The following is a 57,671-nucleotide window of genomic DNA, read 5'->3' as shown; positions in this document are numbered from 1 at the left end:
CGCAGGGTCAGGACGGTCAGCCGTACGGTGCCGCCGCGCCGGGCCCCGGCGTCCCCGCGCAGAACGCCCATGCCTACGGGATGCCCCAGCAGCACCCCGGCCTGCCCCAGCCGCCCCAGCAGTACGCCGGCTATCAGCAGGAACAGCAGCAGGCCGCCCAGCAGCAGTACCCCGGTTACCAGGAACAGCAACAGCACCAGCAGGCCCAGCAGCAGCAGCCACAACAGCCGCCCCAGCAGCACATCGGCTATCAGGGACACCCGGGTGTGACCGCCCACCCCGTCGCACAGCCACAACAGCAACAGCAACAGTCGCAGCAACAGCAACAGCAACAGCAGTCGCAGCAGGACCGGCCTCGGGCGCAGGCCCAGTACACCCCCGGCACCCAGCCCCATCACGCCCCCGACTCCCGGCCCGTGGTGGACCGGGGGCTGGCCGCCGCCGGGCGCAAGGCGCGGCGCGGCGAGCCGTTCACCGCGCGGGCCGCGCGCGCCCTGCGGGTGAGCGTGTCCTCGTCGGCCGCGCGCGAGGTCGCCCGTACCACCGCCACCGCCGAGACGCTCCAGCAGCCGGTGACGACCGGCCGGCAGATCGCCGTCACCTCGATCCGGGGCGGCGCGGGCAAGTCGACCGTCGCGGCGCTGCTCGGCACCACGTACGCGCACTACCGCCAGGACCCGGTCCTCTTCGTCGAGGCCGACCCGTCGCTCGGCTCGCTGCCGCTGCGGCTCGGCGCCGAGTCGCTGCGGTGGACCACCGGTGACCTGGCGGGCATCATCGAGCCGCAGATGTCGCTGCTGGACATCACCGGCTATCTCGTCCAGCTTCCCGGCAACGCCTGGCTGCTGCCCGGCAGCCAGGGCCAGATCGGCGCGATGCTGGACAGCAGGGCGTACGAGCGGGTCATGGTCTCGCTGCGCCGCTACTTCGGCGTCACCGTCGTCGACTGCGAGACGCTGCCCGCCGAGGTCGCCCGGGTCGCGCTGTCCGCCGCCCAGGCCCGGGTGCTGGCCGCCCCCGCCACGCTGGAGGGCATCACCAGCACGTACGCGGTGCTCCAGTGGATGCAGTCGCTGCCCCGGCAGGTGATCGCCGGCACGGTCGTCGTGCTCAGCGAACTGGTGCCGCACCCAGGGCTCGACCTCGACGAGGCGACGAAGAAGATCGAGGCCACCGGGGCGAGCGTCCAGGTGCTGCCGTACGACCGTCATCTGGCGGCCGGCGGCGAGATCCGCACCGAACTCCTGGCGCACGCGACCCGGGAGGCCGCCACCCGGCTCGCCGCCGATGTGTTCCGGCTCTCCCAGCAGCACCACTGATCACCGATCGGCAGCACCACCGGTCCCGATGCCGACCCGCCCCGACCCCGAGTGACGGACGACGATGAGTACCCGACTGATCCACCGCCCGGCCAGGACCACCCGGCCGCCGGCCGCCTCCGAGGCGCGCACCATCGAGGCACCGCCGAACCTGCCCGAGGGCAAGTCCGGCAACATCGCGATGTCGCTGTTGCCCGTCGCCGGTGTGATGTCCTCCGTCGTGATGATGACGGTCGTGCGCAACAGTCAGTTCGCAGGTCTCGGCGCGATCATCCTCGTCGTCACCGTCATCGGCTCGGTGGCGCTGGTCTTCTCGCAGCGCGGCAAGGCCCAGCGCACCCGCCGTACCCAGCGCGAGGCCTATCTCGCGTATCTGGAGGACCTGCGCGAGGAGCTCTCCATCGAGGAGCGCCGGCGGGCCGAGCGGGCCGATGTGCTCAATCCGCCGCCGCACGCCCTGTACGACATAGTGCGCGACCCGGCCCGGGTCTGGGAGCGGCGCCGTCTCGACGGCGACTTCCTGCGGGTGCGCGTCGGCACGGGTGAGATGCCGGTGCGCGATCTGACGGTCGCCCAGCAGGGCTCGTCCGTCCTGTCGCCGCCCGACACCTTCATGCTCAACGAGGCGTCGGCGCTGATGGACCGTTTCCGTACCGGCACCGAACTCCCGCTGACCGTACCGCTCGACCGGGTCGGCAACGTCAGTGTCATCGGCCCCCGCGAGGACTGCCTGCGCATCGCGCGCGCCCTGCTCGTCCAGACCGCCGCCACGCACGCACCCGACGACGTCGCGATGGCGCTCGCCGTGCCCGGTGAGCGGCTGGCCGACTGGGAGTGGGCCAAGTGGATGCCGCATCTGCTCGACAGCGAGCAGTTCGACGGTCCGGTCGCGGCCCGCCGGATCGCCCCGTCCGCTCCCCAGCTCTCCCGCCAGATCGGTCCGGAGCTGCGCCGCCGCGCCTCGTACGCGGCCGAGGTGCGGCGCGGTCTGTCCGGCAAGGACGCGCTGTCCATGACGTCCCGGCTGCTCGTCGTCACCGACGGGCACGGCGAGGACGCCGTGGACCTGCCGCGCCCGGACGACGCGGTCGGCCTGCGCGAGATGGGCGTCAGCGTGCTGCACCTGCTGGAACACCGGGTGCAGGAGCCGGGACACGTCAGCGTACGGATCACCGTCGACGGCGACTCGGTGGTCATCGAGGACCTGCGCGAGCAGGAACCGATCAGCGCCCACGGCACCGTGGACGAGGTCGGCATCCCGTTCGCCGAGGGGCTGGCCCGGATGCTGGCGCCGATGCGGCTGTCCGCCGAATCGCTCGTGGACGCCCCGCTGTCGGGCCCCGTCGACTTCGCCGACCTCCTCGGCATCGACGACGTGGCGCAGCTGGAGCTGTCGCGGATGTGGGCGCCGCGCGGCGAACGTGCCTTCCTGCGCGTGCCGATCGGCATCAGCGACTCCCACCAGCCGGTGCTCCTGGACCTGAAGGAGTCCTCCGAGCTGGGCATGGGGCCGCACGGGCTGTGTGTCGGGGCCACCGGTTCCGGCAAGTCGGAGCTGCTGCGCACCCTGGTGCTCGCCCTGGTGGCCACGCATCCGCCGGAGGACCTCGCGCTGGTCCTGGTCGACTACAAGGGCGGTGCGACCTTCGCCCCGTTCGCGGAGCTGCCGCACGTGGCCGGGGTCATCACCAACCTGGAGAACCAGGCGGGCCTGGTCGAGCGGGTGCACGCCTCGCTCGCCGGTGAGGTCAAGCGCCGTCAGCAGGTGCTCAAGGACGCGGGCAATGTCGCCGACATCGGTGACTACGCGGCGCTGCGCGCGGACCGGCGGCCCGATCTGGATCCGCTGCCGCATCTGTTCGTGGTGATCGACGAGTTCGGTGAACTCCTCACCGCGAAGCCGGACTTCATCGACCTGTTCCTGTCCATCGGCCGGATCGGCCGCTCCATCGGTGTGCACCTGCTGCTGTCCAGCCAGCGCATCGAGGGCGGCAAGCTCAAGGGCCTGGACACCTATCTCTCGTACCGGCTCGGTCTGCGTACGTTCTCCGCCGACGAGTCGCGCACGGTCCTGGACACCACGGACGCCTTCCATCTGCCGCCGCTGCCCGGCTTCGGCTATCTGAAGGTCGACACCAGCCATTACGAGCGTTTCAAGGCGAGTTATGTCTCGGGTGCGTACCGGGGGCCGGTGCAGCGCGACGAGGAGCAGGACAACGGGCCGCTGGCCCTGGAGTACGAGGCGTTCAACACCCTTGCCGAGCCGGTGAGTTCGGGCGAGGAGCCGAAGGTGCGGCGCCGGGAGACCGGGCCGACGGAGATGGGTGTGATCGTCGACCAGCTGCGGGAGGCGGCCGGTCCGGTGCGCCGGATCTGGCTGCCGCCGCTGCCCGGCGCGGTCGCCCTGGACAAGGTCGCGGGGCCGCTGGACGTGGGCCCGCGCGGGATGCAGCTGGCCGAGCGGCGCGGTCCGCTCCAGGTGCCGCTCGGCCTGCTCGACGACCCGACCAAGCAGTGGCAGGGCCAGTGGTACCTGGACCTCACGGTGGCGGGCGGGCACGCCGCGGTCATCGGCGGTCCGCAGACCGGCAAGACGACGCTGCTGCGTACGCTCGCGCTGGCGATCTCGCTGACCCACACCCCGCAGGAGGTCGGCGTCTACGGCCTCGACCTGGTCGGCGGCGGCCTCCAGGCCGTGTCGGGGCTGCCGCACGTCGGCGGTGTCGCCGGGCGGGCGGACCGGGAGCGCGCGGGGCGCACCGTCGAGGAGGTGCGGGGCATGCTCGCGGTCCGCGAGGACCTGTTCCGCGAGCACGCCATCGACTCCGTGGAGCAGTTGCGTTCGCTGCACGCGGCGGGCCGGCTGCCTCAGCTGGCCTCGGCCGAGATCGTGCTGATCATCGACGGTTTCGGTGCGCTGCGCGACGACTTCGACGAGCTGGACGACGCGGTCGTGGACATCCTCAAGCGCGGTGGCGGCTACGGCATCCACGTCGTCGCGGGCATGCTCCGCTGGAACGACGTGCGCATCGCCACCCAGTCGAACTTCGGCACCCGGGTCGAGCTGCGGCTCAACGACCCCAGTGAGTCCAGCATCGACCGCAAGCTCGCGCAGACCCTGTCGCCCGACGAGCCGGGCCGCATCCTCACCGACGGCAAGCTGTTCGCCCAGGTCGCGCTGCCCCGTACGGACGGCCTCGCGGACGTCTCGGACCTGGGTGCGGTCCTGGAGCACACGGCCCGTACGGTCCGGGCCACCTGGAGCGGCGAGGTCGCCCAGCCGGTCCGGATCCTGCCGCACGTCCTGGAGCCGCATCTGCTGCCGGGCCCGGTCGCCGAGCCCAAGCGGGTGCCGATCGGCCTGGACCAGACGGCGCTGGCGCCCGCCGTGCTCGATCTGTTCCACCACGACCAGCACCTGCTGGTCCTGGGCGACAGCGAGTGCGGCAAGACGAACCTCCTGAAGACCGTCGCCGGCGGGCTGATCGAGCGCTACGGCGAGGACGAGCTGGTCTTCGCCGTCATGGACCCGCGGCGCGGGCTGCGCGGCGCGATCCCCGAGGAGTTCCGCGGCGGGTACGCGTACAACCCCAAGATGTGCGCGGGGCTGGCCGCCGGTATCGCCACCGAGCTGGAGAAGCGGCTGCCGGACGACCGGGCGGACACCGAGGACCTGGAGCCCGGCAGCTGGGGCAGCGGTCCGCGGATCGTGATCCTGGTCGACGACTACGACGTGCTGACCACCGCCGGTCAGTCGCCGCTCGACCCGTTCCTGCCGTACATCCCGTCCGCCGTGGACATCGGCCTGCACTTCGTGCTGACCCGCCGGATCGCGGGCGCCTCGCGCGGCATGTACGACCCGCTGGTGCTGGGGCTGCGCGAGTCGGGGGCCTCGGCGCTCCTGATGTCGGGCGACCGCAGCGAGGGCCAGCTGTTCCCCGGTGTGTACGCCGCCCAGCAGCCGCCGGGCCGCGGGGTGTTCATCCGCAGGGGCCAGCCCAACCGCCTGATCCAGACCGTGTACACCGCGGAGTGACCGGCGGGGGCGCGGTCCCGTTGCCGGGGGCCGCGCCCCACCGCACATCCGCATCCGGACGAAGAAGGAACGGCCGACCACATGACCAAGGACGTCATCGCCCTCACCCCGCGCATGCCCGACCCGCTGACCGTGCTCGCGGGTCTGCTCGCGGGCGGCCCGGACAAGCTGGTGGGGACCACGGGTGAGGATGCCGTCGTGCAGCTCTGCGACGATCAGGGCCGGCCGCTCGTCTCCATCGAGGCGCCGCTGCTGGTGCAGGTCGCGGGCGAGGCCGAGCGGCTGCTCGGGGCCACCGCGCCGCCGGTTCCGTTCTGGTGGACGGAGGCCCGCGCCACCACCGGGGTCGAGGAGGCCGAGCTGCTCGCGGGCACCTTCGCCGCCCGGGTCGCCACGCTGGCCGGCGGCTCCGCCTGGCCGCCGCAGGCCGCGCGTTCCCTCGCGGTGGTCAGGAGCGAGGGGGTGGGCGTCGCGCCGACGCCCGCCGCCGCGCAGCCCGCCGTGGACGCGCTCACCGACAAGGTGGCCGTCGTGATCCAGGACCGTCCGGTGGTCGCGATGACGGCCTGGCTCTCGGACGCGTTCCGGGCGGCGGCCAATGCCGAGCTGGGGCTCCAGATCGTGACCTCGCCGGGTGCCACCCTCTCCCCCGCGGTGCGCAACAGCCTCAGCGGCTGGCCGTCGCGCTGGGTGGTGCAGGACGAGCGGGACGGCTACTACGACGGCCTGTCCGGTGCCGTACTGCGCTGGCAGCACGGCATGTTCGCGACGGTCGAGTCGGCCGACGCCACCCCCGAGGACCCGCGCACGCCGGTGGCCGCCGCCTATCAGGAGGTCACGGACACCGGTGACCGGCAGCTGGCGATCTCGTTCCGCACGGTCCACCCGGCGGACGACCGGCTGGTGCTGGGCGGCGCCCTGGAGTCGGTGTGGCAGGAGCTGACGGGGCAGCCGCCGGCCGGGTGGGGCACCGCCGAGCCCGCCAACCTGCCGTGGTCGCTGCGCCGGCTGACGGATGTCGCCTTCGAGCGGGCGCCCGAGCCGACCTGGCTCGTGGTGGTCGGCAGCCCGGACCGGCCGGGACTGGCCACGGTCCGTGTCAGCCGTACGAAGGCGGGTGTGGAGGAGGACGTCACGCTGGCGTTCGGCTACGGGCCCGGCGAGGAGCCCCCGCTGGACGCCCTGCCCCGGGCGGCGGAGGTGCTCGCCACCCGTCACCATCTCCAGTCGATGCTGGTCCAGCTCCGCAGGGCCCGCCGCGACCTGGCGGTGCCGCCGCGCTTCGAGGGGCCCGGCGTTCCGCTGGCGTTCGTGCTCGGCGCGGAGGAGGTGCGCGAGATGCCCGGTGACCGGGCCCGGCGCACCCCGCTCTCCGAGCCGCCGGTCCAGCTCGGCCCGAGGTCCCGTCCGGCGCTGTACTACCCGCTGCCGGGCGACCCGTCCGACCTGTCCGGCTGGCAGGACTTCGAGCGGCTGATGCGGCATCTGAAGGGCGCCTGACCGGTACGGGACGGCGGGCACGACCGTACGCGGGGCGTTTTGGCAAGGCTGCGGGACGGGGCGAGGCAGGGCGGGGCGGCGTAAAACCGTCTGCGCGGCGGCCCGCACCGGCGTGTCCTGCGCCGACCGTCGGCGTGCACAACTGGTCAGCCGTTGCCCAGAGATGCTCATTCGTTTCTGACGATCAAGCAGTTTCGGTCACAAATGGCTTCCCTCTTTCCCCCACAGGGGGTTGACTGGGTGTTACACATGGTGATGCCGCCGTCCTGAGCCGAGGGCGATTGCCACCGCGGGCCCACGGACCCGGCCCCCGATGCCCCCACCCCCGGCGGAGGAGAGTGAGCAGGGATGACTGCCTCGTCCGGCACGGTGATCCTCTGCCCGGGGTCGGTGGTTGCGGGCGGCCCGTCCCCCGATGCGTACCCGGCTCCGAGACGCGAGTCCGGCCGGTTACCCGTTCGTATCGTTCATCCGAATCGTTTCGACGAGGGGCACCAATGAGCCAGATTGTGCTGCCAGCGTTTCATATGCCGTTCCAGAGCACCGGATGCAATCCCGGCATCGAGGAGACCCGGAAGGCCGCATGGGAATGGGCCGAATCCAATGGTCTGGTGCTCTCCCCGGTGGCCCGGAAGAAAATGATCCGGACCCGGCCCGAACTCTGGATATCCCTCATCTTTCCCACTGCTTCGCAGCAGCATCTCGATCTCTTCTGCCAGTGGCTCTTCTGGGCCTTCCTCGTCGACGACGAGTTCGACGACGGGCCCGCCGGACGCGATCCGCGCATGTGCGAGGCGGCGATCGACCGGCTGGTCGCCGTGCTCGACGGCGGCCCGCCGCGCGGCGCCATGGAGTGCGCGCTCGTGGGGCTGCGCTCCCGCACCTACCGGGACCGCTCGGCGCGCTGGATCCGGCAGTTCCGGCGGGACACGGTCGCCTGGCTGTGGACCTACTACGCCGAGGCCGTGGAACGGGCCGCCGGGCAGGCGCCGACCCGGCTCGAATTCGTGAAGCACCGCCGGGACTCGGTGGCCATGCAGCCCTTCCTGGATCTCCATGAGATCACCGCCGGGATCGACCTTCCGGAATCCGCCCGCAGCCTGCCCGCGTACATCGCGCTGCGCAATGCGGTGACCGATCATTCGGGACTCTGCAACGACATCTGCTCCTTCGAGAAGGAGGCGCTGCTCGGATACGAGCACAATGCGGTGCGCCTCATCCAGCGCGATCGCGACTGCACGCTCCAGGAGGCCGTCGACGAGGCCGGGGCGCAGCTCGCGCAGATCGCGCAGCGGGTGCAGCGCGCCGAGAAGGAGCTGATCGAGGAGATCGAGGCGGCCGGCATCCAGGGCCCCACCCGGAACGCGCTGGAGCGGTGCGTGCAGGACTACCGGGGGCTGGTCCGGGGCGACTTCGACTACCACGCCCGCGCGGAGCGCTACACCCGTCCCGATCTCGTCGAGGTCGACGAGCGGGACTCCATGTCGGAGCACTTCGCCGCCTGATCCGCCGTAGGCACGGCGCGGGAGCCGCGACCGGGGGCCGGCAACGGCCTCCGGTCCCGCGTGGTGGACCCGCCGCGGCACGGCTCCCGGAGGCTGCCCGATGGCCTTCGGCCGGAAGGCCGACGCGGTCCGGTGCGTGCGGTTCCAAGGCGCCGGAATGTCCCCGTGGCGGAGCTGCCAGGACATCCCGGCAACGCCGGGAGCGTGTGTGCCGGCGCCTGGCCGCCCGATCGGAGGTCACCCGGAAGCCCCTCAGTCCCCCGGCGCCCCTTCGCCGTCAGCGGCCGGCAGCGGCAGCGCCCGCAGGGCCAGCGCCCATCCCAGCCGCACCTCGCCCGACTCCGCGTCGGAGCCGGTGAGTTCGGCGATCCGGCCGATCCGGTTGAGGACCGTGTTGCGGTGGCAGTAGAGCAGTTCGGCCGCCCGCGCCGCCGAGCAGCCGCTGTCGAGCCAGACCCGGAGCGTGCCGAGCAGCACCTCGCGTTCGGCCGCCATGTCCAGTACGCCGCCCAGCCGGGTGCCCACGATGCGCTCGGCGATGTCCGGACGGCCGACCAGCAGCACCTCCGCGAGCCGGTCGTCGAAGGCGGCCGCCTCACCGCTCCCGGCGGGCAGCGTGCGCAGCGCCTGCTCGGCGAGCCGCAGCGCCCGGCCGGCCCGGGCCAGCCGCTCGAACTCCGGTGAGACGCCCGCGGTGGCGCCGGTGCGGTGGCGCAGCAGGTCGAGCAGTACGCCGGACTCCCCCGCGGCGAGCCGCACGATGCCCGCGTACCGGCCCGACCGGGGCCGCCAGAAGGACCAGATGCCGTGCTCGTCGAGGACGGGTGCCGGGTTGGGCGGCGCGGCCGGGTCCTGGGCGGCGACGACGACGACGTACCGGTCCTGGACCGGCACGCCCAGCGCGGCGGAGGCGGCCGCCGCGACCGCCGGATCGTCGCCGCGCCCGTCGAGCAGGGCCTCGAAGAGGGCGACGCGGCGGGTTTCCTGCCTGCCCTGCATCTCCAGTTGGGTCAGCCGGTACGACTCCGCCATCACCACCGAGTAGCGGTCGATGGTCTCCCAGACGGCGCCCGCCATGTCCAGTTCGGTGTCCCGGTCGCCCGCCGCCCCGTGGGCCTGCTGCGTCCCGCGCGTGGCCCGCAGGTGCTCGGCGATCATCTGCCACATCACCCGGCCGCCGCGCCGGTAGGCCTGGAGCACGGTGTCCATCGGTACGCCCTGCTCCGCGCGCCGCCGCCCCGTCTCGCGCGCCGCCTGCTCGGCGTCCCCGCCGGACTTCAGCCCGCCGAAGTCCTCCAGCGCACGCAGCAGGTTGTCGCGGCAGATCCCCCACAGGTCGTCCCGGCTGACGGGCGAACCGGAGGCGTACGTGCCGCTGTGCGCGTGGATGTCGTCGACGACCCGCCGGGTCAGTTCGTCGATCCCGGGGAGCAGGGCGACGGCCAGGGCCCGCCGCAGCTCGCCGTCGCCGCCCTCGGGACGGGGTCCTTCGGCATGCGGGGTCCGGGCACCCGGGTTCTGCGCCATGATCGAAGATTAACGCCCGCGTGTTAGGCGGATGCCGCGCCACGTACCGGCGCCGAGTGGCCGCTGCCCAGGTGAAGGGTGCGCATGGTGGGCAACTGCACATTGTGCGGAGCGGGGATACGGCCGATTCTGAGCAGGCCAGCCGTGTGAACACCGTGTTTCCTGGAGCCCGTCATGTTTCTCAGCGTCGCGACCGTCCTGGGTGATTCGGCCCGCAAGCACCCCGACGGGGTGGCCGTGGTCGATTCGGGTAACCGGATCAGCTACCACGAGCTGTGGGCGGGGGTGCTGCGCTGCGCGGGCGCGCTGCGGGCGTCCGGGGTCCGGCCGGGCGACCGGGTAGCGGTGCTGCTGCCCAATTCGGCGGACTTCCTGTACGCGTACTACGGCGCGCTCGCCGCCGGGGCGACAGTGGTGCCGGTGCACGGGCTGCTGGTGGCCGAGGAGGTGGCGTACGTGCTGCGGCACAGCGGATCCGTCGCCCTGATCAGCGGCGGTCCGATGTGGCCGGTCGCCGAGGAGGGGGCCCGCGCCGCGGGCGTCCGGGCCGTGCGGGGTCTGCCGGAGGGCGGCGAACCGCTGACCGCGCCGGAGCCCGCGGCCCCCGAGGACGTCGCGGTGATCCTGTACACCAGCGGCACGACCGGGCGGCCCAAGGGGGCGCTGCTCACCCACCTCAACATCGTGATGAACGCCTCCGTCAGCGCCCACGACCTGCTGCGGCTGAACAGCGACGACGTGGTCCTCGGCTGTCTGCCGCTGTTCCACAGCTACGGGCAGACCTGCGCGATGAACGCGACGCTGCGGGCCGGCGCGACGCTCGTCCTCATGCCGCGCTTCAGCGGCGCGGGCGCGCTTGAGCTGCTGGCCGCCGAAGGCGTGAGCGTCTTCATGGGCGTACCGACGATGTACCACGCCCTGGTCGAGGCGGCGCAGGCCTCCCCGGCCGGCCGGCCCACACTGCGCGCGGCCGTCTCCGGCGGGGCGGCGCTGCCGGTGGCCGTGCTCGAACGCTTCGAGGCCGCCTTCACGACACGGGTCCTGGAGGGCTACGGGCTGACCGAGACGTCCCCGGTCGCCACCTTCAACCAGCCGGAGTTCGGCCTGCGCCCCGGCACGGTCGGCCACCCGGTGTGGGGTGTGGAGATCGGGGTGGCGGACGCGGCGGTGGAGGATGCCGTGGTGCTGCTCGCGGACGGCGACGTCGGCGAGGTCGTGGTACGCGGCCACAACGTGTTCGCCGGGTATCTCGACGATCCGGAGGCGACGGCAGCGGCGGTGGTCGACGGCTGGTTCCGCACCGGGGATCTCGGGGTCCGGGACGAGGACGGCTTCCTGAGCATCGTCGACCGGAAGAAGGACCTGGTCATCCGGGGCGGCTTCAACATCTATCCGCGCGAGGTCGAGGAGGTGCTGATCCGCCACCCGGCGGTCTCCGAGGTCGCGGTGATCGGGGTGCCCGACGAGACGCGCGGCGAGGAGGTCTGCGCGGTCGTCGTGCTGCGGGCCGGTACGGGGGCGGTGACCGAGCAGGAGCTGATCGACTGGTCCAAGGAGCGGCTCGGGCGGCACAAGTACCCGCGGATCGTGCGGTTCACCGAGGCGCTGCCGCTGGGACCGACCGGCAAGGTCCTCAAGCGGGCCCTGACGGCGGGCTCCGCCTGACGCCACCGGCGTCTGCCGTTCACCCGACGGGGCCGGGCCGGGTCGGCGCGGCCCCGGACCGGGTACGTATCGAAGCACCGGCGGCCGCCGTCCGCGACCGCACCGCAGAAGGGCTGGACCTCATGTCTGCCGTACCCACTCCGATACCCGGGACGTCTCCCCGGGTCAGCACGGTCCACGGGGCGGTGCGCGGCACGCTGGAGCAGGGTGTCGCCGTGTTCCGCGGCATTCCGTACGCCGCCGCCCCGGTCGGCGCCCTGCGCTTCCAGGCACCCGTGCCGCCCGAGCCCTGGGAAGGGGTACGGGACGCGGTGGCGTTCGGGCCGACCGCGCCGAAGCGGCCGTACGACCCGCCGCTGGACCGGCTGCTCCCCGACCCCGATGTGCCGGGCGACAACTGCCTCAACCTCAATGTGTGGACCCCGTCCCCGGGCGCCACCGGGCTGCCCGTCATCGTCTGGATCCACGGCGGTTCGCTGCTGCACGGCTCGTCGGCGGTCCCGCTGTACGACGGGACCGCGTTCGCCCGGGACGGCGTGGTCCTGGTGTCGGTCAACTACCGGCTCGGCGTCGAGGGGTTCGGGGTGCTCCCGGACGCACCGGCCAACCGGGGACTGCTCGACCAGATCGCGGCCCTGACCTGGGTGCGGGACAACATCGCGGCGTTCGGTGGCGATCCGGACCTGGTCACGGTGTGCGGCGAGTCGGCGGGGGCGATCAGCATCGGCGCCCTGCTGGCCGCCCCCAGGGCCCGGGGGCTGTTCCGGCGGGCGGTGCTGCAGAGCGGTGCGCCGACCGCGCTGCCGCCGGGCGCGGGCGCCCGGCGCACCACGGAGCTGATCGCCGGGCGGCTCGGGGTCGCGGCGACGGCGGCTGCGCTGGCCGCGGTGGACCCGGCCGCGCTGCTGGCCGCGCAGACCGAGGTGACGGCCGGCGGCTCCCCGCTGACCGGCGGGAACTCCTTCCAGATCGTGGTGGACGGCGAGCTGCTGCCCCGCGATCCGCTGGAAGCGCTGCTGGACGGTGCCGCGTCCGAGGTCGATCTGCTGCTGGGCTCGAACAGCGAGGAGTACCGGCTGTGGTTCGTGCCCAGTGGTCTGACGGAGCGGCTGTCCTCGTTCAAGCTCCGGCTGGCCCTGCTGAAGTTCAAGGTGCCGGGCGCCACGGCGCGTACGTACCGGGCGAACCGGCCGGGTGCCACGCCGGGTGAGCTGCTCGGCGCGCTCGCCACCGATCTGCTGCTGCGGGTTCCGCTGAACCGGCTGGCCGACGCCCACGCGGACGGGCCGGGAAGCACCCATGTCTACGAGTTCGGCTGGCCGTCCCCGGTGCTGCGGCTGGGCGCCTGTCACGCGCTGGAGATCGGCTTCGTCTTCGACACCCTGGACCGGCCCGACGCGGTGGCGCTGGCCGGTCCGGACGCCCCGCAGGAGCTGGCCGACGCGATGCACGCGGCGTGGGTGGCGTTCGCGGTGTCCGGCGACCCCGGCTGGCCGGGCTGGGACGGCTCGCGCCCGGTGATGGGCTTCGGCCCCGGAAGGCCGGCCGTGGTGCGGGCCCCGCGCGACGCGGAGCTGCGCGGCTGGTCGCCGTACCGCGAGAACGCCTGAACGGCGGCCCCCCGGCCCGCGGGCCGGGGGTCCAACGCGGTGCTCAGTTCTGCGCCGCCCAGAACTCGTCGAACGTGAGCAGCCCGTCGCCGTTGGCGTCGTGCGAGTTGATGACGGCCTGGGCCACCGGCTCGGTGACGTAGGGGTCGCCGAGCTGCGCCATCACGCTCTTGTACTCGGCGGCCGAGATCAGCCCGTCGCCGTTCAGATCGAACCGCTCGAATGCCTTGCGCGCCGACTCGATGTCCGCCACGGTTCCGCCCCTTCGTAGTGCCTGATCAATGCCTGACCAATGCCTGACTGACGGGTGTCAGATTAACGGTCGCGACGGATGGCGGTCGCGGCGGCCGGTCGCCGATCATGGGCGGCAGGCCCGCCGTCCGGCGGACCACGGCCCGGACGGGGGAACGGAAGGCTCATGGACGAGGCACTGGCACGGATTCTGGCGGCCGCGGCGGACGGCAGCTTTCCCCCGCCGGACGGGTCGACGACCGTGGTGCGGCAGCCCTCGGCGCGGGACGCGGGAGTGCTGGCGTTCACCGCGCACTCGGTGGTCTTCACCGACGAGGACCCGGACTGGGTGCGTTCCGTGCTGGCCGGCACCCCCGGCGACGCGCTCGCCGCGACGATGAATCCGTACTTCCTGGGCGCGCTCATGGCCCGCAGCGGCCGGCACATGAACACCGTCGATCTGCTGACGGCGGCGCCCGCGCTGCCCGGCGGTCCGGAGATCGCGCTGCGGGAGATCGAGGATCCGGAGCATCCTCGGGTGGCCCGGGCGATGAAGTACCGCGACGAGGTCCGGGTCTGGGCCGCCGAGGGCGGTGTGGTGATCCTGGGCCGGGGCGTCGCGGGCCGCTGGGAGACCGCGGTCGAGGTGGCCGAGGAGTCGCGCGGCCGGCGGCTGGGCGAACGGCTCGCGCGGGCGGCCCGGCACCTGGTGCCGGACGCGGTGGTGTGGGCCCAGCAGTCGCCGGGCAACGCCCGCAGCGTGCGGACGTTCCAGGCGGCGGGCTACCGGCCGGTGGGCTCGGAGGCCCTGCTGGTCGCGGGGTGAGCGGCCTGCAGGGCCGTGGCGCGCGGTGGCCCGGCGGTCAGCGGAAGACGCCGGTGTGGCCGAGCGAGTACCGGCCCGGCTGTGGGTAGACGGCGAGTCCGTGCGGGCCGCTGCCCACCGGGATGCGGGCGAGCTGCTTGCCGGTGGCGGTGTCGATCGCGTACACCTCGGCGTTGTAACGTCCGCTCAGCCAGAGGACCTTGCCGTCCGCCGAGACCCCGCCCATGTCGGGGCTGCCGCCGCCGGGCAGCCGCCATTTCTTCGCCAGCTTGCGCTGTGCGAAGTCGAAGACGGAGATGCTGCCCTCGCCGCGGTTGGAGATGTACATCTCCTTGGAGTCGCGGCTGACGTAGAGGCCGTGGGCTCCCTTGCCGGTGCGCAGCAGCTTCGGGGTGGTGAACTTCTTTCCGTCCAGTACCCAGATCCCGTCGGCGATCATGTCCGCGATGTAGAACGTCCCGCCGTCCGGGGACAGTTTGACGTCCTGCGGCATCGCGCCCTTGAGCGGCAGCTTCTGCTGGGCGACGACCTTCATCTTCGCGGTGTCGACCTTGAGGAGTTCGCCGGAGAACTCGCAGGAGACGATGAAGTACCGGCCGTCGGGGGTGAAGTCGGCGTGGTTGACGCCCGCGCAGTCGACCGGGACGGTCTTGGCCGTCTTCATGGTGTGGGCGTCGCGGAAGACCAGCTGACGGTCCATCGAGGCCATCACCACGGCGTACTTGCCGTCCGGGGTGAAGTAGAGGTTGTACGGGTCGGAGACCGGCACCGTGGGGCCGGTCTTCCCGGTGGCCGGGTCGATGGCGGTGAGGCTGTCGCCGATGTCGTTGTTGACCCAGAGGGTCTTCAGGTCCCAGGACGGGACGACGTGCTGCGGCTGGCGGCCGACCTTGATGGTTCTGATGACCTTGTACGTCGCGGGGTCGATCACGGTCACGGTGTCGGAGTTGGTGTTGGGGACGTACACCCGGGACGGGAAGTCCTTGACGACCGGCGACAGCTTTCCCGGCCGGTCGGCGGAGTAGACGTCCTTGGCGTCGAGCACCGGGGGCATTCCGGGGAGCCCCGGCGGTGCGGGCGGGGTGAGGCGTTCGGGCTCGACGGGTGGCGCGGCGGCCTCGCTGCCGACGGCCTGGACGTTCGCCTTCTCGGCCGGGGTGCCGCAGCCGGTGAGTACGGCCAGCAGCACGCCCCCGAGCAGGGCCGCGGTGTGCTTGGTGGAGGGAGACATCAGGTCAGCAGCTCCGTGGTCGTCACCGCGCGCAGTCGGCGGCGGTCGATTTCGGTGAGGAGGAGAGGCAGGGCGGCGACCGTGTCCGCGTAGCCGAAGTGCAGGCTCACCACCGATCCGTTGCGGATCTCCCCGGCCACCTTGCGGGTGACGGCCGCGGCGCCGGGAGAGGTGAAGTCGAGGGAGTCCACGTCGTAGGAGAGGACGTGCGGGTAGCCGGCCCGGGCGGCCAGCCGCTGGACGAGCGGGGTGGCGTACCGGGTGCGTGAGGGCCGGAACCAGGTGCCGATGGAGCCGGTGAGTCTGCGCAGCCGCTGGGCGCAGCCGTCGATCTCCGCGTACGCCTGGGCCTCGCCCATCGTGGAGATGTCCACGTGGTGCTGGGTGTGGTTGCCGAGTTCGTGGCCGCCGTCGAGGATGCGCCGGGCCATCGTGGGGTGTTCGTCGAGCCAGCTGCCGACGGCGAGGACGGTGACCCTGACGTGTGCCCGTTCGGCCTCGGCGAGCAGGGTGCGGGCGACGGCGGGGTCGCCCTGGCCGTGGAAGGTGAGGGCGACGCGGGCACGGTCGCGGGGGCCGTGGTCGATCTGGACCGGCTGTCCGGGGAAGCGGTGCGGTCCGGGGGCGGGGGACGGCGGCCGGGTGGTCGCGTCGGCGGGGTGCTTCGGGCTCACCGTCTCGGTGGCGGTCGCGGCCGGTGGGCCGGCGGTGTCGTGGTCCGCGCATCCGGTGAGGACGCCCGCGAGGGCGGCCCCTGCTCCCGCGCGCAGGGCGCTGCGGCGGGGCACCGGAGTGTCGGAGGCGTTCATGTGCAGACACAGTAGGGGCGAAACGAGGAGAAAATAACAATTTAGACATATGGGCGAAGCGAATGAATCACTCACCGAATCCCATAAATATTCACACTTTTGCAGGCAAGTGACCCATCACACCTGCGATTCACCTGGATAATGTCTGGTTATGGTGGTGAATGCCCCACTTGCGGCTTTGGCGAAGAGGTCGCCCGTCTGCCATAGTCGGTCACACGACCGCATGACCCGAGCCCGGTCGTCACAAGCGGCCGTGAACACACCCCCCATTTCACGGCCCCCACACAGCAGCCCCCGAAGCGCCCCACCACGGCGGACCGGGGGCTGCTGTGCGTCCGGGCGCCGGCCGGGATCAGCGGTCGGAGATCCGCATCTCGAACCAGGTGGTCTTGCCCCGCGGCAGCAGATCCACGCCCCAGCGGTCGGAGAGCTTGTCGACGAGGAAGAGGCCCCGCCCGCTGACGTCCATCTCCTGGACCGGCATCAGACAGGGCAGCCCGCGCGAGGGGTCGCGCACCTCGACCCTGATCCAGCCCCGGCGGCGCAGCATCCGCAACCCGAACACCCGGGCGCCGGTGTGGCGCACCGCGTTGCCGACGAGCTCCGAGACGAGCAGCACGGCGTACTCGGCGGTCTGCGGGGAGAGCGCCCACTGACGCAGCACCACGCACGAGGTGAGCCGGCGGGCGGTGGCCGCGGACTCCGGACGGGAGGGCAGCCGTACTTCACCCTCCGCCGGATTTCCGAACAACTCCAGCGCCTTGAACGCCTGTTCGTCCTCGACGACCGGCATCCAGCGCGCCGCTGTCGCACCACCGTGCGGTCGCGGCTGTTCCACACCCTCCAGGCCCGCCATGGGGACCATCATGGCCGCAAGACGGGTGCCCCGTGGCCGTTCCGGAGGAATCCGCTCCCCGGAACATGTCGTTCCGTGAGTGTCGAAAGGCATATGCCGGTGGCAGAATGCGACCCGTCAAAGCCCTGCTGACCTGCATGAACACCCCCTCCGATGGCGGTTGACCGGGCCATCGGGAAGCTGGACCTCAAGGTTGCCCCGAAGCCCAGCCAATCCGCCCGCACGGATGAACGCGCGTCAGTCTGTGCCCAACTGGCTTTCGGTCAGAGGAATTTGGCCTTGCCCGGTCCCTCTTCGACGAAGCTGCGCATTCCGCGCTCCCGGTCCTCGGTGGCGAACAGTCCGGCGAACCAGTTCCGCTCGATCGTGAGCCCGGTGTCGATGTCCGTCTCCAGGCCGGCGTCGATGGATTCCTTGGCGGCACGCAGCGCCAGCGCCGGTCCCTTGGCCAGCTTGGCGGCCCAGGCGTGCGCCTGCTCGTACACCTCGGCGGCGGGCACCACCCGGTCCACCAGACCGATCGTCAGGGCCTCTTCGGCCCGCACGTGGCGGCCGGTGAAGATCAGGTCCTTGGCCCGGGACGGGCCGATCAGCCGGGCCAGGCGCTGGGTGCCGCCCGCGCCCGGGATCAGCCCGAGCAGGATCTCGGGCTGGCCCAGCTTGGCGTTGTCGCCGGCGATGCGGAAGTCGGCGCAGAGCGCCAGCTCGCAGCCGCCGCCCAGCGCGTAGCCGGTGACGGCGGCGACGACCGGCTTGGGGATCCTGGCCACCGCGGTGAAGGAGTCCTGGAGCGCCTTGGAACGTACGACCATCGCCGTGTGGTCCATCGCCTGCATCTCCTTGATGTCCGCGCCCGCCGCGAACACCTTCTCGCCGCCGTAGAGGACCACGGCGCGCACGTCGTCGCGCCGGGTCGCCTCCTCGGCGAGTTCACGCAGTCGGTCCTGGGTGGCGACGTCCAGGGCGTTCATGGGCGGGCGGTCCAGCAGGATCGTGCCGACGCCGTCGCGTACTTCGAGGTTTGCGGTCATGAGAGGCAGGTTAACTGCCGCTAACACGGGCGGGCCCGGTGCTGTTGGTCACAGCACCGGGCCCGCTCCGTACGGCTTGCGCGAGGGACTACTTGGTCCACTCCGACCAGGACATGTTCCAGCCGTTGAGGCCGTTGTCCGGCTGGATCGTCTTGTCGTGCGAGTTCTTCACGACCACGACGTCACCGATGAGCGAGTTCTCGAAGAACCAGCCCGCCGAGGTCTTCTTGCTCCAGCCGCCGCGCACGTCCTGCAGACCGACACAGCCGTGGCTGGTGTTGGTCGAACCGAAGATGCCGGACGCGCCCCAGTAGTTGCCGTGGATGAAGGTGCCCGAGGTGGACAGACGCATCGCGTGCGGCACGTCCTTGATGTCGTACTCGCCGCCGAAGCCGACGGTGTCACCGTTCATCCGGGTCACCCTGAGCTTCTCGCTGATGACCATCTGACCGTTGTACGTGGTGGTCGCCGGGGCGCCCGCCGAGATCGGGATGTCCTTGATCTGCTGATCGTCGCGGACGACCTTCATCCGGTGGGTGTTCGCGTCCACCGTGCTGACCTGCTTGCGGCCGATGGTGAAGGAGATCGTCTTGGCCTGCTTGCCGTAGACACCGGGGCGTCCCTCGACACCGTCGAGGTTGAGCTTCACGGTCACCTTGGTGCCCGCGGCCCAGTAGTCCTCGGGGCGGAAGTCGAGCCGGTCGTTGCCGAACCAGTGGCCCTCGACCGGGACGTCCGGCTCGGCCGTCACCTTGATGGCCTTCTCGACCGCCTCCGGGTCGGTGATGCCGCGGGTGAAGTGGATCGAGACGGGCATCCCGACGCCGACCGTGGAACCGTCCTCCGGGGTGTACTGCCCGATGAAGGTGTTCTGCGGGACCAGCGTGGTGAAGCTGGTGTCCTTGGCCGACTCACGGCCCTTGGAGTCCTTGGCGACCGCGTGGACCTTGTACTTGGTCGCGGCGGCCAGATGCTGGTCCGGGGCCCAGCTCGCGCCGTCGGTCGCGATCTTGCCCGCGACCTCGGTGCCCTTGGGGTCGGAGACCTTGACCGTGGTCAGCTTCCCCTGGTCGGCCGAGACCTTCAGCGCCCCGTTCGTCGCGACGGAGTCCGCGCCGTCCTTCGGTGCGACGGTCACCACGGCCTGCGAGGCCGAGGTGTCCTCGGCCTTCCCCGCGCCGCCCTTGCCGCCGCCCGCGTCGTCTCCCCCGCCGCACGCCGTCACCAGCAGCAGCAGTGCGCCCGTCACCAGAGCCAGCCGTCCGGTGGCCCCTCGCCCGCCCCGTACGCCGTTCGCCCCGGCCGATGTCCCCGATATCGGCTGCCCGTTCAATGTGGTCGTCTCCCCTCACACGGCCTGGCCCCGCCAAGGCCCCGGGAGCCCGAAGGCTCCTCCCCCGCGCGCTGCATATGCACGCTCAGCGAAAGATAATCACACCGGCCGTGTGGAAATGACCCCCCGGATGTCACCGTTCAGTCCCAAGTTGTCCCGGGACTTCTGCCAGGTGGCACGGGACTCCGGGGCGGGGCGGGCCCGACGGGGCCTCAGCGCAGGGCGGAGCCGGCCCTCCACCGGTTCCAGTCGAGATTCCAGCCGCCGAGCCCGTTGTCCGGTGCGACCTTCTTGTCCTTGGAGTTGACGACCTCGACCACGTCGCCGATGAGCGTGCGGTCGTAGAACCGGCCGGCCGGGGTGTCGTTGCTGCCGCCCCGTACGTCCTCCAGCCCGACACAGCCGTGACTGACGTTCTCCGAGCCGAAGACGCCCTCGTCCGACCAGTAGTTGCCGTGCAGGAAGGTGCCGGAGTCGGTGAGCCGGATGGCGTGCGGGACATCCTTGATGTCGTATTCGCCGCCGAAGCCGACCGTGCGGCCGTCCATCCGGGTCACTTCGCGCATCTCGCTGACCACCATCTTCCCGTTGTACGTGGTCGTCTTCCCCGCGGCGCCCGCCGTGATCGGAATGGTGGAGACGAGTTCCCCGTCGCGGCGCACCTCCATGGTGTGCGCGGCCGCGTCGACCAGGGACGACTGCGAGCGGCCGATCTCGAAGACGACCTTCTTGTCCTGGGTTCCGTACACGTGCGGCGCGCCCTCCACGTCGCGCAGCGCCATGTCGACGGTCACCTCGGTGCCCGGCTTCCAGTACTCGGCGGGCCGGAAGTCGAGCCGGTCCGCGCCGAACCAGTGCCCCACCACCTCCACCGGCGGTACGGCGGTCACCTCGATGGCCTTCTGGACGGCCGCGCGGCGGGTGACCGGCCGGCTGAAGCGGAAGGAGACGATCATCCCGGTGCCCACCGTGGACCGGTTCTCCGGCCTGAAGTAGCCGATGAAGCGGTGCTTGGGCACGAGCGTGGTGAAGGTGGTGCGGCGGGTGGTGCGGTTGCCCGAGCCGTCCACGGCCACCGCGTCCACGGTGTACTTGGCGCCGAGCCTGATCCGCCCCTCGCTCCCCCGGGGCTCCCAGGAGCGCCCGTCCTGCGCGATGTCGCCGGGCACCGCCCGGCGCCGCACGCCCTCGGTCCGGGTCACCTCGACGCTCTGCAGCCGCCCGCCGGGAACCTTCACCGCGAGCCGCCCGTCCGGGCCGATGTTCTTGGCCCCGTCCTCCGGGGTGACCTGGATCCCGTCCTGCGGCGGGCCCGCCGACCCGCCGAAGATCGATCCGGTGCCGGTGCAGCCGGTCAGTACGGCCAGCACGACGAGCAGTCCCGCCCATGTCGGCGCGGCGGCCCTGCCCGCCACCGCCCTCTTCGCTACGTGGTTCACGCCCGCCCAACGACGGGGGCCGGTCGGGGGAAACGTGAGTGCGGGCGCCCGGGTGGGCAGAAACAGGGGGAGAACCACCCTTTGGGAGCCGCGGCCGGGACGCCGTGCGCTCCTTTCCGGTGCCGGTCCCCACGAGCCGCGGGAGGCGAGCAGGTGTCGAGCGCAGCCGAGCAGGAGGCAGTGCGGGAGCCGGGTACGGCCGCCGGGCGCCGGGTCGCACGGGGCCGGTCGCCCGCCGTGTGGCCCGGCGCCCCGACCCCGCTGGGGGCCCGGTTCCGGGTCGGACCCGACGGGGTCGCGGGCACCAACTTCGCTCTCTGGGCCGGTGGTTCGGACTCCGTCGAGCTGTGTCTCTTCGACGAGGACGGGACCGAGCGCCGGCTCGCGCTGACCGAGCTTACCCATGAGATCCGGCACGGCTTCGTACCGGGAGTGCGGCCGGGGCAGCGCTACGGCTACCGGGTGCACGGCCGCTGGGATCCCTGGACCGGGGCCCGCTGGAATCCGGCGAAGCTGCTCCTCGATCCCTACGCCCGGGCGGTCGACGGCACTTTCACCCTTCCGCCGGAGGTGTACGGCCATGTGAGGGACTGGCCGCAGCAGCATGTCGCCGACACCGTCCGCGACGAGCGGGACTCCGCTCCGCACGTTCCCAAGGGGGTTGTGGTCCATGACGACGACGACTGGGCCGAGGACCACCGGCCGAAGACCCTGTGGGCGGACTCCGTCATCTACGAGCTGCATGTGCGCGGCTTCACCGAGCGGCATCCCGGCATCCCGGAGGAGCTGCGGGGCACGTACGCCGGTCTCGCGCATCCGGCGGCCGTCGGGCATCTGCTGCGGCTCGGGGTGACGGCGGTGGAGCTGCTGCCGGTGCACCAGTTCGCCCACGAGGACCATCTGCTGAGGCGCGGCCTGCGCAACTACTGGGGCTACAACTCGATCGGCTACTTCGCCCCGCACGCCGACTACTCGGCGAGCGGCACGGCGGGCGGCCAGGTCGGCGAGTTCAAGCGGATGGTCCGGGCGCTGCACGACGCGGGGATCGAGGTGATCCTCGACGTGGTCTACAACCACACGGCGGAGGCGGGCGAGCTCGGTCCGATGCTGTCGCTGCGCGGCATCGACAACCGCGGCTACTACCGCCTCCAGCCCGACGCCCGCCGCTACGCCGACTACACGGGCTGCGGCAACACCCTGCACGTGGTCCAGCCGCACGTACTGCGGCTGATCACCGACTCGCTGCGCTACTGGGTGACGGAGATGGGCGTCGACGGCTTCCGCTTCGACCTGGCGGCCGCGCTGGCCCGCTCCATGCACGACGTGGACATGCTCTCGCCGTTCCTCGCGGTGATCGCCCAGGACCCGGTGCTGCGCCGGGTGAAGCTGATCGCCGAGCCGTGGGACGTCGGCAGCGGCGGCTATCAGGTGGGCGCCTTCCCACCGCTGTGGACCGAGTGGAACGACCGCTACCGGGACGCCGTACGGGACTTCTGGCGCGGCGCCCTGCCCGACGTACGGGACCTGGGGTACCGGCTGACCGGGTCCAGCGATCTCTACGCCTGGGGCGGCCGGCGCCCGTACGCCTCGGTCAACTTCGTCACCGCGCACGACGGCTTCACCCTGCGCGACCTGGTGAGCTACGAGCAGAAGCACAACGAGGCCAACGGCGAGGGCAACCGGGACGGTACGTCCGACAACCGGTCCTGGAACTGCGGCGCCGAGGGCGAGAGCGAGGACCCCGCCGTCAACGCGCTGCGCCGCCGCCAGCTGCGCAACCTGCTGACCACCCTGCTGCTGTCGACGGGCGTGCCGATGCTGGTCGCGGGCGACGAGATGGGCCGTACGCAGGGCGGCAACAACAACGCGTACTGCCAGGACAACGAGACCGGCTGGCTGGACTGGTCGCTGCTCGAACAGCCCTGCTGGCGGGAGCTGACCGAGCTGACGGCGCGGGTGCTGCGGCTGCGCCGCACCCACCCGGTGCTGCGCCGCCGGGCCTTCTTCTCCGGGCTGCCGCAGGCGGCGGACGGGCTGCGGGACCTGGCGTGGTTCACCCCGCGGGGTACGGAGATGACCGAGGGCGACTGGTACGCGCCGGCCGCCACGGTCGGGCTCTTCCTCTCCGGGCGCGACATCCCCGGCCGCGACGCACGGGGCGAGCAGATCACCGACGACAGTTTCCTGGCGATCCTGCACGCCGACCACCGCCCGGCCGCTTTCCGGCTCCCCGGACCGCCGTGGGCACAGAGCTACGAACTGGTCCTGGACACCTCGCGGGAGGACCAGACCGCGGCCCCCGGCACCGTCCACCCGGGAGACGGAACGCTGACCGTGCCGCCCAGGTCGGTGCTGCTGCTGCGCGTGGCGCGGTGAGCGGGGCCGGGGACAGGGCCGGGGCCGGGGCCGGGGTCGGGGTCAGCCGAGGATGCCCCGGTCGTAGCCGATCGCCACGGCGGCGGCCCGGTCCTTGGCGCCCAGCTTGGCGAAGATGTGGGTGAGATGGGTCTTCACGGTCGCCTCGCTGATGAACAGCTCGGCGGCGATCTCCCGGTTCGACGTGCCCTTCGCGACCAGCTCCAGTACCTCGCGCTCACGGCCCGACAGCGCCTCGCTGCCCGCGGCCGCCGGGGTGCGCACCCGTGAGATGAGCCGGGAGGCGACGGCGGGCGAGAGCACGGTGCGGCCGTCGGCGGCGGCACGTACGGCGGTGAACAGCTCGTCGCGGGGCGCGTCCTTGAGCAGATAGCCGGTCGCCCCGGCCTCGATCGCGGGCAGCGTGTCGGAGTCGGTGTCGTACGTGGTGAGCACCAGCACCTTGGACCGGGCGCCGCGACCGGCCAGCTCCGCGATGGCGGCGACCCCGCCGCCGCCCGGCATCCGCAGGTCCATCAGGACCACATCGGGATCCAGCCGGCCCACCATCTCGACCCCCTCCACCCCGTTCGAAGCCTCCCCCAGCACCCGGAAGTCCGGGGCCGAATCGAACATGCCGCGCAGACCGTCCCGTACGACGGGATGGTCGTCGACGACTACGAGCGTGATGACGCGTGCGGGTTCTTCAGCCATGGCAGGCCAACCGTACTGGTCAGCGGCCGTGCCGGACCAGGGGCACCCGGGCACTGACCGCCGTGCCCCGGCCCGGCTCGGTCTCCACCTCGACCGTGCCCGCGATGCGCTCGGCGCGGGCCCGCATGCCGCCGAGCCCGAAACCGCCCGCGCCGCCGGCCCGCGGCAGGGCGGCCGGGTCGAAGCCGCAGCCGTCGTCCCGTACGTCCAGGGTGAGTTCGTCGCCCATGAACGACAGCGTGACCCCGGCCCGGGAGGCCCGGGCGTGCCGGCCGACGTTGGCGAGGGCCTCCTGCGCGATCCGCAGGAGGGTGGCGGCTATCTCGTCGTGGACCGGCTCGACGGTGCCGGTGACCGTGAACTCGGCCCGGACCCCGAGACGTTCCGCCCAGTCGGTGACCGTGCGCTTCAGCGCGCCCGGCAGGTCGTCGTGTTCCAGTGCCGAGGGGACCAGGTCGTGGACCGAGCGGCGGGCCTCGCCGAGGCTGTGCCGGGCGAGCGTGGCGGCGCGGTCCAGATGCGTCCGGGCCAGCGCCGGGTCCTTCTCGCCGATCGAGGTCACCACCTGGAGCTGGGCGATGATGCCGGTCAGCCCCTGGGCCAGGGTGTCGTGGATCTCGGCGGCGAGCCGGCGGCGCTCGTCGGCGACGCCCGCCTCGCGGGCCTGGACCAGGAGCTGGGCGTGCAGCCCGGCGTTCTCCGCCAGGGCCTGTTCGAGGCGGGCGTTGGCCGACTCCAGTTCGGCGATGGTGTCGACCTGGGTGCGGGCGTGGTGGGCCTCGCGGTCGCCGATCCTGGCGAAGACCATGGTGAGGGTTCCGTGCAGGCCGAGCAGGGCGACGAAGGCCACCCAGTTCATCGCGGAGACCGGCGGCAGGCCGCTGCCGCACTGCGCGCCCGCCATGATGACGGCGGTGGCCAGCAGCCCGGGGCGCACCGCCCGGGCCGGGAGCAGCCGCCCGGTGTCGAAGTACCCGAGGATCGCGTACACGGAGAAGAACGGGTTGCACCAGGTGAGCGCGAAGGCGATCAGGGTGCGGGCGACGTAGTAGCACTGCGGCGTCCGCGACCCGGGGACGATCATCGGCCCGAACCGCCCCCACCAGAGCTGGAGGGCGAGGGCGACGGGCACCAGCACCGCGGCGGCGTACACGTCCGCGCGGTCCATGATGAGCGGGGCGCTCACGGCCGATACGAAGGTGCTCAGGCCGAGGAACCCGTAGGGCCCGTACCGGAAGAACCGTTCCCATCCGTGCTCGGCGTTCACCGTGTCGTTCCGGTGTGCCGTCGCCGTGTCCCACGCCTTCATGGGGTGCAGTCTCCCCGTCCCCGGCGTCCCGGTCACTCCCAGCGGAAGAGACGGGCCGCGAGGAAGGTCAGCAGAGCCGTCCACAGCGCCATCACGCCGAGCTGGGCGAAGCCGGGCCAGCTGCCGGACGCCGCCCGGTCCAGCGCCTCGGAGGCGGCGCCGAACGGGGTGAACCGGACGATGGTGCGCAGGGTGTCGGGCATGCTCTGCACCGGGATCCAGACCCCGGCGGTGAACATCATCACGAGGTAGACGACCGAGCTGATGGCGGCGGACGCCTTGGCCGTGCGGGCGAGGGCGCAGAGCAGCGAGCCGAGCGCCAGCACGCTCGCCACGGCCAGCAGCAGCGCCACGGCGTAGCCGAGCGGCCGGCCGGGCAGTGCGACGCCGAAGCCGATCCGGCCGACGGCCATCGCCAGCGCGGCGGAGCCGAGGGCGGCGGCGCCGTGCAGGGCGATCTGCGCGGTGAGCAGCGCGGAGGGGCGTACCGGGGTGGTGGACATCCGGCGCAGGATGCCGCGTTCGCGGTATCCGGTGAGGACCGGCGGCATGGCCTGGAGCCCGGCCATGATCATGCCCAGCAGCACCGCCACCGGGACGTAGAGGTCGATGACACGCCGTCCGCCGAGTTCGTCGGTGTGCTCCCGGAAGGAGGGGATGAGACCGAGGATCGTCAGCAGCACGGTCGGGAAGACCATGATCCAGAACAGGCTGCCGGGTTCGCGGAGGAAGAGCCGGATCTCGGAGCGGAGCACCGCACGGTGGGCGGAGGCGGCAAAGGCCGTCGCCGGGGCCGGGTTCGCCGTGGTCATCTCAGACAGCCTGTTCTGTGAGGTCGAGGAAGGCGTCGTCGAGCGTCGCCTCGGAGACGCGGAGCCGGTGTGCGGTGATGCGGTGGCGGGCCAGCAGGGAGATGACCGCGTTGACCGTCTCGTCGGTGCCGCCGATGACGATCCGGTCGTCCTTGCGCTCCAGGGAGGCCGCGCCGGGCAGTTGCTCCAGCTCGGTGTCGGTGAGCGGCCGCGAGGGGGTGAAGGAGATGACCGTGGAGCCGTCCGAGCCGCCGATCAGGCCGGACGGGGTGTCGAGGGCGACGACCTTCCCCTTGTCGATGACGGCGATCCGGTCGCAGAGCTGCTTGGCCTCCTCCATGAAGTGGGTGACCAGCAGGACGGTGACGCCGCTGTCGCGTACGTCCTCGATCAGCTTCCAGGTGTCCCGGCGGGCCCGCGGGTCCAGGCCGGTGGTCAGCTCGTCGAGCACCACCACCCGCGGTCCGCCGACCAGGGCGAGCGCGATGGACAGCCGCTGCTTCTGGCCGCCGGAGAGTTTGGCGAACCGGGTGCCGTACACGGTGTGCAGGCCGAGCCGTTCGGCGAGTTCCCGCCAGTCGGCGGGGTCCGGGTAGAAGGCGCTGTACAGTTCGAGCGCCTCGGCCACGGTGATTTTGGGCTGGAGTTCGCTCTCCTGGAGCTGGGCGCCGAGCAGCCCGGTGACCCGGTCGTGGTCGGCGACGGGATCGAGACCGGCGACCCGGACCCTGCCCGCGTCGGGGATCCGCAGCCCCTCGACGCACTCGACGGTGGTGGTCTTGCCCGCACCGTTGGGGCCGAGGATCCCGAAGATCTCCCCCTCCTCGACGGCGAAGCTCACGCCGTCGACCACGGGGCGCCCGGCGTAGGACTTGCGCACCCCGTCCACTTCGATGATTGCCATGTCCACGAGCATCGGGGCGCCGCGGCCGGCGCGCCATCGTCCATCGCGCTCGAAGCGGCATCGGCCGATCGGTTGATACGGGCTACGACCTGCGGGTGGAGCACGGCCCGGCAGCGGGCCACGACCTGCGGTGCCGTGTCCCGGCCGGCGCCGGTCGGCCGGAAAACCACATGAGCGGTGTCAGGGGTGAACCGTAGTCTCGGCTGTGATGCCAGAAAAACATGCAGAGCCCAAGGATCGGTCCACCGCCCAGTCCCTGTTGCGGCTGTGGCCCTATGTGAAGCCGGTACGGCACCGGCTGTTCGGTGCCGCGCTGGTGGCGGTCGCCGCGTCCTGTATCGCCCTGGTGATCCCCCTCGTACTGAAGTGGATGGTCGACGGCCCGGTGGCGGACCGGGATCCCGGCGGGGTCTGGCTCGGGGCGCTGTATCTGCTGTTGCTGGGCATCGGTGAGGCCGCGCTCTTCGGGGTGCGGCGGTGGATGGTGGCGCGGCCGCTGGCCGGGGTCGAGGCGGCGATGCGGGCCGATCTGTACCGGCATCTGCAACGGCTTCCGGTGGCCTTCCACGACCGCTGGGCGTCGGGGCAGTTGCTCTCGCGCGCGACCACGGACCTGATGCTGCTGCGTCAGTTCCTGGCCTTCCCGCTGACGTTCCTGCTGGTCAACGGGGTGACGATCCTGATCGGCTTTGTCATTCTGCTGATGCAGCAGTGGGTGCTGGGGCTGGTGCTGCTCATTCCGGTCGTGCCGCTGATGATCATCTGCTCGGCCTTCGAGACGAAGTACTCGATCGTGGCGCGCAAGGCCCAGGACCAGGTCGGCGATCTGACGACGGTCGTCGAGGAGAGCGTGCTCGGCATCCGGATCATCAAGGGCTTCGGCCGGCACCGCAGCCAGGCCCGCACCTTCCGCGCCCTCTCGCAGCGGCTGCGCGCCACGGAGCTGGGCAAGGCCCGGCTCCTGGCTGCCATCTGGGCCGCGATCACCGTGATCCCGGAGCTGGCCATCGGCGCGGCACTGGTGCTCGGCACCGTTCAGGTCGCGGACGGCGAGCTCTCCGCGGGCACCCTGGTCGCCTTCCTCTCCACCGCGCTCGCGCTGCGGTGGCCGGTCGAGTCGATCGGCTTCCTGCTGGCGATGAGCCAGGAGTCGGCGACGGCGACCGAGCGGTACTTCGAGGTGATGGACGTGGCCGAGGAGAACGACACGTCCGGCGCGGACGGTCCCGTCGCGGGCGGCGGCCCGGAGCGGGGCGAAATGGTCTTCGAGGGCGTGGAGTTCCGCTATCCCGACGCGGAGCCCGGCTCCGTGCCCGTGCTGTCCCGGATCGATCTGCGGATCCGGCCCGGCGAGACGATGGCCCTGGTCGGGGCCACGGGTTCCGGCAAGACGACGCTCACCGCCCTGGTCCCCCGGCTGCACGAAGCCACCGCGGGGCGGATCACCCTGGACGGTACGGACATCACCGCCATGACCCGGAAGCAGCTGCGCGAGCTGGTGTCGGTGGCCTTCGAGGAGCCGACGCTCTTCTCGGCGAGCGTCGGGGAGAACGTGCTGATGGGCGGCGACGGCGCCGGGGAGGACGAGCTGCACAGGGCACTGGCCGTCGCCCAGGCGGACTTCGCGCACGAGCTGCCCGAGGGCGTCGGCACCCAGGTCGGCGAGCAGGGGCTCAGCCTCTCCGGCGGCCAGCGGCAGCGGCTCGCGCTGGCCCGCGCGGTGGTCGGCCGGCCGCGCTTCCTGGTGCTGGACGATCCGCTCTCCGCGCTGGACGTGCACACCGAGGCGCTGGTGGAGGCCGCTCTGCGGCGGGTGCTGGCGCAGACCACGGCGATCGTGGTCGCGCACCGGCCGTCCACCGTGATGCTCGCGGACCGGGTGGCGCTGCTCTCGCAGGGCCGGATCGCCGCCGTCGGCACCCATCAGGAACTGCTGCGCAGCAGCCCCGAGTACGCCTGGCTGATGTCGGGCGCCGAGGGCGCTCCGGACGCGGTGGACGCGGCGGACGCGCCCGCCGAGGACGCCTTCCCCGCCGAGAAAGGCCTCACCCGATGACCAGTACGACGACCACGGACCACGTCCCCGGCGAGAACGCCGAGAACGCTGAGAACACCGAGAGCGCCGAGAACACCGAGGTCGCCGGGGACCGGTTCGACCGGGACGATCTGCCCACCCCGGCCGGTGCGACCGGGGCGCTGCTGAGGTCGCTGCTGCGGCCGCACAAGGCCCGGGTGGTGGTCGCCGCGCTGCTGCTGCTGGTCCAGCAGGCCGCGGTGCAGGCCGGACCGCTGCTCGTGGCGTACGCCATCGACAGCGCGGTGCCCGCCTTCCGGGACGAGCGGTACGGGCCGCTGATCGCGGTGGCGGTCGGGTACGCGTTGTGCTCGGCGGTGGCCGGGGGCATGCAGTACGCGTTCATCCGGGTCTCCTCCCTGCTCAACCAGGACGTGCTGCTCGATCTGCGCGGACGGATCTTCCGTCATGCGCAGGCGCTCAGCGTGGACTTCCACGAGCGCTACACCTCGGGCCGGCTGATCTCCCGTTCCACCACGGACGTGGAGTCGCTGCGGGAGCTGCTCAGCGAGGGGCTCCAGGAGCTGATCGGCGTCATCCTGTCCTTCGTCTCCATCTCGCTGATGCTGCTCTGGCTGGACTTCGGCCTGGGCGCGCTGGCCGTGCTCTCCCTCGTACCCCTGTATCTGCTGGTGCGGCGCTTCCAGCGGCGGGCCGGGGTGCTGTACTCCGGGCGGTCCACGGCGATCGCCGCGGTCATCGTGAAGTTCGCGGAGACGATGAACGGCATCCGTCCCGTCCAGGCGTTCCGCCGCGAGCCCGTCAACGACGCGCACTTCGAGGACCTCAACAACACGCACCGGTGGGCGAACGGCTCCGCGATGCTGGAGATGGCGCGGTACGTCGTCGGCTCGCGGCTGGTCGCCAACACGGCGGTCGCCGGAATCGTGCTCTGGGGCGCGTACCGGGTGGCCTCGGGCACTCTGGCGCTCGGTGTGCTGGCCGCGGCCGTGCTCTATCTGCGCCGGCTGTACGACCCGATCGACCGGCTCGGCATGTTCCTCAACTCCTACCAGTCGGCCGCGGCCTCGTTGCAGAAGATCGCGGGGCTGCTGGCCCAGACCCCGTCCGTACCGGAGACGTCGAGCCCGCGCGAGCTGCCGTCCCCGACCGGTGAACACCCGGGCCGCGAGGTCGTGTTCGACCAAGTGCGCTTCGCCTACCGCACCGGCGGCGAGGTGCTGCCCCGCTTCGACCTGACGATCCCGGCCGGCCAGACCGTCGCCGTGGTCGGTTCGACGGGTGCCGGCAAGTCGACGCTGGCCAAGCTGCTGGCCCGGTTCTACGACCCGACGGACGGGCGGGTGCTGCTCGACGGCACGGACGTGCGCGACCTGGCGGTGCCGGAGCTGCGGCGGGGTGTGGTGATGGTGACCCAGGAGGCGTTCCTGTTCTCCGGGACAGTCGCCGAGAACATCGCGATCGGCAGCCCGGACGCGACCCGGGCGGAGATCGAGCAGGCCGCCAAGGCGATCGGTGCGCACGACTTCATCAGCGGGCTGCCCGACGGATACGACACGGACGTACGCAAGCGGGGCGGCCGGATCTCGGCCGGTCAGCGGCAGCTGGTCGGCTTCGCCCGGGCCCTGCTCGCCAACCCGGCGGTCCTCATCCTCGACGAGGCGACCAGCTCCCTGGACGTTCCCGGCGAACGGGCGGTGCAACGGGCCATGGACACGGTGCTGCACGGCCGCACCGCGGTGGTGATCGCCCACCGCCTTTCGACGGTGGAGATCGCGGACCGGGTCCTGGTGATGGAGCACGGCCGCATCGTGGAGGACGGCGCCCCCGCCGAACTCATCGCCGGCACGGGCCGCTTCGCGGGGCTGCACCGGGCGTGGCGGGAGAGCCTGACGTGACACGGCGGGAAAGGACGGGGCGGCCCGGGCGGGGCGGGCCGGGCTCCGTGATCCGCGTGTTCAGCACTGAAGCCGAATGTGTGATGGGCATTCACTGAACGGGAATTTGCCGAATCCGGCCATTCTCTGCGCCTGCTGATATCGGTACGCCGCTACCGACTGATTTTGATCATTCTCCGCCGCTACCATTCCTCTGGTTCCCTCGGGGGAAGGAATGGCACATGTACAGCATCATCGTGGTGCCCGCGAACGGTTCCGGACCTGCCGACCAGATCCGTCTCGAACCCGGCGAGACACTCGCGTTCGGCAGGAATTCGGCCCCTCCGGCCGCGGGCCGCCGCCATCTCACCATCGAGCACTGCGGGGTCTCCCGCACGGCGGGTGAGATCACGGCGTCGGTGGCGTTCTGGACGCTCAGCAACCACAGCGCGCGGCAGACGTACGTCGTGGAGAACCCGGAGGGGGCCGGCGAGCACATCAAGATCGCGCCGGGTCGGGTCGAGGCGCCGATCCCGTTCGAGTTCTCCCGTGTGGTGCTTCCCGCCGGCGGCGATCTCCTCAACTTCGACGTCTGGGCGCCGCGCCACGACTACGCCGACCTGCCCGCCGACAGGTCCGGGGGCGAGGCCACCACGCTGGCCTTTCCGCTGGACCGCACCAAGCGCTATTTCCAGGTGCTCGCCGCCCTGTGCGAACCGCGGCTCCGCGGCGAACCGCACGCACCATTACCGACCGTCGACCAGGTGACCGAACGGCTGCGCCCCGTCTGGCCGGCCGCGGGCCGCGCCTCGGTCCAGTGGAACATCGACTATCTGGCGGTCAAGCTCCGCCTCAAACAGCCTCCGGAATCCGCCGCGAGCGGCCCCCGCCTCAACGGGAAGAAAGAGACCCTGGTCGCCCTCGCGCTGCGCTTCGACCTGGTGAGCCAGGACCAACTGGACGTCCTCGAAAAGCCGACGCCATGACGGCAGGGGAACATCCCACCGTCCCGGTCCCGGCCGGCTATCGCATCGGCCGCTGGGAAGTCCGCGAACCTCTCGCCTCCGGAGCGTTCAGCAGTGTCTACGCCGCACGGGCCACCGACCCCGGTTCCGGCTCCGCCGACGGGCTCCCCGCCGACGCGGCGCTGAAGATCCTGACCACCGGCACCCGGACCCCGCGCCAGCTGAGCCACCTCCAGGAGCTGGCCCGTCGCGAGCTGGAGATCCACCGCAAGCTCCAGCACCCGCGTCTCATCCGGATGTTCGAGGCGCAGACCATCGACGATCCCGGACGCCCGGCGCTGGACGGCGCCACGGTCCTCGTACTGGAGCGCGCCGCGGGCTCCGTCGAGGACCTGCTCGGCCGCTCCGGCGCCGGGCCGCTGCCCGCCGCGCCGGGTCTGCTCGCCCAGATCTGTGAGGGGATCGCCCAGCTCCACCGGGCGGGCTGGGTGCACGGCGATCTGAAGCCGGCCAACGTCCTGCTGATGGCGGACGACTCCGTCCGGCTGGGCGACTTCAACCTCGCCTCCGAGATGGAAGGCACCCACGCCTACGCGCCGGTCTTCGCGACACCCGACTACACCCCGCCGGAGCTGCTCTGGTCCGAGATCTCCGAGCAGGGCCGGCAGATCCGCCCCACCGCCGACATCTGGGCCTTCGGCATCCTCGCCCACCTCCTGCTGACCGGGACGCTGCCGCTGCCCGGCGGCACCCCCGCGGCCCGCAGGGACAGCCTGCTGCGCTACGCACGCGGCAGGGAGGAACTGCGGCTCTCCGCCGAACTCCCCGAGGCCTGGCGGCCGATCGTCACCGACTGCCTCGCGCGCAGTCACGAGGACCGCGCGGTGCACGACGCCGGTTCCCTGTTGCGCCGGGTGGAGGCCGCCGCGGGCACCGGCCCGTCCCCCCGCCTGCCCCGTCTGCGCCCCCGCAGGGTGCCCCGCCGGGTGTGGGCGGCCGGCGTCGCGGCCGCGCTGATCGCCTCCGGCAGCGCCTACGCGCTGCGCGACCGGCCGCAGGACCCCGCGCTGTACGGCGCCGAGGAACTGCGCACGGACCAGGGCGTCCCCGTCGAGTACCGCGGTCTGATCGTGGACGCCGCGCACACCTGCGAGAGCCGCGACGTCACCCCGGCACTGATCGCCGCGCTGCTGAAGACCGAGTCGGACTTCGACCCCGCTCTCGCCGATCCGGCCAAGGACGAGTACGGCATCGCCCGCTGGACACCCGGCGTCCTCTACTACTGGCTGCCCGACAACCAACGCCCCGCCAAGGTGAAGGACTTGAAGCCCCCCTTCCCCCCGAAGACGTCGATCCCGGCCGTCGGCCGCTATCTGTGCGACATCTCCCGCACCCTGTCGAAGGACGTGCGGGGCAACCGGCAGGTGGCGGTGGCCGCCGCCTACCGGACCTCGGTCGAGATCGTCAACAAGGCCGCCGGCGTCCGCCCGCAGGAGCGCTCCTACGCCGCGAGTATCGAGCGTCGGCTGGACCAGTACACGCCGGGCAGCGGCTGACCGAGCAGCACGGGTACCTCGGACGTCCGAGGTACCGCTTCCGGCTGCGGCACCGCATCGTTGCAGCTGTGCGCCGGTACAGGGGAGCGGCGCAACCCGAGTCACTGAAGGAGCCCGTCATGAGGACATTCCGTACGCTGCTCACCGCCGCGACCGTGACCGCCGGTGTCGCACTGGTGATGACACCCGGTACGGCCGAAGCGGCACAGAAGGCGTGGGACTGCCCGAGCGGCTATGTCTGCCTGTACACCAAGAGCGGCGGAACCGGCCAGCGCTGCTACACGGACATCTCGATCACGAAGTGGACGACTCCGTCCTGCAACACCGTCAAGTTCCAGTCGTCGTTCAACAACGGCACGGTGTCCGGCGGGGTCAACCACGTCCACGCGTACACGGAGTACTCGTACGGCGGGGGTGACCACCACCTCGTCCGCGGCAACAAGGGCCGCCTGACCAGCGATGAGCACCCGACCGGCATCAGCATCAAGTCCATCAAGTGGACGTCGAGCTGACCTGACCGTCGCGCCGGGCCACGGCCGTCGGGGCGAGTGGCGGTCGTCCGAGGGCGACCGCCTACGGGGCCGGGGCGCCGGGGTCCGACAGGGCGATCGCCCCGGCCGGACACAGGTCGACGGCCCGGCGGACCGAGTCCCGCGTCCCGGCGGGCGGCTCGGGCCGCAGCACGATCGCCCGGCCGTCGTCCTCGTCCTGGTCGAACACCTCACCGGCGGTGTACACGCACATTCCGGAGCCGACGCAGCGCCCGGCGTCCACCGTGATCCGCATCGCTCACGCCTCCCAGGTGACCGGGAGGCTCTTCACCCCGTAGATGTCCGCGGTCTCCGGGCGCAGGACAACCTCCTCCGGTGGTACGGCCAGACGCAGCGCGGGAAAGCGGCCGAACAGCGCGGGGAACGCGACCTTCATCTCGACCCGGGCCAGTTGCTGCCCCAGGCACTGATGGATGCCGTGCCCGAAGGCCAGGTGCCCGCCGCCCTGCCTGCCGAGGTCGAGCGTGTGGGGATCGGCGAAGCGCCCGGGGTCGCGGTTGGCGGTGTTGTACGACAGGATCACCCGCGATCCGGCCCCGATGGTCGTGCCTCCCACCTCGACGTCCTCCAGCGCCGTCCTCATGAACGTCTTGGCGACACTGAGGTATCGCAGCAGTTCCTCCACGGCCCGGTCGGCGAGCCCGGGATCGGCGCGCAGCGCGGCCAGTTGCTCCGGATTGCGCAGCAGCGCGAAGGTGCCGAGGGACAGCATGTTCGCGGTGGTGTCGAGCCCGGCCGCCAGCAGGAGCAGGGCCATCCCTCTCAGCTCCTCGTCCGTCAGATCGCTGCCGGCGAGGTCGCTGAGCACGTCGTCGGTGGGGTTCGCCCGCTTGGCGGCCACCAGCTCCGCGAGGTAGTGCTGGGTCGCGGTGTAGGCCGCGATCATGTCCTCGTCGCTGGTCTCCCCGTTCATGAACGAGTCGACCTGCTCCTGGAAGGACGCCCGGTCCCGGTACGGCACTCCCAGCAGTTCACAGATCACGATGGCGGGGATCGGCCTGGCGAACGCGGTCACCAGGTCCGCGGAGGTCCCGGCCTCCTCCATGGCGTCCAGGTGGTCTGCGGTGATCTGTTCGACGCGCTCGGTGAGCAGCCGCATCCGCCGCACGGTGAACTTGCCCATCAGCGGCTTCCGGTAGCGGCTGTGCCGGGGCTCGTCCATGAGCAGGAACTCACCGGGCGGCGCCGGGGGCGCCGTCATGTCCCCGTAGTCGATGGTCGGATGAAGCATGAGCTCCCGGCGCGAGCTGAACCGCGAGTCGGCCAGGACCGACCTGACCAGGTCGTATCCGGTGATCAGCCAGCCGGGTTCGCCACCCGGGAAGGTGTAGTGGCTGATGGGGCCGTGCCGGCGGGCGTCGAGCAGCTCGGCCGGCGGGTCGAAGGGGCAGCCGGACCCACGCTCCGTGGGCATCGTCGTGACGGTGTGCAGTAACCCACCCATGATCATTTCCCCCGTCCATTTCGCGATAGTACGCGTTTGGCCATGCCTGAAAGCTACGTTGCATCCAGAATTCCTGTCAATCGACAGAAATGCATCTACGCAGGTAAACAGCCTGAAATTGATGCAATGACGATGCGGCCGAATGCAATATCGCGTTGCAATGACTGACTGCGAAAGCAATACTGACGGCATGCCAGGAGAACGGTTGACCCAGCAGGACCGCCAGCGCATCGCGGCGGGAATCGCCGACGGACTCTCCTGCTCCGAGATCGCGCGACGGCTCGGCCGGCCGCCCTCGACGATCAGCCGGGAGATCGCCCGCAACGGCGGCTCCGGCGGCTACCGCCCCGACCGGGCGCACCGGGCGACGGGCCTGAGAGCGCGGCGTGGCACACCGGCGCCCCCGCGCACGGCCGGGTCACCGGGTGACGCGGCGGGAGAGGAGATCATCGAGGCGGCGGTCCGGGCGGGGCTGCCGAGGATGATGGCGCGCGTACACATGGACCTGCTGCTGTCCGAGGAGGGCAGGCGCACCGCGGCCGAACTGACCCGCAGGCTGAAGGTCAGCCCGGCCTCCGTCTCCCTGGCTGTGAACTACCTCGTGCAGCACGGCTACGTCCGGCGCGAACGCGATCCGCAGCGGCGGCGCGACGTCTACGTGATCGACGACGCGGCCTGGTACCGGTCCGTCGTGCTCAGCACCGTGCAGACGCTCGAAACGGCGCGGTCCGCGATGGCCATGGCGGAGGCGTCCGGCCCGGACAGCCCCGTGGGGCAGCGGATGGCCAAGGCGGGGGCGTTCCTGGAGCGGGTCAGCCTGGACATGATGGAGTCGGCCGACCGCTGGCGCGGTCTCCTGGACTGAAGGGCCCCGGCGAACCCCGGAAACCGGCAGGGCCGCGGTTCGGCGGGCGGCCCCGTCAGCCGTACATCGCCACGCGGTGCAGCGCCGCGAGCGCGTCGTCGACGGGGTGTGGCTGCGGCCTGCCGGAGGGGTCGAGCCTGTTCCACCGCTGCGTGTTCAGCGCGACCGCCATCTGCCGCTTGCCGTCGGCGCGGATCACGGCCAGCGCCCCACCGCCCCAGACCGTGCCGCCGTGGCCCCAGAAGGTACTCCGGCCGGGCTCCTCCATCGGGTACAGGCCGAGGCCGTAGTCGATCGTCCTTCCCTCCTGGGAGACGACCGGGACGGTGCGCCGCATCTGCGCCAGCGACGACGGACCGACGATCTCCCCGGCCAGCAGCTTGCCGAAGAAGCGGTTGAGGTCGGTGACGGTCGATATGAGCGAGGCCGACGGCCCCACCCATGACATGTCGAAGACGCTGTAGTCGCGCGGCGGGTCGATCATGCCGAACCACGCCTCGTAGAGCTTCGAGTGCGGCCCGTCGACGTGCGGTCCGGTGGGGAACCCCGTGTCCCGGAGCCCGGCGCGCTCGATGACGTTGCGGGTGATGTACCGCTCGGCCGTGGTGCCGGTCACCTGTGCCAGGAGTTCGCCGAGCAGCAGATAGTTGGTGTTGGAGTACAGCCCCGGAGCACCACCCGGGGCGCCGGCGGCGGGTGCGGTGACCCCCATCGCGATCAGTTCGGCGGCATCGAACCGCGTGAGCCGGTGGTCGTCCAGGCTCTGGGGTCCGGTGCCCGCGAGGTCGGGGAACGCCTTGAGCGACGGATAGGCGTACGGGAGGTACTCGGCGAGGCCGCTGGTGTGGTCCATCAGCATCCGGACCGTGATCGCGTCGCCGCGTTCTTTGGGAACCAGCTTCGGGAGGTACCGGCCGATCGGTGCGTCGAGACCGATCCGGCCGCTCTCGACCTGCTGCAGAACCGCGGCGGCGGTGAAGGTCTTGGTGATGCTGCCGACCCGGTGCCGCATGTCGGCGCGGACGGGGCGACCGGTGTCGACATCCGCGACCCCGGCGGCGCCGCGCCAGACCCGGTCACCGTCCCGCACCTCGGCGAACAGGCCCGGCACCCCGGCGCGGTGGACGTTCTCCATGGCGGCGTCCAGCGCCGCGCGATCCAGTGAGCTCTGCACGTCATGCGTCCTTTCGTGGTCCCCGGGATGGGCTCCGCATCGGTCACCGACCCGGACGAGCCGCCCCGGGCAAATGGGCACGAGTGGCATGCCGGCCCGCCCGGCACGCCCATGTCCTCATTATGCACGCGGTGCGTGCAACACCAAGTGCACAGGTAGGCTGAGATTCGGCGAGAGGAGCGGGATGGCAGGCCGAAGGCGTTGGTCGACCGACGAGATCCTGGATGCGGCGGCGGAACTGCTGCGCACGGGCGACGCGGATTCATTCAGCGTGCGCAAGCTCGCGGCGACCCTCGGAACGGATTCCTCCAGCCTCTACCGGCACTTCCGCAGCAAGACCGAGCTGCTGCGCGCGGTCGCCGACCGGATTCTTCTGGCCGCGATGGACGACTACCGCCCCGAGGGGGACTGGAAGCAGCGCATCACGTCCCTGGCCCTGCATGTGAGAGAGGCATTCGGACGGCAGCCCCCGCTCGCGGCGGTCTGGGGGCGCTACGCGTCGGGCGGCACGGGTTCCCGGATGATCATGGAGGAGGTGCTGCACGCGCTGCGCACGTCGGGGCTGCCCGACGAGGAGATCCCGGCGTGTTACCACCGGATCGCGGTCCTCATCGCCGCGTTGATCGCCTCCGAGGCCGGGGTCAGCACCGTCACCCCCAAAGAGCACGAACAGGGCATGGAGCTGTTCCGCGTGGCGGTTCTGGGCGCGGACCCCGAACGCTTCCCGACCCTGGCCCACTTCGCCCGCGACGTCCGTCCCCTCGGGGCGGACCGCCGCACCGCGTTCGAAGAGATCCTCGCCGCCCAACTCGCCCATGTCGAGGCCTCGGTCCGCGCACCGGCCGAACGTTCCTCCGCTCAAAAAGCCCCTGGTAGGGTCCGCGGAGGGCACCCACAACGCGATGGAGATGGTTCATGAGGCTGCTCCCGTTGTTCCTCCGCCGGCCGATCGAGGCGGTGTACGAACGCCGACTGGCCACCACGCTGGCGGGGCTGCCACGGCCCCAGCATGTCGGGATCATGCTCGACGGCAACCGGCGCTGGGCCCGGCAGGCGGGTCACACGGACGTCCGGGAGGGGTACCGGGCAGGTGGCGCCAAGACGACCGAGTTCCTGGGCTGGTGCGCTGCCGACGGAATCGAGCGCGTGACGCTCTTCATGCTCTCCGACGACAATCTCGGGCGCCCCGCCGAGCAGCTCGGCCCGCTGATCGAGATCATCGAAGCGACCGTCCGGGACATCACGGCCGCGGGCCGTTCCTGGGAGGTCCAGGTGATCGGCTCGCTCGACATGCTGCCCGGCGCCAGTGCCCGGGTGCTCAAGGAGGCCGCCGCCTCGACCGCGGGGCGCGGCGGGCTCAAGGTGGACGTCGCGGTCGGCTACGGCGGCCGGCGGGAGATCGTCGATGCGGTGAAGAGCGCCTTCGAGGAGCACATCGCCGCCGGAGGCGACCCTGCCGAACTGGTCGACCGGTTCGATATCGAGGACATCTCCCGGCATCTGTACTCGCCGACGGCCGACCACACCGACTTCATCATCCGGACCTCCGGAGAGCAGCGGCTGTCCGGCTTCCTTCTCTGGCAGTCCGCGTACGCCGAGATGCACTGGGTGGACTGCTACTGGCCGGCGTTCCGCCACGTGGACTTCCTGCGCGCACTCCGCTCGTACGCGAATCGCGAGCGGCGATTCGGAAAGTAGCCGTCTTCGGCGCCGGAAAGACGGTCAGACGTCGCCGAACTCCCCGGCCCTGACGCCCGCCACGAACGCGGCGAACGAGACGGCGGAGGCGTTCAACAGCGGGCCGCCCGGGGTCTTCGAGTCGCGGATGGGGACCACGCCGAGCGGGGCGACGAGGTTGGCGCCGACCTCCACGCAGGCGCCGCCGTTGCTGCTGTAGGAGGACTTGAACCAACGGTGGGATTCGGTGGTCACGGGGGAGCCCTTTCGTAGCCGCTTGAAGCCCCGCCACGCTCCCGGCGGATCACCAGGAAGCGTGGCGGGGCTTACGTCGCACGCGGTATCAGTACCCGCGAAGCCGACCGGTCAGACAGTGCCGAACTCTCCGGCCTTCACGCCCGCCACGAACGCGGCGAACGAGACGGCGGAGGCGTTCAACACCGGGCCGCCCGGGATCTTCGAGTCACGCACGGGAACCACGCCGAGCGGGGCGACGAGGTTGGCAGCGACCTCGACGCACTGGCCGCCGTTGCTGCTGTAGGAGGACTTGAACCAGCGGGGGGATTCGGTGGTCACGGGATGCCCTTTCGTACCTGCTCGATCACGGCTACGGATGCCGCCTGGGACAGCGCTTCGGCCTGCATTTGATGGTAGGCCGTTACCAGCGGCTGCACGAACCTCATATCGCGTTCCAAGCAACCCTGTTGTGCCGACTCGGTGTACGCGATCTGCGACCGGTCGGCAAGGTTCAGCAGCGTCACAGGCAGGTCGAATGCCCTGCGCTCCCCCAGGTCGAACGGAGCCACCTGCACGACGGTTGACGGCAGTTCAGCGAAAGCGACGAGCTGGTCCAGTTGCTTCGCCATGACCTCGGAACCACCCACTGGGCGTCTGATGCAGCTCTCGTCGAGGACGACGTAGACCAGCGGCGCAGGAGTTCGCCGCAATGACTCCTGCCTTCGCGCGAGGAGCGACAACCGTTCTTCCGCCTGCTGCTCGGTGATCGCTCCGCGCCGCACGGCACCGGTGGTGATGGCTGCGGCGTACTCCGGTGTCTGGAGCAAGCCAGGGATGATGCCGAGCTCGAAGAGCCTGATCTCTGCCGCGCGCACCTCGTGCGCCACGAACTCCGGGAAGCCCTCAAGTATCGCGGTGTTCCAAACGGCCCGCCCCTGGCGTTCGAGTCGGTCGCCCGTTCCGAACGCCCTGTCAGCACTTGCTGCGAAGCGAGGAGTTGGGGGCCGTCGACCAGTTTCGACGGCGGAAATATGCGTCCCCGAGCACCCCATGCGATCCGCCAGCTCGTCCTGCGTCCAGCCACGCTCGTCGCGTAACTGACGCAGGCGCTGCCCGAAGCGAGCAACGGGCGATTTTTCGGGGTCCAGCTCTTTGCGGTTCACCATCCAGCAGTCCCATCTCTCCGCTCAAACGGAGCAAGTTGAAGACCCCCCGACTCTAAGCCACGCTGATCCCCCTTGGTAGCGGAACCGTTACGGAGAGGAGTGGCCCATGTCTACGGAAGACGGCCCCCCGAGCGAGCAGAGGCCCTCACAAGTCCCCTCCACCGGCACGATGTTGGTGGACACCAGCCGTCGTGACCGGGTGGGCGAGTTCCGGGGAGTGGCCGGCCCGTACTGGTCGTTGCGGCCGGTCAGTGGTGGTGCGGAGTGGGAGGCGGAACCCGCGAACGTACGGGAGCCGAGTCCCATAGAGCGGTTGCGGGCCGAGATCGCGCGGTGCAATGCCCGGAGCGAGGGGCGGATCCTGTGACCGGCGACGTCAACACACAGTTCCAGCAACCGAGTTACCGGTGCGAGGCGGTCGCCGAAGGGCTCGTGTACGGCGCCGACGAGACGGTGCGGTACGTCCTCGGCACCTTCCGGACCATCTCCCCCGTCCTCGCCCTGCGCTGGCTCGGCGGACAGGCCCTGTGGATCGTGGGCCGGCTCGATCTCGTCGACCACCTCGCCGAACTCCGCGCCTGGTACGAGGACCGCGAGAGCCAACGCGCCGCCCACGCACACATCAAGGGCGGAGCCCCGCTGCTCGTCGTCGTCCCCGACGACGACTGCACGTACACGCTGTCCGTACGATCCGTGGAACAGGCACACACGACCACGCTCCGCTGCCGGCCCGGGGAGGGATCAACATCAGAAACCGCTCGTCACACCCCGTACGGCCCCCCGACCGCCGCAGCGCCATTCGGTACCTGTGGTGGCTGATCGTCTGCCAGCGCCGCCGGATCGCCGCCGGCGCGCTGCTGGGCAGCGCCTGGATGGTGTGCCTGACGCTGCCGCCGTACCTGCTGTCCCGCGCCATCGACGACGGGCTGCAACCGGGGCGGTGGCCCGCGCTGGCCGGCTGGGTCGCGGCGCTGCTGGGCGTGGGGGTGCTGAACGCCTGGCTGGCCATCATGCGGCACCGCACGATGACCAGGGTGCGGCTGGACGCCGCCTTCCGTTCCGTGCGGGCCGTGGTCTCGCAGGCGACCCGGCTGGGCGGGGCGCTGCCGCGCCGGGTCACGGCCGGGGAGGTCGTCACGATCGGGTTCGGCGATGTCGGGGTGATCGCCAACACGCTGACCATCACCGGCCCCGGTGTCGGCGCGGTTCTCGCCTTCTTCGTCGTGGCCGCGCTGTTGCTGTCCGTGTCACCGCTGCTCGCGGCCGTCGTGCTGCTCGGGGTGCCGCTGCTGGCGGTGCTGGTCGGCCCGCTGCTGGGGCGGTTGCAAGGGGTCGAGGCCACGTACCGGGAGCGGCAGGGCGGGCTCGCCGGTCGTTTCGCGGACATGGTCGGGGGCCTGCGCGTCCTCAACGGCATCGGCGGCAAGGAGGTGTACGCCGAGCGCTACCGGCGCGGCTCGCAGGAGCTTCGGGCGGAGGGGTACCGCGTCGGCGCGGTGACCAGTTGGATCCAGGCCCTCGGCGTCGGCCTGCCCACCCTGTTCCTCGGGGCCGTGACCTGGCTCGCGGCCCGGATGGCCGCCGAAGGGACCATCAGTGTCGGCGAGTTGGTCGCGGTCTACGGGTACGCCGCGGTGCTCGTGGTGCCGGTCGAGTTCTTCATCGAGGGCGGCTACGACCTCAGCCGCGGACTGGTCGCCGCCCGCCGGGTCATCCGGTTCCTGGACCTGGAGCCCGATTCCGTCGACGGAGCCGCGGCCTCGGACGGGCCCGGCTCGCCTGCCACGCTCCGTGATCCGGCGTCCGGTGTGGAGGTGGCGCCCGGGAGGCTGACCGCGCTGGCCGGTGCCCGGCCGGCGGAGTCGGCGGCGGTGGTCGAGCGGCTCGGCCGGTTCACCGGTTCGGCCGCGACGTGGGGCGCTGTACGCCTCGACGAGATCGACCTGACGCAGGTGCGCCGGCGGATCCTGGTCGCGGACAACGAGGCCGATCTGTTCGCCGGTCCGCTGCGCGAGGTGATCGGCGGCGCCCGGGACCGTGACGAGGAGTCCATCGACCGGGCCCTGTACGCGGCCGTGGCCGAGGACATCGTGCGCGGTCTGCCCGACGGACTCGACTCGCGGGTCGACGCGCAGGGCCGCAACCTCTCCGGAGGCCAGCGCCAGCGCGTCCGGCTGGTCCGGGCCCTGCTGGCCGATCCCGAGGTGCTGCTGGCGGTGGAGCCCACCTCGGCGGTCGACGCGCACACCGAGGCGGCCATGGCGACCCGGCTGCGCGCCGCACGCTCCGGGCGCACCACCGTCGTCACCAGCACGTCGCCGCTCCTGCTGGACCAGGCCGACACCGTCTGCTATCTGGTCGACGGTCGCGTCGCGGCCGTCGGCAGCCATCGTGAACTCCTGGACCGGGAGCCCGGCTACCGGCTTCTGGTGTCCCGTGGCACGGAGGACGACGTCCCCGCCGACGAAGAAACCGTCCCGCCGTCCAGGGAGGCCGTGCGATGACCACCGGAACCGGAGCGGCGCACCAGGCGCTGCCCATCGCCGAACCGTCCCGGATACGCCGGGCGGCGCTGCGGCTGATCCGGCTGGACGGCCGCGTCTTCGCCGCCATGATCGGCCTCAACGCGCTGGCCGCCGGTGCAGGACTCGTCGGCCCGTGGCTGCTCGGCCGGATCGTCGACGAGGTCGGGGCGGGCGCCGGGGTGGCCGCGGTGGACCGCCTGGCGCTCACCATCCTCGTCTTCGCCGTGGCGCAGCTCCTCCTGGTCCGCTGGGCCGGTCACGTAGGACACCGCTTCGGCGAGCGGACCCTCGCCCGCATCCGCGAGGAGTTCGCCGACCGGACGCTCGGGCTGCCCGCCCGGGTGGTCGAACGGGCCGGGACGGGCGATCTGCTGACCCGAGGCACCACCGATGTCGCCATGGTCGGCGCCACCCTCCGGGACGCCGGACCCGAGGTCCTCATCGCCGCGGTCCAGGCGCTGTTCATCCTCGGTGCGGTCTTCGTGCTGGACCCGTTGCTCGGTGCGTGCGGGGTGCTGGGCCTGCTCGGGATCTGGTTCGCCGCCCGCTGGTATCTGCGCCGGGCGCTCACCGCGTACCTGGCCGAGGGAAGCGCCAACTCGGCGCTCGCGGAGCAGCTCGCGGCCACCGCCGCCGGGGCCCGCACCGTCGAGGCCCTCGGGCTTCAGCAGCGCCGTGTCACCGCCTGCGAGGAGGCCGTCGAGGAGTGCTGGAGGACCCGGACCAGGACGCTGTTCCTGCGCAGTGTGCTCTTCCCGGCCGTGGACGTCTCGTACGTCATTCCGGTGGCCGGTGTCCTGCTGGTCGGCGGCGTACTGCACGACCACGGCGCGGTGAGCCTCGGCGCGGTGGTCGCATCGGCCCTGTATCTGCGGCAGCTCTCCCAGCCCCTGGACACCATCCTCCAGCGGCTGGAGCAGCTCCAGAGCAGCAGTGCCTCCTTCGCCAGGGTCGAGGGTCTCGCCCTGGCGGCGCACGTACCGCCGGCCGCCTCCCCCGCACCGGCCGACGACCGGATCGAGGTGACGGACGTGCGTTACGCCTACGACGGCGGGGGCGACGTCCTGCACGGTGTCGGCCTGACGGTCCGCCCCGGCGAACGGCTCGCGGTCGTCGGCCCCTCCGGCGCGGGCAAGACCACCCTGGGCAGGCTGCTTGCGGGCATGGACGCACCGCGCACCGGCTCGGTGACGGTCGGGCAAGTCCCGGTCGCAGGGCTGGACCCCGAACGGCTGCGCAGGCACGTCGTGCTGGTCACCCAGGAGCACCACGTCTTCCTCGGCACGGTCCGGGACAACCTGAGGATCGCCTCGGCCGACGCCACCGACGACGAACTGCGCGCGGCGCTGGCCGCCGTCGGCGCCGACTGGGCCGACGAACTGCCGGACGGCCTGGACACCGATCTGGGCCACGGGGCGCACCGGCCGGACGGCGCACGGGCGCAGCAGCTGGCCCTGGCGCGCGTGGTGCTGGCCGATCCGCACACGCTGATCCTCGACGAGGCCACCGCGCTCCTGGACCCGAGGACGGCCCGGCACACGGAGCGGGCGCTGGCCGCCGTTCTCGAAGGCCGGACCGTGGTCGCCGTCGCGCACCGCCTGCAGACGGCCCACGACGCCGACCGGGTGGCGGTGATGGAGGACGGCCGGATCACCGAACTGGGCACCCATGACGAGCTGGTGGCGGCGGGCGGCGCGTACGCCGCGCTCTGGCGTTCCTGGCACGGCGAACGGCCGTCCTCGTCCTGAAGGCCCCGCTCCGTAGTCCCCGCCGCCGTCCTGAAGGCTCCGCCCGTCCGCCCCGCTCGGCGCGCGCGGGCGGGGCGGAGCTGGTCTGCTGGTCGGGGGGGCCGTCCGACCACGACCCGGAGAGATCCAGATGAGCGTCCCCAGCACCTACCGAGCCGCGCAGGCCGCAGCCGCCGGCGGCCCCTTCGAGATCGTCGAGCGCGCGGTACCGCAGCCGGGGCCGGGGCACGTCCGGATCTCCGTGGACGCCTGCGGGGTCTGTCACAGCGACGCGTTCTTCGTGGACGGCGCGCTGCCGGGCGTACGGTTCCCGGTGGTCCCGGGGCACGAGATCGCCGGCCGGATCGAAGCACTGGGCGAGGGCACGCAAAGTGCCTGGCAGGTGGGCGACCGGGTGGCGGTGGGCTGGTTCGGCGGCAGCTGCGGCCACTGCACACCGTGCCGGCAGGGCGACTTCGTGGTCTGCCTGAACCTGAAGGTGCCCGGGTGGTCGTACGACGGCGGCTACGCCGAGAGCTTGGTCGCCCCGGCGGACGCCCTGGCCCGGATCCCGGACGCGCTGTCGGCGATCGACGCGGCGCCGATGGGCTGTGCGGGGGTGACCACGTTCAACGGGCTGCGGCGCAGTTCCGCCCGGCCGGGCGACCTGGTCGCCGTGCTGGGCATCGGCGGCCTCGGTCACCTGGGTGTGCAGTACGCGGCGGCGATGGGCTTCGAGACGGTGGCGATCGCCCGGGGGGCCGCCAAGGCCGACTTCGCGAAGGAGCTCGGCGCCCACCACTACATCGACAGCACCGCGGGCACCGGCGTCGCGGACGCGCTCCAGTCCCTGGGCGGGGCCAGGGTGGTGCTGGCCACCGCCGCCAACTCCGCGGCGATCACGTCGACCGTGGACGGGCTCGCGCCCCGTGGCGAGCTGGTGGTCATCGGGGCGGACCCGGAGCCGCTGGGCATCAGCCCGAACCAGCTGCTGATGTCCGGCAAGGTCGTCCGGGGCCATCCGTCCGGCACCGCGCAGGACGTGCAGGACACCCTGGCGTTCAGCACCCTGCACGGCATCCGCCCGATGACCGAGCCGGTGCCGCTGGACGGGGTGGAGGAGGCGTACCGCAGGATGCTGTCCGGTGCCGCCCGCTTCCGGATGGTGCTCACCAACGGCTGACCCCGGCCGCGGGCCTCGGCCCGGTGCACGCGGACACCGGAGCAGTACGACGCAGAGCACGGCGGCGGCACCGGCCGTGCCCGGGCCGCGGGTGAGAACCCGGTCCGCCGGGGCGGGCACCGTCTCCTCCGGCCGGTGCGGGAGCTGCCGGGCCACCGCGGCCGCGCCGGCCGGCGTCACCGCCGGGTGCCCGGCAGTGCGGGGCCGGTCCGGCTGACGCCGGACGAGGCGTTCGCGGAACACCCGCCGGGCGCCGTGCCGCACGGCCGGCGGCCGGGGCCGGAACTCGATGCCCGGTGGCTGCGGTCGGTGTAGGGGCGCCGTCCCTGGCCGGCCCGGGCCCACGGCCTCCTCCCCTCGGCCGACGCCGTCCGCGCACGCGACGCGGTACACGGAGTGGGTGCCGCGCGTCCTCGCGGGCGCCGGACTGCCGCCGCGCACGAAGCTCCGCATCCACCTCACGCTCTTCGCCCGACGCGCCCATGCGCCCACGCACCCATGGGCAGGGGCCTGCGACGGCCGCGGCGGCCGGCGAGCCGGAATCGCGGGCCCTCCAGGACTCCGGGCTCTCCACGGAGAAGCGGATGGAAAGAAACAAGCCACATTTCGACGCCATCTCGGCCAGTGGCGACCACCCCTTGCCCGGCTCGCTTTTCGAACACGAGGCGTTCGAGCTCGACCTCGGGATTCTCTTCGGATTCGGGCCCCGGAGGACGCTGGACGGCATCGCGGTGATGATCGGCGAAACGTCCGCTTAACGAACACGACGTTTCCGGCAACGAACGAATTCCGGCCAACTTGTTGACGCGGTCCTGACAGGAACATCTTCCGGCTGACACTCTTCACCCCGTTCTGCGCTCTTCTCGCTCACCCCGGACGGCTCACCGTGCCGCCGGTACCCCCCTCGCAGAAGGAGTCCGCGTGAGATCCACGCCCAGCCGTCGTGCCACCGCGACCGGCGCTCTGATAGCCGCAGCAGCCCTCGTAGCCGTCGGAGTCCAGACCGGCACGGCCACTGCAACTCCCAGCAGCGCCACAGCGGCGACCTCGGCGGCGGCCGGCGCCGACCACGGTGCCCTGGCCAAGCAGCTCTCCCCGTCCCAGCGCGCCGAGCTGATCCGCAAGGCGGACGCCAGCAAGGCGGACACGGCCAAGGACCTCGGTCTCGGCTCGCAGGAGAAGCTCGTCGTCCGGGATGTCGTCCAGGACAACAACGGCACCACTCACACGCGTTACGAGCGCACCTTCGCCGGACTTCCGGTACTCGGCGGCGACATGGTCGTCATGGAGTCCAAGTCCGGGGCGACCCAGGGCGTCACCAAGGCCTCCAAGGTGACCAGCGGTCAGCTGAAGGCCGTGGACCTGAAGGCGGACGTCGCACCCGCCAAGGCCGAGAAGCAGGCCCTCGGCCTCGCCAAGGCCGACGGTTCGAAGAAGACCGAGGCCGACCGGGCACCCCGCAAGGTGGTCTGGATGGCGCAGGGCAAGCCGCAGCTCGCCTACGAGACCGTCGTCGGCGGCCTCCAGCACGACGGCACCCCCAACGAGCTGCACGTCATCACCGACGCGGCCACCGGGGCGAAGCTGTACGAGTGGCAGGGTGTCGAGAACGGCACCGGCAACACCCAGTTCAGCGGCCAGGTCACCCTCGGCACCGCACCGTCGTACACCCTGACGGACACGGGCCGCGGCAACCACAAGACCTACAACCTGAACCACGGCAGCTCCGGCACCGGGACGCTGTTCACCAACTCCACCGACGTGTGGGGCAACGGCAACCCGTCGAACGCCGAGACGGCCGCCGCGGACGCGCACTACGGCGCGGCCGAGACCTGGGACTACTACAAGAACGTGCACGGCCGCACCGGCATCCGCGGTGACGGTGTCGGCGCGTACTCCCGTGTCCACTACGGCAACAACTACGTCAACGCCTTCTGGCAGGACAGCTGCTTCTGCATGACGTACGGCGACGGCTCGGGCAACAACGCCCCGCTGACCTCGCTCGACGTCGCCGCGCACGAGATGTCGCACGGTGTCACCGCCGCCACCGCCAACCTGGTCTACAGCGGTGAGTCCGGTGGCCTCAACGAGGCGACCAGCGACATCTTCGCCACCGCGGTCGAGTTCTACGCCAACAACACCAGCGACCCGGGCGACTACCTCATCGGCGAGAAGATCGACATCAACGGTGACGGCACCCCGCTGCGTTACCAGGACAAGCCGAGCAAGGACGGCGCGTCCAAGGACGCGTGGTACTCGGGCATCGGCAACATCGACGTCCACTACTCCTCGGGCCCGGCGAACCACTTCTTCTACCTGCTCTCCGAGGGCAGCGGCGCCAAGGTCATCAACGGGGTCTCCTACGACTCCCCGACCTCCGACGGCCTGCCGGTGACCGGCATCGGCCGCGCCAAGGCCGAGCAGATCTGGTTCAAGGCGCTCTCCACCAAGTTCACCTCCACCACCAACTACGCGGCGGCCCGCACCGGCACCCTCGCCGTGGCCGGTGAGCTGTACGGCACCACCAGCGCCGAGTACAAGGCCGTCATGAACGCCTGGGCGGCCATCAACGTCGGCACCCGTGACGGCGGCGGCAACCCCGACCCGGGCGGCAAGGTCTTCGAGAGCAAGACCTCGGTGGCCATCCCGGACCGCGGTGCGGCCGTCACCAGCTCGGTCAGCGTCACCGGTGTCACCGGCAACGCCCCCAGCGCCCTCAAGGTCGACGTGGACATCACCCACACCTACCGCGGTGACCTGGTCGTCGACCTCGTCGCCCCGGACGGCACCGCCTACCGGCTGAAGAACTCCTCGGCCGGCGACCCGGCGGACGACGTCCGCGGCACCTACACGGTCGACGCGTCGTCCGAGGTCGCCAACGGCACCTGGAAGCTCAAGGTCCAGGACGTCTACTCGGGTGACACGGGCAAGATCAACAGCTTCAAGCTCACCTTCTGAACCCCGCACCGGTCATGACCCGGTGACCACCGCCCGGCAGGAGCTCACGCCCTGCCGGGCGGTTGCGTGTCCGGCGGGCGCTCAGCGCATCAGCACACCCGCACCGTCCACGGCCGCCTCCGCGGGCAGCGCCACCAGGCCGAGTTCCGCCCCGGTCGCCAGCAGCGGATGGGCCGGCAGCACCCGCACCGTGTAGCCGTAGGGGCCCGTGCGGTCGAGGGCGAGCGGCCCCTCGTAGAGCCAGCGGCCCTCCAGGTCCTGGCCCCCGGCCGGCTTCAGCGGGAAGACCTGGGCGTCCGAGATCCCGTCGGCCGCGTCCACCCGGCCGGCCACCGCCTGCACCTCCACGTCGTCCGGATCCAGCACCCCGAGGGCGACCCTGACCCGGAGCAGCAGCGCCGAACCCAGCTCGGCCGATCCGTCCGCCGCGGTGGGCGCCACGGCCTCCACGTGGTCGACGGCCACCCGCGGCCAGGCGGCCCGGACCCGGGCCTTCCAGTCGGCGAGCCGACGAGCCGTCCCGGGGTCGAGCGCGCGCCGGGCGCGGGCGGCGGGCACGTACAGCCGCTCCACGTACTCGCGGACCATCCGGTCGGCCAGCACCTTGGGGCCGAGCGTGCCGAGCGTGCGGCGGACCATCTCGATCCAGCGCCCCGGAAGCCCCTCCTCGCCGCCCAGGTCGTAGAAGCGCGGCACGACCCGGTCCTCGATCAGTTCGTAGAGGGCGGCAGCCTCCAGATCGTCCCGGCGGTCCTCGTCCAGGGCCAGACCGTCGGCGGTCGGGATCGCCCAGCCGAAGTCCGGCTCGAACCACTCGTCCCACCAGCCGTCGAGCACCGAGAGGTTGAGGCAGCCGTTGAGCGCGGCCTTCATCCCGCTCGTACCGCAGGCCTCCAGCGGGCGCAGCGGATTGTTCAGCCATACGTCGCAGCCCGGGTAGAGCTTCTGCGCCATGGCCATCCCGTAGTCCGGCAGGAACACGATGCGGTGGCGCACCCGGGGGTCGTCGGAGAACCGCACCAGCTCCTGCACCAGCCGCTTCCCGCCGTCGTCGGCGGGGTGGGCCTTGCCGGCCACGACGATCTGGACCGGCCGGTCCGGGTGGAGCAGCAGTTCCCGCAGCCGGTCGCGGTCGCGCAGCATCAGCGTCAGCCGCTTGTACGAGGGGACGCGCCGGGCGAAGCCGATCGTCAGCACGTCCGGGTCGAGCACGCCGTCGATCCAGCCCAGTTCGGCCGGCTCCGCGCCCCGGGCCCGCCAGGAGGCGTGCAGCCGTTCACGCACCTCGGTGACCAGCTGGGCGCGCAGGGAACGCCGCAGCTCCCACAGCTCGCGGTCGGGGACCCCGGCGGCGGACTCCCAGCGTCCGGGCGTGCCGCCGTAGCGGTTGCGCAGCCGGAAGACCTCGGGCGCGACCCAGGTGGGTGCGTGCACCCCGTTGGTCACCGAGGTGATCGGCACCTCGTCCGGGTCGAAGCCCGGCCACAGCCCGGCGAACATCTTCCGGCTGACCGAGCCGTGCAGGGTGGAGACCCCGTTGGCCCGCTGGGCGAGCCGCAGTCCCATCACCGCCATGTTGAAGAGGCCGGTCTCACCGCCGGGGTAGGTCTCCGTGCCCAGTTGCAGGATGCGTTCGACGCCCACGCCGGAGAGTTCGCCGTCGTCGCCGAAGTGCCGGGCGACCAGTTCGCGGTCGAAGCGGTCGATCCCGGCGGGCACCGGGGTGTGGGTGGTGAAGACGGTGCCGGCCCGGACGGACTCCATCGCGGAGTCGAAGTCGAGTCCGGTGCCGGAGAGTTCCCGGATGCGTTCGAGACCGAGGAAGCCGGCGTGCCCCTCGTTGGTGTGGAACACCTCGGGTTCCGGGTGTCCGGTGAGACGGCAGTACGTGCGCACCGCGCGCACCCCGCCGATGCCGAGGAGCATCTCCTGGAGCAGCCGGTGCTCGCTGCCGCCGCCGTACAGCCGGTCGGTCACCTCGCGCTCGCCCGGCGCGTTCTCCTCCACGTCGGAGTCGAGCATCAACAGCGGTACCCGGCCGACCCGGGCCAGCCAGATGTGGGCGTGCAGCGAACGGCCGCCGGGCAGGGCCAGCACCACCCGGCTCGGGGTGCCGTCGGTCTCGCGCACCAGGGCGACCGGGAGCTCGTTCGGGTCGAGCACCGGGTAGTGCTCCTGCTGCCAGCCGTCGCGCGACAGGCTCTGGCGGAAGTAGCCGTGCCGGTAGAGCAGGCCGACCCCGATGAGCGGTACGCCGAGGTCGCTGGCGGCCTTGAGGTGGTCGCCGGCGAGGATGCCGAGCCCGCCGGAGTACTGGGGCAGGGCGGCGGTCACCCCGAACTCGGGGGAGAAGTAGGCGACGGCGGCCGGGAGTTCGGCGCCCTGCTCCAGCTGTTCCTGGTACCACCTGGGGCCGTCCAGGTAGTTCCGCAGGTCCTGGGACGCCTCGGTCAGCCGGTGCAAGAACTGCTCGTCCCGGGCCAGCTCGGCGAGCCGGCCCGCGGACACCGCACCGAGCAGCCGCACGGGGTCGCACTCCGCCGCCGCCCGGATCTCCGGGTCGACGGCCTGGAACAGCTCACGGGTCTCGGGGTGCCAGGACCAGCGCAGATTGCGGGCGAGGTCACTGAGCGGTTGAAGGGGGTCGGGGAGGACGGGACGCACGGTGAATCGACGAATGGCCTTCACGTATTCCACCTTCGCAGGGGACGCGGGGATCCGAGGGGACATACCTCGGTGCGTCCCCCACGCCCGTTCCGGCACATCGGCCACACAGGTAATGGCCGATTCCCTTCCCCCGTTCACTCTTGTGGCACTCCGCACCAGAGGGAAAGCTGCCCAGTGGCGTCCGGAAGGGCACCGACGGGCCCGTGGAACTCGGGGCGGCGCCCGACACGGACAGGTCGTCACAGAAACACCCGAGTATTTTGACAAACCACCGGATCGGCCCACCGGGAATCGCGGGAAGGCTTCTCCGGAACACAGCCCGAGTGCGCACCGGGTGCCGCATGGACGACGCCCGGATGCAGCACGAATGCGAGGCATCCGCGGGCCGGTTTTCACCCGGTTGACATCCGCGAAACATACCCGTGCCCCGCCCATTCGACTGCCATTCGAGTGAATGCGGACAGGAGCGGCCATGCCCACACACGGTCAGCCGTCAATTGAGCAGCTAGAAAGGACGCACCCCATCGGTCGCGGTGCGCGTATTCCGCCCTCCGCCGCTGTGCCGCGTCCCGTTCGGCCCGAGCCCCAGTCCCGGGCCCAGTCCCCAGGTGATTCCATGATCGGTCGCATTCCCGTACTCGACGTCCGTCCCCTCGTCGACTGCGGCCAGAGGCCCGCCAAGGCCGTTGCCGGTGAGACCTTCCAGGTCACCGCGACCGTCTTCCGCGAGGGCCATGACGCCGTCGCCGCCAATGTGGTCCTGACGGACCCGGGCGGACGCCCCGGCCCCTGGACGCCGATGCGCGAGCTGGCCCCGGGCACCGACCGCTGGGGCGCCGACGTCACCCCGGACGCGGAGGGCCGCTGGACGTATACGGTCGAGGCCTGGAGCGATCCGGTCGCCACCTGGCGGCAGCACGCCGGGATCAAGATTCCGGCGGGGATCGACACCGCGCTCGTCCTGGCGGAGGGCGCCGGGCTGTACGAGCGGGCCGCCGGCGGCGTACCCAAGCGGGACGGGCGCGAGGCGGTACTGGCCGCCGTGGACGCGCTGCGCGACGAGTCCCGGCCGGCCAACGCCCGGCTGGCCGCGGCGCTCGCCCCCGAGGCACTGGCGGCGCTCGCCCGGCACCCGCTGCGCGAACTGGTCAGCGCGTCCCGGCCGCTGCCGCTGGTGGTGGAGCGCCGGCGGGCCCTGTTCGGCTCCTGGTACGAGCTGTTCCCCCGCTCGGAGGGCGCCGTGGTCGAGCGGGCCGCCCCGTCCGCGAGGCGCAGGGGCGGGGCCGGGGAGGGGCAGAAGGCGGCGAAGGTCCCGCCGAGGATCGTCGGCGGCACCTTCCGCACGGCCGCCGAACGGCTGCCCGCGGTCGCCGCGATGGGCTTCGACGTGGTCTACCTGCCCCCGGTCCACCCGATCGGGACCACCCACCGCAAGGGCCCCGACAACGCCCTCTCCGCCGCCCCGCACGACGTGGGGGTGCCGTGGGCGATCGGCTCGGCCGAGGGCGGTCACGACGCCGTGCACCCCGCTCTCGGCACCCTCGACGACTTCGATCATTTCGTTGCGACCGCCCGGAATCTGCGCATGGAGATCGCTCTCGATTTCGCGCTCCAGTGCTCTCCTGACCACCCCTGGGTGGAGAAACATCCGGAGTGGTTCCACCATCGCGCGGACGGCACGATCGCCTATGCCGAGAATCCGCCGAAGAAATACCAGGACATCTATCCGATCGCCTTCGACAAGGACCTGGGCGGACTGGTCGCCGAGACCGTGCGCATTCTGCGGTTCTGGATGGATCACGGTGTGCGGATCTTCCGCGTGGACAATCCGCACACCAAGCCGGTGATCTTCTGGGAGAAGGTGATCGCGGACATCAACGGAACCGATCCCGATGTGATCTTCCTGGCCGAGGCATTCACCCGGCCCGCGATGATGAAGACGCTCGCGTCCATCGGATTCCAGCAGTCCTACACGTATTTCACCTGGCGCAACACCCGGCATGAAATCACCGAATACGTCACGGAGCTGTCGGGCGAAACCGCCTCCTACATGCGGCCCAACTTCTTCGTGAACACCCCGGACATCCTGTCCGGATATCTCCAGGACGGAGGCCGCCCGGCCTTCGAGGCGCGGGCCGTGCTCGCCGCGACGCTCTCCCCGTCCTGGGGTGTGTACGCGGGCTACGAGCTCTGCGAGAACACCCCGGTCCGGCCCGGCAGCGAGGAGTACCTCCACTCGGAGAAGTACGAGATCCGGCCCAGGGACTGGGAGGCGGCGGAGCGCGAGGGCCGTTCGCTGGCCCCGCTCATCACCACGCTCAACCGCATCCGGCGGCGCAATCCGGCGTTGCAGCAACTGCGGGACGTGCACTTCCACTCCACCGACAACGACGCGTTGATCGCGTACAGCAAGCGTTCGGGGTCGAACATCGTTCTGGTGGTCGTCAACCTCGACCCGCACCACACCCACGAGGCCACGGTCTCGTTGGACATGCCGCGACTCGGCCTCGACCGGCACGAGCGTGTGCCGGTGCGCGACGAGCTCACCGGCGATACCTATCACTGGGGCAGGACCTTCTACGTGCGCCTAGAGCCGGGCGTCACGCCCGCGCACGTCGTGGTCCTGCGACCGTCCCCGCCGACCGGAGGGTCACCCACACCATGATCGTCAATGAGCCTGTCCACGACACGTTCGAGGACACCCCGGCCAAGGACCGCGATCCCGACTGGTTCAAGCGTGCCGTCTTCTACGAGGTCCTCGTCAGGTCCTTCCAGGACTCCAACGGCGACGGAATCGGCGACCTCAAGGGCATCACCTCCAAACTGGACTATCTCCAGTGGCTGGGCGTCGACTGCCTCTGGCTGCCGCCGTTCTTCAAGTCGCCGTTGCGCGACGGGGGTTACGACGTCTCCGACTACACCGCCGTGCTGCCGGAGTTCGGTGATCTGGCCGACTTCGTGGAGTTCGTCGACGCCGCGCACCAGCGCGGGATGCGCGTGATCATCGACTTCGTCATGAACCACACGAGCGATCAGCACGACTGGTTCCAGCAGTCCCGCACCGACCCCGAGGGGCCGTACGGCGACTACTACGTCTGGGCCGACGACGACAAGCAGTTCCCGGACGCCCGGATCATCTTCGTGGACACGGAGACGTCCAACTGGACCTTCGACCCGGTGCGCAAGCAGTACTACTGGCACCGGTTCTTCTCCCACCAGCCCGATCTCAACTACGAGAACCCGGCGGTGCAGGAGGAGATCATCTCCGCGCTCCGCTTCTGGCTGGACCTCGGCATCGACGGCTTCCGGGTGGACGCCGTGCCGTACCTCTACCAGCGGGAGGGCACCAACTGCGAGAACCTCCCGGAGACCCACGACTTCCTCAAGCGGGTCCGCAAGGAGATCGACGCGCACTACCCGGACACCGTGCTGCTCGCCGAGGCCAACCAGTGGCCGGAGGACGTCGTCGACTACTTCGGCGACTACCAGGCCGGCGGCGACGAGTGCCACATGGCGTTCCACTTCCCCGTGATGCCGCGGATCTTCATGGCGGTGCGGCGCGAGAGCCGCTACCCGGTCTCGGAAATCCTGGCGAAGACACCGGCGATCCCGGCGAACTGCCAGTGGGGCATCTTCCTGCGCAACCACGACGAGCTGACCCTCGAAATGGTCACGGACGAAGAGCGCGACTACATGTACGCGGAGTACGCCAAGGATCCGCGGATGCGGGCCAACATCGGCATCCGGCGGCGACTCGCGCCGCTGCTGGACAACGACCGCAACCAGATCGAGCTGTTCACCGCGCTGCTGCTGTCGCTGCCCGGCTCCCCGATCCTCTACTACGGGGACGAGATCGGGATGGGCGACAACATCTGGCTCGGCGACCGGGACGCGGTACGCACCCCGATGCAGTGGACGCCCGACCGGAACGCCGGGTTCTCCTCCAGTGACCCGGGGCGGCTCTACCTCCCCACGATCATGGATCCGGTCTACGGCTACCAGGTCACCAACGTCGAGGCGGCGATGGCCTCCCCGTCGTCGCTGCTGCACTGGACCCGGCGGATGATCGAGATCCGCAAGCAGAACCCGGCCTTCGGTCTCGGTTCGTACAACGAACTGCCGTCGTCGAACCCGGCCGTGCTCGCCTTCACCCGTGAGCACGGCGACGATCTCGTGCTGTGCGTGCACAACTTCTCGCGGTTCGCGCAGCCGACGGAGCTCGATCTGCGGTCGTTCGAGGGGCGTCATCCGGTGGAGCTGATCGGCGGGGTGCGCTTCCCCGCCATCGGCAAGTGGCCCTACCTGCTCACACTCGCGGGGCACGGTTTCTACTGGTTCCGGCTGCGCAAGGACGCGCCACCGAGCTGACCGGACAGCACGTCGTACCACCAACCGCGGGGCGGTTTCCGCCGCCCCGCACGGGGCACCAACCCCCACATCGCACACATACGGCCCCTTCCGGGCCCCATCTGGCGTTTCGATCCCATCGAGTCGAGTCCGTACGGACCATCCTGACCCGACACGTCCCGCACAGCCGGACAGCTATTGCCGCAATCCGGGACACTCTTCGCATCCTGTGGTGTGCCCGGGGAAAGGACGCGATGCCATGTCGGAGGCTGCCTCCCTTCGGGTCGCCCTGGCCGACAGCCCAGCCCTGCTCCCGTCTCTCGCCCCCCTGCTGCACGAATGGCTGCCCCGGCAGCGGTGGTTCGCGGGCAAGGGACGGCCGGTCACCGCGTTCTCGCTGGTGTCGGCGACCGAGATACTGCCGGTGGGCACCGGTCCCGTCGCCGCCGGAACCGGGACCGGGCTGCTCCATCTGCTGGTCCGGGTCCAACAGCCGGCCACGCCCGAGCGGTCGCCGGACGACTGCTACCAACTGCTGCTCGGCGTACGGTCCGTACTGCCGCCCCGGCTGGCACCCGCGCTCATCGGCCGGGTGTCCGGGGGGCCGCTGACCGGCCGCACCGTCTACGAGGCGCTGCACGATCCGCGCCTGGCAGAACTTCTGCTGGAACGATTCCGTACCCCTGGCACACTGGGCGCGCTGCGCTTCGACCGGAGCGGCCCGGCCATCGCGGCGGGCCTCGCGCCGCGGCTGCTCGACACCGAGCAGTCCAACACCTCGCTCGTCTACGGCGACGCGTACATCCTCAAGATCTTCCGCCGGATCTTCCCGGGCACCAACCCCGATCTGGAGCTGCCGCTCGCACTGGCACGGGAGGGCTGCGGGCGGGTGCCCGCCCCGGTCGCCTGGTTCGAGGCCGCCACCGCCACGGAGCCGCTCACCCTCGGCGTCCTCCAGCCGTTCCTGAGCGGCGCGCAGGACGGCTGGCAGCTCGCACTGCGCGCCCTGGCCGAGGGCCGGGACTTCACCGAGGAGGCCCACGCGCTGGGCCGGGCCACCGCCGAGGTGCACACCGCGCTGGCCGCCGCCCTGCCGACGCCCGCCCTGCACCGCGCCCAGACCGAGCACCTGGCCGCCGCGATGGTGCGCCGGCTGGAGGCCGCCGCCCAGGCGGTACCGGAACTCGTGCCGTACGTCCCCGGGCTGCGCACCGCCTTCGACGCGGTGGCCGCGCTGGGGCACCGGGCGCGCGACCGGGCGGCCCAGCGGGTGCACGGCGATCTCCATCTCGGCCAGACGCTCCGCGCGGCCGACGGTTTCTGGTCACTGATCGACTTCGAGGGCGAACCGGCCCGACCGCTGCCCGAACGCCGCCGGCCGCAGCTCCCGGTCCGCGACATCGCCGGGATGCTCCGCTCCTTCGACTACGCGGCCCGCTCGCACCGCCCGTGGAACGCCGACTGGGCGGCCCGCTGCCGGACCGCCTACTGCGAGGGGTACGCCCGCGCGGCGGGCGCCGACCCGCGCGGCGAACCGGAGCTGCTGCGCGCCCACGAGACCGACAAGGCGGTGTACGAGGTGCTGTACGAGGCACGGCACCGGCCCGACTGGCTGCCGGTCCCGATGGCCGCGATCCACCGCCTGGCCGCCGACGACTGACGGCCCGGCACGCGCCCCGCCACCGTTCCCCCCGCTCCCCCGCTC

Annotated in this window: 45 protein-coding genes (1 of these 45 running past the window's edge); 26 read left to right on the top strand and 19 right to left on the bottom strand. The window is 71.5% G+C overall.

What is annotated here, in order from left to right; translation table 11 throughout:
- The 4 genes from AADR41_RS14155 to AADR41_RS14140 all read left to right on the top strand — a co-directional run.
- Positions 1-1,319, top strand: partial view of a MinD/ParA family ATP-binding protein gene (locus AADR41_RS14155; RefSeq protein WP_342281729.1) — the 3' portion only. It extends 121 nt beyond the left edge of the window; the window shows 1,319 of its 1,440 coding nt (coding positions 122-1,440); its start codon lies off the left edge, out of view; it ends in the stop codon at positions 1,317-1,319.
- A 64-nt stretch (positions 1,320-1,383) separates the two neighbouring features.
- On the top strand, positions 1,384-5,355 hold the full coding sequence (gene eccCa, locus AADR41_RS14150) for a type VII secretion protein EccCa (RefSeq protein WP_342281728.1): 3,972 nt from the start codon (positions 1,384-1,386) through the stop codon (positions 5,353-5,355).
- Between the two features lie 81 nt (positions 5,356-5,436).
- Positions 5,437-6,855 carry a DUF6177 family protein gene (locus AADR41_RS14145; RefSeq protein WP_342281727.1) on the top strand — a complete coding sequence of 473 codons (1,419 nt, stop codon included), beginning with the start codon at positions 5,437-5,439 and terminating at the stop codon, positions 6,853-6,855.
- 497 nt (positions 6,856-7,352) lie between these two features.
- Entirely contained in the window at positions 7,353-8,360 is a 1,008-nt protein-coding gene (locus AADR41_RS14140) for a terpene synthase family protein (protein ID WP_446751035.1), read from the top strand.
- Positions 8,361-8,612: 252 nt separating this feature from the next.
- On the opposite strand, the gene AADR41_RS14135 is transcribed toward AADR41_RS14140, so the two are convergent.
- Complete coding sequence (locus AADR41_RS14135; protein WP_342281726.1) at positions 8,613-9,887, bottom strand: PucR family transcriptional regulator; 1,275 nt, start codon at positions 9,885-9,887, stop codon at positions 8,613-8,615.
- 174 nt (positions 9,888-10,061) lie between these two features.
- Between AADR41_RS14135 and AADR41_RS14130 the strand changes: the two genes are divergently transcribed.
- A complete protein-coding gene (locus AADR41_RS14130) occupies positions 10,062-11,552 on the top strand; it encodes a long-chain-fatty-acid--CoA ligase (RefSeq protein WP_342281725.1) in 1,491 nt (496 codons plus the stop codon).
- 122 nt (positions 11,553-11,674) lie between these two features.
- Complete coding sequence (locus tag AADR41_RS14125) at positions 11,675-13,162, top strand: carboxylesterase/lipase family protein (RefSeq protein ID WP_342281724.1); 1,488 nt, start codon at positions 11,675-11,677, stop codon at positions 13,160-13,162.
- Between the two features lie 43 nt (positions 13,163-13,205).
- On the opposite strand, the gene AADR41_RS14120 is transcribed toward AADR41_RS14125, so the two are convergent.
- Positions 13,206-13,415 carry an EF-hand domain-containing protein gene (locus AADR41_RS14120; protein ID WP_342281723.1) on the bottom strand — a complete coding sequence of 70 codons (210 nt, stop codon included), beginning with the start codon at positions 13,413-13,415 and terminating at the stop codon, positions 13,206-13,208.
- Between the two features lie 165 nt (positions 13,416-13,580).
- On the opposite strand from AADR41_RS14120, the gene AADR41_RS14115 reads away from it, so the two are divergent.
- Complete coding sequence (locus AADR41_RS14115) at positions 13,581-14,219, top strand: GNAT family N-acetyltransferase (protein ID WP_342281722.1); 639 nt, start codon at positions 13,581-13,583, stop codon at positions 14,217-14,219.
- 37 nt (positions 14,220-14,256) lie between these two features.
- Here the strand turns inward: AADR41_RS14115 and AADR41_RS14110 are convergent, their stop codons facing one another.
- From AADR41_RS14110 to AADR41_RS14085, 6 genes are all read right to left on the bottom strand, one after another.
- Positions 14,257-15,450 (bottom strand): YVTN family beta-propeller repeat protein, encoded by a 1,194-nt coding sequence (locus AADR41_RS14110; RefSeq protein WP_342281721.1) that lies wholly within the window; start codon positions 15,448-15,450, stop codon positions 14,257-14,259.
- A complete protein-coding gene (locus AADR41_RS14105; RefSeq protein WP_342281720.1) occupies positions 15,450-16,259 on the bottom strand; it encodes a polysaccharide deacetylase family protein in 810 nt (269 codons plus the stop codon). Before AADR41_RS14105 ends, AADR41_RS14110 begins: the two co-directional genes overlap by 1 nt.
- A 352-nt stretch (positions 16,260-16,611) precedes the next feature.
- Positions 16,612-17,127, bottom strand: coding sequence for an ATP-binding protein (locus AADR41_RS14100; RefSeq protein ID WP_342281719.1), 516 nt, complete (start codon positions 17,125-17,127; stop codon positions 16,612-16,614).
- 251 nt (positions 17,128-17,378) lie between these two features.
- Positions 17,379-18,146: an enoyl-CoA hydratase/isomerase family protein gene (locus AADR41_RS14095; protein ID WP_342281718.1), complete on the bottom strand. Its 768-nt coding sequence runs from the start codon at positions 18,144-18,146 to the stop codon at positions 17,379-17,381.
- A gap of 88 nt (positions 18,147-18,234) precedes the next feature.
- On the bottom strand, positions 18,235-19,479 hold the full coding sequence (locus tag AADR41_RS14090; RefSeq protein ID WP_342281717.1) for a L,D-transpeptidase: 1,245 nt from the start codon (positions 19,477-19,479) through the stop codon (positions 18,235-18,237).
- Positions 19,480-19,691: 212 nt separating this feature from the next.
- A complete protein-coding gene (locus AADR41_RS14085) occupies positions 19,692-20,918 on the bottom strand; it encodes a L,D-transpeptidase (protein ID WP_342281716.1) in 1,227 nt (408 codons plus the stop codon).
- Positions 20,919-21,071: 153 nt separating this feature from the next.
- On the opposite strand from AADR41_RS14085, the gene glgX reads away from it, so the two are divergent.
- Positions 21,072-23,294, top strand: a complete 2,223-nt coding sequence (glgX, locus tag AADR41_RS14080; RefSeq protein ID WP_446751034.1) for a glycogen debranching protein GlgX — start codon at positions 21,072-21,074, stop codon at positions 23,292-23,294.
- A 42-nt stretch (positions 23,295-23,336) separates the two neighbouring features.
- Here glgX and AADR41_RS14075 read toward each other — a convergent pair whose 3' ends face one another.
- The 4 genes from AADR41_RS14075 to AADR41_RS14060 are packed head-to-tail and all read right to left on the bottom strand — an operon-like array spanning position 23,337 to position 27,012.
- On the bottom strand, positions 23,337-23,987 hold the full coding sequence (locus AADR41_RS14075; RefSeq protein WP_342281715.1) for a response regulator transcription factor: 651 nt from the start codon (positions 23,985-23,987) through the stop codon (positions 23,337-23,339).
- Positions 23,988-24,006: 19 nt separating this feature from the next.
- Positions 24,007-25,296 (bottom strand): sensor histidine kinase, encoded by a 1,290-nt coding sequence (locus AADR41_RS14070; RefSeq protein WP_342281714.1) that lies wholly within the window; start codon positions 25,294-25,296, stop codon positions 24,007-24,009.
- Between the two features lie 32 nt (positions 25,297-25,328).
- Positions 25,329-26,108 (bottom strand): ABC transporter permease, encoded by a 780-nt coding sequence (locus tag AADR41_RS14065; RefSeq protein WP_342281713.1) that lies wholly within the window; start codon positions 26,106-26,108, stop codon positions 25,329-25,331.
- Between the two features lies 1 nt (position 26,109).
- The gene (locus tag AADR41_RS14060) at positions 26,110-27,012 is read right to left on the bottom strand and encodes an ABC transporter ATP-binding protein (protein WP_342281712.1); all 903 of its coding nucleotides are present in this window, start codon (positions 27,010-27,012) and stop codon (positions 26,110-26,112) included.
- Between the two features lie 208 nt (positions 27,013-27,220).
- Between AADR41_RS14060 and AADR41_RS14055 the strand changes: the two genes are divergently transcribed.
- The 5 genes from AADR41_RS14055 (at position 27,221) to AADR41_RS14035 (ending at position 33,957) form a co-directional block, all read left to right on the top strand.
- Positions 27,221-29,068, top strand: coding sequence for an ABC transporter ATP-binding protein (locus AADR41_RS14055; RefSeq protein ID WP_342281711.1), 1,848 nt, complete (start codon positions 27,221-27,223; stop codon positions 29,066-29,068).
- Positions 29,065-30,945 (top strand): ABC transporter ATP-binding protein, encoded by a 1,881-nt coding sequence (locus tag AADR41_RS14050; RefSeq protein ID WP_342281710.1) that lies wholly within the window; start codon positions 29,065-29,067, stop codon positions 30,943-30,945. The genes AADR41_RS14055 and AADR41_RS14050 overlap by 4 nt, the downstream gene beginning before the upstream one ends.
- A gap of 221 nt (positions 30,946-31,166) precedes the next feature.
- Positions 31,167-31,910: an FHA domain-containing protein gene (locus AADR41_RS14045; protein WP_342281709.1), complete on the top strand. Its 744-nt coding sequence runs from the start codon at positions 31,167-31,169 to the stop codon at positions 31,908-31,910.
- Positions 31,907-33,445, top strand: coding sequence for a protein kinase domain-containing protein (locus tag AADR41_RS14040; RefSeq protein ID WP_342281708.1), 1,539 nt, complete (start codon positions 31,907-31,909; stop codon positions 33,443-33,445). The genes AADR41_RS14045 and AADR41_RS14040 overlap by 4 nt, the downstream gene beginning before the upstream one ends.
- Positions 33,446-33,564: 119 nt before the next feature.
- Complete coding sequence (locus AADR41_RS14035) at positions 33,565-33,957, top strand: peptidase inhibitor family I36 protein (RefSeq protein ID WP_342281707.1); 393 nt, start codon at positions 33,565-33,567, stop codon at positions 33,955-33,957.
- A 61-nt stretch (positions 33,958-34,018) separates the two neighbouring features.
- On the opposite strand, the gene AADR41_RS14030 is transcribed toward AADR41_RS14035, so the two are convergent.
- Both AADR41_RS14030 and AADR41_RS14025 read right to left on the bottom strand, forming a co-directional pair.
- A complete protein-coding gene (locus tag AADR41_RS14030; protein ID WP_342281706.1) occupies positions 34,019-34,231 on the bottom strand; it encodes a ferredoxin in 213 nt (70 codons plus the stop codon).
- 3 nt (positions 34,232-34,234) lie between these two features.
- Positions 34,235-35,440 carry a cytochrome P450 gene (locus AADR41_RS14025; protein ID WP_342281705.1) on the bottom strand — a complete coding sequence of 402 codons (1,206 nt, stop codon included), beginning with the start codon at positions 35,438-35,440 and terminating at the stop codon, positions 34,235-34,237.
- A 205-nt stretch (positions 35,441-35,645) separates the two neighbouring features.
- Here AADR41_RS14025 and AADR41_RS42885 point away from each other — a divergent pair, with 205 nt between their 5' ends.
- Positions 35,646-36,305: a helix-turn-helix domain-containing protein gene (locus AADR41_RS42885; protein ID WP_446751033.1), complete on the top strand. Its 660-nt coding sequence runs from the start codon at positions 35,646-35,648 to the stop codon at positions 36,303-36,305.
- Between the two features lie 55 nt (positions 36,306-36,360).
- Here AADR41_RS42885 and AADR41_RS14010 read toward each other — a convergent pair whose 3' ends face one another.
- Positions 36,361-37,440 carry a serine hydrolase domain-containing protein gene (locus AADR41_RS14010; RefSeq protein WP_446751036.1) on the bottom strand — a complete coding sequence of 360 codons (1,080 nt, stop codon included), beginning with the start codon at positions 37,438-37,440 and terminating at the stop codon, positions 36,361-36,363.
- A gap of 223 nt (positions 37,441-37,663) precedes the next feature.
- Here AADR41_RS14010 and AADR41_RS14005 point away from each other — a divergent pair, with 223 nt between their 5' ends.
- Positions 37,664-38,398 (top strand): TetR/AcrR family transcriptional regulator, encoded by a 735-nt coding sequence (locus tag AADR41_RS14005; protein WP_342281703.1) that lies wholly within the window; start codon positions 37,664-37,666, stop codon positions 38,396-38,398.
- Entirely contained in the window at positions 38,395-39,177 is a 783-nt protein-coding gene (locus AADR41_RS14000) for an isoprenyl transferase (protein WP_342281702.1), read from the top strand. Before AADR41_RS14005 ends, AADR41_RS14000 begins: the two co-directional genes overlap by 4 nt.
- Positions 39,178-39,201: 24 nt before the next feature.
- Here the strand turns inward: AADR41_RS14000 and AADR41_RS13995 are convergent, their stop codons facing one another.
- From AADR41_RS13995 to AADR41_RS13985, 3 genes are all read right to left on the bottom strand, one after another.
- A complete protein-coding gene (locus tag AADR41_RS13995) occupies positions 39,202-39,411 on the bottom strand; it encodes a DUF397 domain-containing protein (protein ID WP_342281701.1) in 210 nt (69 codons plus the stop codon).
- Positions 39,412-39,522: 111 nt separating this feature from the next.
- Positions 39,523-39,732 (bottom strand): DUF397 domain-containing protein, encoded by a 210-nt coding sequence (locus AADR41_RS13990; protein ID WP_342281700.1) that lies wholly within the window; start codon positions 39,730-39,732, stop codon positions 39,523-39,525.
- Positions 39,729-40,559, bottom strand: a complete 831-nt coding sequence (locus tag AADR41_RS13985) for a helix-turn-helix domain-containing protein (protein ID WP_342281699.1) — start codon at positions 40,557-40,559, stop codon at positions 39,729-39,731. The genes AADR41_RS13990 and AADR41_RS13985 overlap by 4 nt, the downstream gene beginning before the upstream one ends.
- Positions 40,560-40,665: 106 nt before the next feature.
- Between AADR41_RS13985 and AADR41_RS13980 the strand changes: the two genes are divergently transcribed.
- From AADR41_RS13980 to AADR41_RS13950, 7 genes are all read left to right on the top strand, one after another.
- The gene (locus AADR41_RS13980; protein ID WP_342281698.1) at positions 40,666-40,926 is read left to right on the top strand and encodes a hypothetical protein; all 261 of its coding nucleotides are present in this window, start codon (positions 40,666-40,668) and stop codon (positions 40,924-40,926) included.
- Positions 40,923-41,378, top strand: coding sequence for a hypothetical protein (locus AADR41_RS13975; RefSeq protein ID WP_342281697.1), 456 nt, complete (start codon positions 40,923-40,925; stop codon positions 41,376-41,378). Before AADR41_RS13980 ends, AADR41_RS13975 begins: the two co-directional genes overlap by 4 nt.
- Positions 41,379-41,431: 53 nt before the next feature.
- Positions 41,432-43,063 (top strand): ABC transporter ATP-binding protein, encoded by a 1,632-nt coding sequence (locus AADR41_RS13970; protein WP_342281696.1) that lies wholly within the window; start codon positions 41,432-41,434, stop codon positions 43,061-43,063.
- A complete protein-coding gene (locus AADR41_RS13965; RefSeq protein ID WP_342281695.1) occupies positions 43,060-44,832 on the top strand; it encodes an ABC transporter ATP-binding protein in 1,773 nt (590 codons plus the stop codon). Before AADR41_RS13970 ends, AADR41_RS13965 begins: the two co-directional genes overlap by 4 nt.
- Positions 44,833-44,962: 130 nt before the next feature.
- Positions 44,963-45,994 carry an alcohol dehydrogenase gene (locus tag AADR41_RS13960; protein ID WP_342281694.1) on the top strand — a complete coding sequence of 344 codons (1,032 nt, stop codon included), beginning with the start codon at positions 44,963-44,965 and terminating at the stop codon, positions 45,992-45,994.
- A gap of 584 nt (positions 45,995-46,578) precedes the next feature.
- On the top strand, positions 46,579-46,752 hold the full coding sequence (locus AADR41_RS13955; RefSeq protein ID WP_342281693.1) for a hypothetical protein: 174 nt from the start codon (positions 46,579-46,581) through the stop codon (positions 46,750-46,752).
- Positions 46,753-46,915: 163 nt separating this feature from the next.
- A complete protein-coding gene (locus tag AADR41_RS13950; RefSeq protein ID WP_342281692.1) occupies positions 46,916-48,952 on the top strand; it encodes a M4 family metallopeptidase in 2,037 nt (678 codons plus the stop codon).
- 81 nt (positions 48,953-49,033) lie between these two features.
- Here AADR41_RS13950 and glgP read toward each other — a convergent pair whose 3' ends face one another.
- Positions 49,034-51,640, bottom strand: coding sequence for an alpha-glucan family phosphorylase (gene glgP, locus AADR41_RS13945; protein ID WP_342281691.1), 2,607 nt, complete (start codon positions 51,638-51,640; stop codon positions 49,034-49,036).
- Positions 51,641-52,235: 595 nt separating this feature from the next.
- Between glgP and AADR41_RS13940 the strand changes: the two genes are divergently transcribed.
- The 3 genes from AADR41_RS13940 to AADR41_RS13930 all read left to right on the top strand — a co-directional run bounded on the left by AADR41_RS13940 (position 52,236) and on the right by AADR41_RS13930 (position 57,626).
- Positions 52,236-54,284 (top strand): alpha-1,4-glucan--maltose-1-phosphate maltosyltransferase, encoded by a 2,049-nt coding sequence (locus AADR41_RS13940; protein ID WP_342281690.1) that lies wholly within the window; start codon positions 52,236-52,238, stop codon positions 54,282-54,284.
- Entirely contained in the window at positions 54,281-55,987 is a 1,707-nt protein-coding gene (gene treS, locus AADR41_RS13935) for a maltose alpha-D-glucosyltransferase (protein ID WP_342281689.1), read from the top strand. The genes AADR41_RS13940 and treS overlap by 4 nt, the downstream gene beginning before the upstream one ends.
- Before the next feature lie 238 nt (positions 55,988-56,225).
- Entirely contained in the window at positions 56,226-57,626 is a 1,401-nt protein-coding gene (locus AADR41_RS13930; protein WP_342281688.1) for a maltokinase N-terminal cap-like domain-containing protein, read from the top strand.
- Positions 57,627-57,671: the final 45 nt, after the last annotated feature.

Source organism: Streptomyces sp. CLV115 (assembly GCF_038448545.1).
Lineage (GTDB): Bacteria > Actinomycetota > Actinomycetes > Streptomycetales > Streptomycetaceae > Streptomyces > Streptomyces sanglieri.
This window is presented reverse-complemented; position numbering and strand designations above follow the sequence as displayed.

What these genes read in the sequence shown, in the direction of transcription:
- AADR41_RS14010 (WP_446751036.1), bottom strand. Translation starts at nt 37,440, where the DNA reads ATGGAGAACGTCCACCGCGCCGGGGTGCCGGGCCTGTTCGCCGAGGTG.
- AADR41_RS14140 (WP_446751035.1), top strand. Translation starts at nt 7,353, where the DNA reads ATGAGCCAGATTGTGCTGCCAGCGTTTCATATGCCGTTCCAGAGCACC.
- AADR41_RS14065 (WP_342281713.1), bottom strand. Translation starts at nt 26,108, where the DNA reads ATGACCACGGCGAACCCGGCCCCGGCGACGGCCTTTGCCGCCTCCGCC.
- AADR41_RS14105 (WP_342281720.1), bottom strand. Translation starts at nt 16,259, where the DNA reads ATGAACGCCTCCGACACTCCGGTGCCCCGCCGCAGCGCCCTGCGCGCG.
- AADR41_RS14025 (WP_342281705.1), bottom strand. Translation starts at nt 35,440, where the DNA reads ATGGGTGGGTTACTGCACACCGTCACGACGATGCCCACGGAGCGTGGG.
- AADR41_RS13960 (WP_342281694.1), top strand. Translation starts at nt 44,963, where the DNA reads ATGAGCGTCCCCAGCACCTACCGAGCCGCGCAGGCCGCAGCCGCCGGC.
- AADR41_RS14040 (WP_342281708.1), top strand. Translation starts at nt 31,907, where the DNA reads ATGACGGCAGGGGAACATCCCACCGTCCCGGTCCCGGCCGGCTATCGC.
- AADR41_RS13970 (WP_342281696.1), top strand. Translation starts at nt 41,432, where the DNA reads ATGGTGTGCCTGACGCTGCCGCCGTACCTGCTGTCCCGCGCCATCGAC.
- AADR41_RS14035 (WP_342281707.1), top strand. Translation starts at nt 33,565, where the DNA reads ATGAGGACATTCCGTACGCTGCTCACCGCCGCGACCGTGACCGCCGGT.
- AADR41_RS14070 (WP_342281714.1), bottom strand. Translation starts at nt 25,296, where the DNA reads ATGAAGGCGTGGGACACGGCGACGGCACACCGGAACGACACGGTGAAC.
- AADR41_RS14095 (WP_342281718.1), bottom strand. Translation starts at nt 18,146, where the DNA reads ATGACCGCAAACCTCGAAGTACGCGACGGCGTCGGCACGATCCTGCTG.
- AADR41_RS14100 (WP_342281719.1), bottom strand. Translation starts at nt 17,127, where the DNA reads ATGATGGTCCCCATGGCGGGCCTGGAGGGTGTGGAACAGCCGCGACCG.
- AADR41_RS14145 (WP_342281727.1), top strand. Translation starts at nt 5,437, where the DNA reads ATGACCAAGGACGTCATCGCCCTCACCCCGCGCATGCCCGACCCGCTG.
- AADR41_RS14130 (WP_342281725.1), top strand. Translation starts at nt 10,062, where the DNA reads ATGTTTCTCAGCGTCGCGACCGTCCTGGGTGATTCGGCCCGCAAGCAC.
- AADR41_RS13930 (WP_342281688.1), top strand. Translation starts at nt 56,226, where the DNA reads ATGTCGGAGGCTGCCTCCCTTCGGGTCGCCCTGGCCGACAGCCCAGCC.
- AADR41_RS14030 (WP_342281706.1), bottom strand. Translation starts at nt 34,231, where the DNA reads ATGCGGATCACGGTGGACGCCGGGCGCTGCGTCGGCTCCGGAATGTGC.
- AADR41_RS14045 (WP_342281709.1), top strand. Translation starts at nt 31,167, where the DNA reads ATGTACAGCATCATCGTGGTGCCCGCGAACGGTTCCGGACCTGCCGAC.
- AADR41_RS14110 (WP_342281721.1), bottom strand. Translation starts at nt 15,450, where the DNA reads ATGTCTCCCTCCACCAAGCACACCGCGGCCCTGCTCGGGGGCGTGCTG.
- AADR41_RS13980 (WP_342281698.1), top strand. Translation starts at nt 40,666, where the DNA reads ATGTCTACGGAAGACGGCCCCCCGAGCGAGCAGAGGCCCTCACAAGTC.
- AADR41_RS14000 (WP_342281702.1), top strand. Translation starts at nt 38,395, where the DNA reads ATGAGGCTGCTCCCGTTGTTCCTCCGCCGGCCGATCGAGGCGGTGTAC.
- AADR41_RS14050 (WP_342281710.1), top strand. Translation starts at nt 29,065, where the DNA reads ATGACCAGTACGACGACCACGGACCACGTCCCCGGCGAGAACGCCGAG.
- treS (WP_342281689.1), top strand. Translation starts at nt 54,281, where the DNA reads ATGATCGTCAATGAGCCTGTCCACGACACGTTCGAGGACACCCCGGCC.
- eccCa (WP_342281728.1), top strand. Translation starts at nt 1,384, where the DNA reads ATGAGTACCCGACTGATCCACCGCCCGGCCAGGACCACCCGGCCGCCG.
- AADR41_RS14005 (WP_342281703.1), top strand. Translation starts at nt 37,664, where the DNA reads ATGGCAGGCCGAAGGCGTTGGTCGACCGACGAGATCCTGGATGCGGCG.
- AADR41_RS14135 (WP_342281726.1), bottom strand. Translation starts at nt 9,887, where the DNA reads ATGGCGCAGAACCCGGGTGCCCGGACCCCGCATGCCGAAGGACCCCGT.
- AADR41_RS14115 (WP_342281722.1), top strand. Translation starts at nt 13,581, where the DNA reads ATGGACGAGGCACTGGCACGGATTCTGGCGGCCGCGGCGGACGGCAGC.
- AADR41_RS13985 (WP_342281699.1), bottom strand. Translation starts at nt 40,559, where the DNA reads ATGGTGAACCGCAAAGAGCTGGACCCCGAAAAATCGCCCGTTGCTCGC.
- AADR41_RS14055 (WP_342281711.1), top strand. Translation starts at nt 27,221, where the DNA reads ATGCCAGAAAAACATGCAGAGCCCAAGGATCGGTCCACCGCCCAGTCC.
- AADR41_RS13965 (WP_342281695.1), top strand. Translation starts at nt 43,060, where the DNA reads ATGACCACCGGAACCGGAGCGGCGCACCAGGCGCTGCCCATCGCCGAA.
- AADR41_RS14075 (WP_342281715.1), bottom strand. Translation starts at nt 23,987, where the DNA reads ATGGCTGAAGAACCCGCACGCGTCATCACGCTCGTAGTCGTCGACGAC.
- AADR41_RS14060 (WP_342281712.1), bottom strand. Translation starts at nt 27,012, where the DNA reads ATGGCAATCATCGAAGTGGACGGGGTGCGCAAGTCCTACGCCGGGCGC.
- AADR41_RS13940 (WP_342281690.1), top strand. Translation starts at nt 52,236, where the DNA reads ATGATCGGTCGCATTCCCGTACTCGACGTCCGTCCCCTCGTCGACTGC.
- AADR41_RS14125 (WP_342281724.1), top strand. Translation starts at nt 11,675, where the DNA reads ATGTCTGCCGTACCCACTCCGATACCCGGGACGTCTCCCCGGGTCAGC.
- AADR41_RS13955 (WP_342281693.1), top strand. Translation starts at nt 46,579, where the DNA reads ATGGAAAGAAACAAGCCACATTTCGACGCCATCTCGGCCAGTGGCGAC.